We start from the raw sequence: 57,671 nt of genomic DNA, 5'->3' as shown, positions 1-57,671 counted from the left end.
TAAATTCCGGCAACGTTCCGTGGCACTCGCCCGGTTCGGCCGGCCCGCTCCGCGCCTCTCGGCGTCCAGGCAGGCCCCAGCCGTCCGCGTGGGGCGGGCCGTTATCCGCCACCGGGCCCTGTCAGGGCCGGCGGGAAGACATCGGGAATGCGGTCAGCTGGTGACGCGGAGTTCGACGAGCATGCTGTTCGCACCGGTGTTTCCGGCCTCGCCGAAGGGCGTGTAGTCGTCCTTGGCCGCGTTGACGACGGTTTCCTTGCCATTGGAGGTGATCTTGGCCTGCACCGGGCGGGTCTCGGCCCACATGCCGTAGGCCTTCGGCAGCTCCAGGGCCAGATACCCCTTGTTGCCACTGATCGCGAAACAGAACTCGCCGGAGCCGGTCCGCGACTTGACCAGGACGTCGCGAGGGCCGGCGCAGTCGACCAGCGTGATGTGACCGTCCCCCGCTTCAGCGTGATCTCCCGCTCCTGGAAGATCCGGTCGGCGTCGGGGTAGGCGAAGTCCTCGACGGCGGGCGGCATCTCGGCGTCGGCCGCCGAGGCCACGGCCGGCGAACCAGCGGATTGCGGTGCGGCCTGCGCGACCGTGAGGCCGGCTATCGCAGCCGACACGGAGAACGCGCCGATGAGACCGGTGAGCAGAGCTTTACGGGCACGAGGCATCGCCACGGTGTCCTTCCGGGAGCCAAGTGGGCGGCAGTCGGCCCACGGAACGCGAAGTAAAACATAGGAAGGCTTTGCGGCCTCCTCCCGGCCGCAGTCGCCCGAACTCCCCCAGCACGCCCCGTTTACGGGCCGCGCACACCACCGGAACGGCCTCTCATCAGGCCCTTTCACACGGCCTCACGGCGGTACGGGAAGCGACTCCCGCACCACGGTGAACCTCGCCTTTCGCTTCTTCCTTTTCGCCGCTCCCCTGCCGCCGTTCCGCCTCGAATGCAGAGATCAGGGACGGCGGAGCCGTCGCCCGGCCGGGGCCGCCCGGTCTTCCGGGTATGGGCTACGAGCTGCCTCGGAGTTCCTACGCCCCGCCCACGAAAGCGTGCGCGACAGCGCCTTCCTGTCCGGCCTCTCCCGACTCGTACGGGTGAGTTGACCGAGCGCCGCACCGGCTATGGACCCGAAGTCGGCAATCCGTGACAACTGCGCCAGGTCGGCGGCAGTTACGGCACCGGGGGCTGGGGCCTACCTGTCCGTGCGGCGAAGCCGGAGGCGGGACTTACATGTCCATGCGGCGGGACTGGAGGCGCGGGGCCTCCAGGGTGGTGGCGAGGCGAGAGCAGGGTCGGGGCTTCCGCATCCGTCCGAGCAACGCCGGGTTCGCCGGTACCGTCCGAAAACCGGGCTTCCATGGGCTGTTGCGCCGCCATGATCACCTTCCCTTCAGGGTACGGCCGGGCGGGCGGTCCCGTACCGCGGCGCAGCTCTCCCACTGTCACCGAAAGACACCTCGACGCGTCCGAAATGCCCTCTTCGCGCGTTCCAGCCGGCCTGGTCGCCGATGTCCACCACAGGCTCGGCCGTCTGCTCTTCATGGGCATGTTCGTGGTGCTCGCCGGGCTGTTGGCCCTGGCGTGGTTCCTCCGCGGTGACAAGACAGGTGACGCGGCCGGCCTGCGGCAGGGCGACTGCTCTTCAAGAACACGGGCACCACGGAAAAGCCCCAGCCGGAGAAGCCGAGCTGCACGGAAGCGGGCGCGGACTACACGGTGGTGAAGGTCGCCCAGGGCGGCGTGTCCGCGACTGCGGAGTGTTCCGGGATGCCGGGCACGATCGGCGCCTTCAGCCAGGTGGGGTCGGATGCGTTCGTGGTCTGTTCCGAAGACAACTCGTGACCTGCCGGCCGTGTCACGACTCTTTCGCGGCCGGCGGGAAAGCGGCGTCGATGGTGTCGCGGATGACGCGGTAGCAGCTACAGGCGTTCGCTTCGAGACCGGCCCGGTTCAGGATGGTGATGGTGCCACGGCTGTAACTGATGCAGCCGTCCTCGGCCAAGGCGCCCGCGACCTCGCTGACCGAGGATCTGCGGACCGCGAGCATCTGGGCGAGGAACTTCTGCGTCAGGTCGAACTCGTCGCTGTGCATCCGGTCGGCCGTCATGAGCAGCCAGCGGGCGCACCGCTGGCGGGTGCGGTGGCTGCGGTTGCAGCCCGCGTTACGCGCCAGCTGGGTGAACATGGACTGAGTGAAACGCTGCAGCACCTGTTGCAGCTGCCCGTCCAGTACGGCGATCTCGTGCCGGAACTGGTCGGCGTCCATCCGCAGCCCGAACCCTGCCACCTGGCACACGGCCCGTTCGGTCGGGCTGCCGAGGCCCAGGAACACCGGGAGCCCGACCATGCCCTCGTCGCCGACGGTCGCCACCTCGACGGCCGGGCCGTCCAGCTCAGCCAGGATGGAGCAGACGCCCCTCAAGGGGAACAGCACGGTCTCGATCCGGCCCCCGGCCGGTACAGCAGGTCTCCGGTACTCAGCTCGACCGGTTCAAGGTGGGCTTGCAATCGCCGTCGTTCGGCCTCCGGCAGCGCGGCGAGCACTCGGTTGCCGCTGCTGTCGTACGCATCGGATGCGCCGCTTGTCACCGTCTGCCTGCCTTTCGTCCCCGCGGTCAGGTCGCGACCGCCGGTGGGATCACTGCCGCCCAGGGCGGCAGCGACACCCGCATCAGGCCCGCGGCACCCGGCACCATCACCAGGCTGACCACTGCGTGAGCCAGCACCGGCAGGGGCAGCACGAAGTCTATGCAGCCGGTGGCCATCGCGGCGCTCGGCATACCGAAGGCTTCCGACGTGGTGCTGTCCTGGGCGAGCACCCGGCCCCCGCGCCGCGGACGTGGCGTACCCCCAGGGCCCCGTCGTTCAGGCGCCCGGTGAGTACGGCCGCCAGCACCCGCGGGCCGAAGGCGGCCGCGGCCGAGGCGAACATCGGATCCGCCGCACGGGGACCGTCCACGTCGTGCAGTGTCACCTTGCCCTCAGACGTGAAGGCCGCCCACCGGCCCGCCGGCACGACATGCACGACGCCCGCGGCCAGCTGGTCCCCGTCCTCCAGCAACCGCACCGGTAGCGTGGACCGGTAGCGCAGCACTACCACCAGGCCGTCCCGCTCCCGCACCGGCCGGTGCTGCACCAGCACCACCGCGGCGGGGAAGCTCTCGGGCAGCGCCGCCAGAATCTCGCGATACGCGCTCACGCCACCGAGCGACGCGGTCATACAGACCACGTCGAAGGCGGCGGAAGACTTCTGCACGGTACCGAACACAGCTCTACTCTAATGCCCGCAACCGCACACAGCGGTAACACGGCGAAAAACCCCGGAACAAGACCGCTCCGTCGCCGCCCCGCGGCCGACGACAACCCTCCCTCGGCCGCCATCCGACGACGGCAGGACGTCAGCCCCAAGTTCTCCACCCCTTTACGCCATCGAAGTGACGCCCGGGCACAACCGAAGCCCGACGTCAGCGACGACACTCCGGCTCGCTTCTTCGTCGCGGCTGCGGCTCGGGATCCGGCTCCGGCTCCGAGGTGGTCGGTCGCGGGCGGTCGCGGGCGGTCGGGCGGTCGGGCGGTCGGGCGGTCGGGCGGTCGGGCGGTCGACAGAACGGACAGCCGGTCGGGGGCGACCATGGGCCGGTCTGGCGGTCGGTGGGCGGCCATGGCTGTGCGGTGAGCGGGTGACGGTGTGCTTTCCGGACCTCTCGACCGTAGAAGTCGCGGAGGGGCGTGCACTACGTACGAAGGTTGTCGATCACCCCTGACTTTGGTGGGGGGTCCCCGGCCCGACCGGCCAGAACCGGGCGCCCGCTGTGCATCACGGCCGCACCGGTGTGCGCTACTTCTTGCCGGCGTCGCGGACGAGCAAGGCCATCTGCACCCGGTTGGACAGGTTCAGTTTGGCCAGCGCGCGGCTGACGTGTGCCTTGACCGTGCCTTCGCTCATGATCAGAGCGCGCCCGACCTCGGCGTTCGACAGGCCGCGGGCCACTGCCCGCACCACCTCGTCCTCACGTTCGGTCAGTACCGAAAGGCGCTGCCGTGCCTCGGCGGCGCCTTCCGGTTCCAGGCCGGCGAAGGTGTCGATCAGGCGCTGGGTGACTTTCGGCGTGAGCATGGCGCTGCCCTCGGCGACCGTGCGAACGGCGTTGGCGAGGTCGCGCGGGGAGGTGTCCTTCAAAAGGAATCCGGAGGCTCCGTTGCGCAGGGCGGTGTGCACGTAGTCGTCGAGGTCGAAGGTGGTCAGCATGATCACCCTCGGGCCGCCCGGTGAACGGCGCAGCTCGCGCAGGGCGGTCAGACCGTCCATGCCGGGCATCCGGACGTCCATCAGGACGACGTCCGGGCGGTGCGCGGCGACCGCGGTGATCGCTTCCCTGCCGTCGCCCGCCTCACCGACCACCTCGATGTCGTCGGCCGGTTGCAGGATCATGCGCAGTCCGATCCTGACCAGTGCTTCGTCGTCAACTACCAGGACGCGGATCACGCGTGGTCCTCCAGAGCGGGTGCGGAGAGGGGAGACGGGCGGAGACGGTGAACCCGCCGTCGTGGCGGGGTTCGGCGGTGAAGACGCCGTCGAGCAGTTCCACGCGTTCGCGCAGTCCGACGAGTCCCAGACCGCTGCCCGGCAGGGCCTCGGTGGGGCCGGCCGGGGCCGAGTTGCTCACGGTGATCTCCAGGTCCGCGTCGTGGTAGTGCAGAGCGACTTCGGTGCGGGCCGAGCCGGCGTGTTTGTGGACGTTGGTGAGGGCCTCCTGCACGACGCGGTAGGCGGCCTGTTCCAGGAGGGTGGGCAGCTGTTTCGGCGTGCCCGCGTCCTGGCGGCGTACGGTGATGCCGGCGGCCCGCGACTGGTCGAGCAGCTGGTCGAGGTCGACCAGCGTCGGCTGCGGCCCGAGGGCGGCACCGTCCCGGTCGTCGGCGCTCTTGAGGACGCCGATGACGTCCCTGAGCTGGCCGAGCGCTTCCCTGCCGGTGGTACGGATCAGTTCCGCTGCGGACGCCGTGTCGGTGTCCTTCGCGTTGACTTCCAACGCGCCGGCGTGCAGCACCATGAGGGACACCCGGTGGGCTACGACATCGTGCATGTCGCGGGCGATTCGGGCACGTTCTTGGACGCGAGCCTGTTCGGCGCGCACCGCCTGTTCCCTCTCCGCTTGGGCGGCGCGCTCCTGGAGCCCTTCGATCACGTCGTGGCGTGCCCTGCTCCACAGTCCCAGCACCACAGGGAGCCAGACGAACAGGACGACGCTGCCGAGCGAGGAGAACAGGTCCTCCCGGCCGAGGCCGGGCATGCCCGCGGCGGCACCGGTGGTCATCGGGAGGACGACGGCCGCGCTCGCCCCAAGGACATACCAGACGAGGTGCGGTGGGCGGCGGGCACTGCGGGCGACGACGTAGGAGCCGACGCCCAGCGGCATCCAGACCGACAGCAGGATCCAGCCCGCCAGTCCGAAGCTGATCACCGGCCAGCGCCGGCGCGGCAGCAGCAGGACGGTGGCGGCGGAAACCACCGCTACGACGGCGGACAACGCCAGTTCCGCCGACCGTGCCATACCCAACTCGGTCCGCAGGTACGCGATCGGGGGCCCGTCGATCGGTATGAAGGCGCCCACGGCGACCACGAGCGCCAGTACTTTCCGTCCCCACCGGTCCACTGCGTCGCGCATGCGCTGACGGAGCGCTGTCTCCATGCGTCGGGCCACGACCCGAGCCTAGTTCCTCGCGGCGGGCCCGACTTCTGCCGCCCGACTGCTTCCTGCCCCACCAAGGTTGAGCCCCGCCTCAGCTTAAGTAGGGGGTTTTCTTGGTCTTTTCGGTGACGTGCCGACGAGTTCCGAGACCGGACCATGCGTTGCATGACACAGACAACAGCTGCCGTCCGGGCCATCGGACTGGCCAAGCGATACGGACCGGCCGATGCCCGCGTGGTCGCGCTCGCCGGAGTCGATGTGGAGTTCCGGCGTGCGGAGTTCACCGCGATCATGGGGCCGTCCGGCTCCGGCAAGTCGACGCTGATGCACTGCGTCGCGGGCCTGGACCAGGCTGACGAGGGCACGGTGTGGATCGGTGACACCGAGGTGACCGGACTGCGCGACGACGCCCTGACCAGTCTCCGCCGCGATCGGGTCGGCTTCGTCTTCCAGGCGTTCAACCTGCTGCCCACGCTGACCGCCTTGGAGAACATCACGCTGCCGTTCGACCTCGCCGGCCGCGAGCCCGACCGCGCGACGGTGGACAAGGTCATAGCCGCCCTGGACCTGCGGAACCGCCTCCACCACCGACCCAGCCAGCTCTCCGGCGGCCAGCAGCAGCGGGTGGCTTGCGCCCGCGCGCTGGTCACCCGGCCCGATGTGGTCTTCGCCGACGAGCCGACCGGCGCGCTGGACTCCACCGCCTCCGACGAACTACTCGGTTTCCTGCGCCGCAGTGTGGACGACCTCGGCCAGACGGTGGCGATGGTCACCCATGAGCCGAGCGCGGCCGCCTTCGCAGACCGGGTGCTGTTCCTCAAGGACGGTCGCCTCGTCGACGAGGTCACCGCGCCGACCGCGGACGGCGTGTTGGAGCGCCTGAAATCCTTCGAAAGGACTGCCGCCTGATGTTGACGACCATGTGGCGCGACCTGCTCGGCCACAAGGGCCGCGCGGTGTTGACGCTCATCGCCATCGCGCTCGGTGTGACCGCGACGGTCGGAAGCTGGGTGGTGAGCGACTCCATCGCCGCCACCCTCGCGGGCAAGGAAACCCGGAAGGACGTCGGTGTCTCGGTGCAGAGCCCCGGCAAGGAAGCGGTGCTCACCGCCGCGGACCGTGACCGGCTGGCCGCGACGCCCGGTGTCGCACGTGCGGAGGGAGTGATCGTCGGCCGGGCCGGACTGGTGGGCCGCGACGACAAGTTCGTCCGGACCACCACCGTGCTGGACCGGGCCGGCACGAACTGGAGCGACGGCAGACGCTTCACGGTGGAGTCGGGGAGGGCCCCCGCCGGTCCGGGCCAGGTAGCGCTCAACAAGCCCGACGCCGACAAGGCCGGCCTCACGGTGGGCGACACCATCCGCATCCTGCTGGCCAACGGGCGTACGGACACTGCCAGGGTGACCGCGCTCTACACCTACAACCGACTGGGCCCGGAGACCACACAGGATTCCGACGAGGCGTCCGACGCGGTACCGGTCGCCGCCTACGACACCAGAACCGCCGAGCAGCTGCTCGGCAAGCGCTTCCACCGCATCGAACTGACAACGGCCGCCGGAGCGAGCGCCGACGCCGTCAAGGCAGCAGTGCACAAGACCACCCCTACCGGCTACCACGTCGAGACGGGCAGGGCCCTGGCGGAGGCCGCGGTGCGGCAGTCTGACGCCGAGGCGCAGGAACTGCGCATGACGATGCTGCCCTTCGCCGCGGTCGCTCTGCTGGTCGGCGGGTTCGTCATCGCCAACACCTTCACCTTGCTCGTGAGCCGGCGCACCCGACAGTTCGCACTGCTCAGGGCTGTCGGCGCGCGCAGACGCCAGGTGCGGTCCGCCGTCATCGCCGAGGCCACCGTGCTCGGACTGGCGGGCGGCACGGTCGGCACGGCGGCCGGTGTGGCGCTGGGCCCGTCGATGATCTCGGTGATGCGTCCGGGCGACGACGTCGACTTCACCGTCAGCCCGGCGGCCGTTCTCCTCGGATACGGGGTCGCCCTGCTGGTGACCGTACTGGCCGCGTACAGCTCGGCGCGGCGGGCCGCGGCCGTTCCGCCGGTCGCCGCGCTGCGCACCGACGCGATCGTGCCGCGGAAGGCCGGACGGCTGCGGATACTGCTGGGGGCCGGCCTTGTGACCGCCGGAGTGGCCATGGTCGTCGCCACGGCGGATCCGAGTTCGTCCGATGCCGCGCGCATCATCGGTCTGGTGGGAGCCCTCCTCGGCGTGACCGGCATGCTGCTGCTGGCGCCCTTTCTCGCCGAGGTGGTCCTGCGCCCCGCCGCACGGCTGCTCGGCGCCCGCTCCTGGCCGGCGGTCCGGCTCGGGCTGCGCAACGCGGCCGGCGACCCGCGCCGCACCGCGGGCACAGCCACCGCCATCACCGTCGGGCTCGCCCTGGTCTGTTCGTTCGCGACCCTCAGCGCGTCGTTCTCCGCACTGATCGCTTCGACGATCCGGGCCAACGTCCCCACGACGACGACGGTCCTGCAGTCCGCCGCCGGCGGCCAGTCCTCCCTCACCCCGGCCGAAGCCGCCCGGGTCGGCGCGCTGCCGGGTGTCTCTCAGGTAGCGGGCAGCCGGGACGTCCTGGCCGGGCTGACCTACCCGGGCGGCAAGACCGAACGGCGGATCTCCGCCATCGAACCGGCCGGTCTCCAGGGCGTCCTGACCCCGGACATCACGGCGGGCAGCGCCGACCTGACGCGGGGCGTGGTCATATCGCGGAACCAGGCCGACATGCTGGGCCTGGGCCTGAACGACGAGGTCACCCTGCGCCTGGACGCCAAGACCTCGGTCACCCGGGCCGTGGTGGGCATCTATGACGCGACGGAGCTGCAGGCCAGCATCTTCCTGAACGTCGCCGATGTTCCCGAGTCGCTGCGCCGGCAGATCACCACGCTGTACGCCTCCGGGCCCGACCCGGACAAGGCACGGGCGAGCATCACGGCAGCCTTCCGGGACCGGCCGGACGTGCTCGTCGGCGACCGCGAGACGCTTGTGCGGCAGGGCGTCGACCAGCAGTCGCTGGCCTTCACCCTGATGTACGCGATGTTCGGGGTCGCCATCCTGATCGCCGTGACCGGCGTGGTGAACACGCTGGTGCTTTCGGTCATGGAGCGCACCCGGGAGATAGGAGTGCTTCGCGCGGTGGGCGCCTCGCGTCTGCTGGTCCGCCGGACCATCCGGGTCGAGAGCATCGTGGTCTCACTCTTCGGCGCACTGCTCGGAGTCGTCGTAGGAATACCGGCAGGCGCCGTCATGCAGCACGCCATGTTCGGGCAACGGCTGTGGGACTTCTCGATACCCGCCGGCATCATCGCCCTTGCGCTGGCCGGGATAGCCGTGGCGGCCGTCCTGGCCGCGATGTGGCCGGCCCGCCGTGCGGCCCGTACGGACATGCTGACGGCGATCGCCTGCGAGTGACCCGCGATGGAGTGAGCGGCCGGTGAGGCTGCCGCCTCTTGGCAGTGGCGGTGGCAGTACGGGGTCTTCCGGGGCGGGGTTTGCTGCGGCGGCTCGGTAGGGTGACGCCGCGTGGGTGACAGCACAGTGTGGACTCTGGCCATCGCAGCGGTGACGGGCGGCACTGCCGTACTCGCGAGCTGGGTGGCCGGCCGGGGCAGCACGCGTGCCGCGCGCATCCAGGCGGAGATCGCCGCTCGCGCGCAGCGCACCGAGCGGCTGCGCGAGAGCCGGCGGACCGCGTATCTCGACCTGATCGAGCAGACGCACCGCCTCGGCGAGCTCTACTGGGAGATCCTGGCCGTCCTTCGCGACAGCGCCGGTGTCGGCGACCGCGGCACGGCTCAGGTGCTCAAGGAGCTGCACGACCGGGAGATCGCCGAGTACGCGAAAATCCGCCGCTGTGCCCGCGTCGTCGAACTGGAGGGCCCGCCCGAGGCGGCGGCCGCCGCGCTCGCCCTCCAGCGGACGACCGGCACGTTCTACCGCTGCGTCAAAGACGCCATGGAGGGGGACACCGAGGCCCAGCAGGAGTTCGGCACCGCCTTCTCACCCTTCTGGAAGGCACTGGAGGAGTTCATCGACGCCGCTCGCGCAGCCCATCAGGAAGGTTGAGGCGCCCGTCAGGAAGGTTGGATCGCCCATGGGGAGGGTTGAGTCGCCGGCCAGGAAGGACGGGCTGTCGGCCCGGAGAGGCGGGCTACCGGCCCGGAGGGGTGAGTTATCGACCAGTCCAGAAGGGGTGGGCATCGGCCAGGGCGGCCGGAGTGCTCCGATCAGGGTTACCGGGCCCACCCGCCACGTCTGCCGGGCTGCCCTGCCAGGATTGCCGGAACCACCCACCACGCCTGCGCGGGGCTGTTCCACCAGGGTGGCCGAGCCTCCATACCAGGGCAGACGGGCTTCCCAGCCAGGGTGACCGGGCCGCCTGACCAAGATTGCCGAGCCTCCTTACCAGGGTGGCCGGGACGCCCCGCCAGGGTGATCGGGACGCCCCGCCAGGGTGGCCGGGACGCCCCGCCAGGGTGATCGGGACGCCTGACCAGGGGTGATCGGGACGCCTGACCAGGGCGATCGGGTTGCCCGCCACAAGGGCGGGGGGCTCCCAGCAGACGAAAGTCAGGCCGCAGGGTGGTGGCCGTACCGTGGGCAGTAGGGTCCTCCTCCATGACCGAACCAGACTTCCTCCAGGACACACGGCAGTCCTACGACTCCATAGCCGACGAGTACCTCGCCTTCGAGCACGGCGATCTGGAAGCGAAGCCGCTGGACCGGGCGATGCTTGCGAGCTTCGCCGAGACGGTGCAGGCCTCCGGCGGTGGGCCCGTGGCCGACGTGGGATGTGGCACCGGCCGGGTGACCGCGCACCTGGCCGGCCTGGGCCTGTCCGCCTCGGGCATCGACCTGTCGCCGGGCATGCTCGCGGTGGCCCGCCGTCAGCACCCGGACCTGCGCTTCGCCGAGGGCTCCATGCTGGCCCTCGACCTTCCCGACAACAGCCTCAGCGGTGTCGTCGCCTGGTACTCGACCATTCATGTCCCGCTGGAACTGCTGCCGAAGGCGTTCGCCGAGTTCCACCGGGTGCTGGCGCCCGGCGGCCATCTGCTGGCCGCCTTCCAGGTGGGAGACGAACCGCTGCGCCTGGAGGAGGCCTTCGGCCGGCAGATCTCGCTCGACTTCCACCGGCGGCAGCCGGACCGGATGGCCGACCTGCTGGACCGGGCGGGCCTGCCCGTACGCGCCCGTCTGGTGCGCGAGCCCTACGAGGGCAGGTTCGCCGAACGGACGGCTCAGGCCTTCCTCATGGCCCGCAAACCGGCCACGGACGCACCGGCATAGCGAAGAGGGGGCGGGGAGAGAGACCGGGGGAAGGGGGCGACTGGATGTGCCAGGGGCGCCTGCGGCCTCCCGCGGGGGGCCACGGGAGGCCACGGGGGCCACGATCTCCGTGGGTCTCCGTTGGTCTTCCTTGGCCTCCCGCTGACCGCAAATGGCTCTTTCCGCTGATCGCGCCCGACCGTCCGTGGCCTCCCTCAAGCCCGTGATGCCGTACGCGGTCCCCGGCTGGCCTCGCGTTTCTCCCCCGAGGCCTCGACGAGGGCCGCTGTGAAGGGGTGCCCGGGGGCCGTGAGGACGCGGGCGGTGGGGCCCTGTTCGACCACGTCGCCAGCGTCCAGCACCAGGATGCGGTCGGCTCGGGCGGCCGTGTCCAGGTCGTGGGTGATCCACACCAGTGCCAGGTCCGGCTGGTCGCGCAGCAGCCGGTCGAGGACGGCGAGGACGGTACGCCGGGTCACCGTGTCCAGGCCCGAGGTGATCTCGTCGCAGACCAGGACGCGGGGGTGGGCGAGCAGGGCGCGGGCGAGTGCCGCGCGCTGGAGTTCGCCTCCGGAGAGCCGGCCCGGGCGGTTGTGGAAGTGCTGCTCGCGGAGCCCGACCTCGGCGAGCAGCGCCTCCGCCTCCCGAGCGGCGTCCGCGGGCGTGGCACCGCGCAGGCGCACCGCCGTGCGCGCTACCTGTGCCAGCAGTGTGCGGTGTTCGTCGAAGGAGGACTGCGCGTCCTGGAACACGTATTGCACTGCGGCCAGTTGTCGGGGCGTACGGTCGCGCAGGCTGCGGGGCAGCGGTACGCCGTCGAGGTGGACCTCGCCGCCGTACGTACGGTGCAGTCCGGCCAGGCACCGGCCGAGCGTGGTCTTTCCGCTGCCGGAACGGCCGACGACCGCCACTCGTTCGCCGGGCCGGACACGCAGGGAGGCATCGCGCAGCACGTCAACGGTGCGACGGGCGCCGCCGCCGCGGTGGTGGGCGGTCAGGTGCCGTACTTCGAGGACGGTATTGCCCTCTACATCCGGGGCCGCCTCTGTATCGACATCGCCCTTCACCTCCGTGGCCGGCTCAGTGCCGGCATCGTCATCGTCATCACTCCTCACCCCCGGGGCCGTGTCAGAGTCGGCGTCGGCCTTCTCTCCCGGCATGGAGCCGTCCTCCTCCACCGCCCCGAACAACTGACGCGTCCACGCGTGCCGGGCCCCCGTCGTCATCTGCTCCACAGGACCCGACTCGACCACCCGCCCGTCCTTCAGGACCACGACCTCGTCGGCCAGTTCGCGCACCACGTCCAGGTCGTGGCTCAGCAGCAGGACGCCGATGCCCTGCCGGACGACCGACACCAGCTCCGCGACGATGCGACGCTTGGTGAGGGCGTCCTGCCCGGTGGTCGGTTCGTCGGCGACCACGACGCGGGCGCCCAGCAACAGGGCCTGGGCCAGCACGACACGCTGCTGCTGGCCGCCGGACAGCTGGTGCGGGTAGCGGCGTAGCAGTTCGGAGGGGTCGGTGAGTTGGGCGCGGGAGAGTGCCTCGTTGATACGGGTTTCGGCAGCCCGGGCGCGTTCGCGACGCGGCAGGTGGCGTACCTGGGTACGGGCGATGTCGGCCAGCAGGGCGCCGGCTCGGCGGGCGGGGTTGAGGACCGCTGCCGGGTGCTGCGGTACGTGGCCGACCAGGTGGTCCGTGACCGTCACGGTCCCGGAGACCCGGGCGCCCGGCGGGTAGGCGCCGAGCAGGGCCAGGCCGGTCGTGGTCTTGCCGCTGCCGGAGGCGCCGACCAGGGCGGTCACCGTGCCCGCGCGGACCCGCAGGCTCACTCCGTCGACGACGGCCCGGCCGCCGACCTCCACCCGTAGATCCTCGACCTGGGCGACGACATCCGCTGCCGCGCTCACCGGCTCCCCTCCTTCGTATCGAGAACATCAGCCGCATCGGCCCTATTGGACGCATCGGCCGTATTGGGGGCATCGGCTGTATTGGGGGTATTGGCCGCATTGGGGGCATTGGCCAATTTGGGGGCATTGGTCGCGCCAGTCACAGCAGGCAGGTCGGGCGCGGCGGGCTTGAGGACAACTTCAGACGCATCAGTTGTATCGGGCGCATCAGATACACCCGCCCCCGCGCCCCGCCCCTCCCCGCCCAGCACCGCGTCAACGACCAAGTTCCCGCCCATCGACAGCGCGACGATCAACAGCGCCGGCACCACCACGGCCCACGGCTGTACGAAGAGTCCGGTGCGGTTGCGGTCGACCATGACCGCCCAGTCCGCCGCGTCCGGTTCCACGCCCACGCCCAGGAAGGCGGCGGTGGCGACGAGGTAGAGCACGCCGGTCAGGCGAACGCCCGCGTCGGCGGCGAAGGTGCGCAGTGCCGACCGGCCGACGTAGCCGACCGCCGTACGCCACCAGGTCTCGCCCTGCATGCGCAGCGCTTCGACGGCCGGGCGCGCGGCCGCTTCCGAGGCGGCGGCGCGGACGATTCTGGCCGCGTCCGGGATGTTGACGAGGGCCACCAGGAGGGCGAGCCCCGCGGCGCCGGGCGAGAAGACGGCGGCGACCAGCAGGATCAGCAGCAGTGACGGCACCGCGAGCAGCACGTCCAGCGGGCGCATCAGCAGTTCTTCGAGCCAGGAGCGGTGGGTGAGGGCGGCGGCCAGCCCCAGCGGGACGGCGACCGCGTAGGCGAGTGCGGTGGCGGCCAGCGCGACGAGCACCACCGACTGCCCGCCGAGCAGGATCTGCCGTCCCACGTCGCGGCCGACGAAGTCGGTGCCGAGCCAGTGGCCGCCGCCGAGCGTGAAGGAGGCCGACCGCGGGCCGGGGTCGCCGGCCAGCAGCGGTCCGAGAAGGGCGAGGAGGAGAGGACACCGGCGATCAGCAGTCCGGCCAGGCCGGGCCGCCGCACCGTCGCGCCGTTGGACTTCCGAAGCAGGCCGGTCCGCCGCACCATCGTGCCGTCCGGCTTCCGCAGCAGACCGGTCCGCCGCACAGCCGAACCGTTGGACTTTCGCATCAGGCCAGGCCTCCGTACCGTCGTGCCGTTGCGCCTGCGCATTCGGCCAGGCCCCCGCACAGCCGGCCCCGTGAACTTCCGCATCACGCCGCCGCCCCCGCCCGGGGCGCGAGTCGGCGGGCGACCAGGTCCGCGCCGAGGTTGAGGACGACCGCGACGAGGCCGAAGACCACGGCCAGGCCCTGGACCACGGGGACGTCGCGTTCGGCGACCGCGTTCATCAGGACGGTGCCCAGGCCCGGGATGACGAACAGCACCTCGACGACGATCACTCCGCACAGCAGCCAGTCGACGGTACGGGCGAGTTGCTGGGCGGCGGGCGCGAGGGCGTTCGGCAGGGCGTGCGCGTACCGAACGCGCGCCGCGGACAGCCCGTAGCGGGCCGCCTGCCGGGCGTACGGGGAGCGCAGCGCGTCGATCATTCCGGCCCGTACCAGGCGGCTGATCGAGCACACGGGGCGGGAGAGCAGCACGAGGACGGGCAGGACCAGGACGGCCGGCTGGGCGAGCAGGTCGCCGCCGGAGCCGACGGCGGTCGGCGGCAGCCAGTCCAGCCGGAGCGCGAAGAGGGTGACCAGCAGCACGCCGAGGGCGAACTCCGGTACGGCGTAGATCGCCAGGGTCGTGGAGCTGACGAGCCGGTCCGTGAGGGAGCCCTCGCGGCGTGCGGCCAGGACGCCGAGCCCGACCCCGGCCGGTACCAGCAGCGTCACGGTGATGGCGGCGAGCAGCAGGGTGGGCCCGAAGCCGTCGGCGAGGTACGCCGCGACGGGCCGGCCGGAGGCCAGCGAGGTCCCGAGGTCGCCGTGGAGCAGTCCGAGGACCCAGTCGGCGAGCCGTTCGGCGGCCGGGCGGTCCAGGCCCATCTCCGTACGGATGGCCGCGATGCGGGCCGGGTCGGGCTGGTCGCCCGCCAGGGCGACGGCGGCGTCCCCGGGCAGCGCCTCGGTGAGCACGAAGACCAGCAGCACGACGGCGGCGGTCTGCGCGACACCGAGCAGCAGCCGGCGCGCGAGCCAGGATCGCAGCACGGCCGGTACGACGGGCCCGAGGCCTACGAGACGTACGGGGCGTACGACACGGCCGGGACGTCCGGGACTGCCAGGACGGCCAGGACGGCCAGGACGCCCGGGGCGCTCGGGACGGCCAGGACGCCCGGCCCGCCCGGCAAGTCCGACACCCCCAACACGCCCACCACGCCCGACACCCCCATCATCCCCATCATCCCCATCACCCCCACCCCACCACCGCACCAAACCGGCCCCCCTCACGCCAGCCACACCGTGTCGAAGCGGGCCCAGTCCAGGGTGTTGGCGGGCGCGTCGTGCGACACGCCGTGCACGCGGCGGGAGGTGCCGACGATCCAGTCCGCGAAGCCCCACACCAGGAAGCCGCCCTCGGCGTGCAGGCGGCGCTGCATCCGTCCGTACACCGCCGCCCGTTCCTGCTTGTCCTTGGTGGACTGCGCCTGCTGGTACAGGGCGTCGAAGTCCTTGTGCCGCCACTTGGTGGCGTTGGTGGTCGAATCGCTCAGCAGCCGCTGGGAGAAGTGCGATTCGATGGGCATGGCGCCGGAGCGGTAGCAGCACAGGGTGCCGGAGTCGAGGATGTCGCTCCAGTAGCTGTCCTTGCTGCCGGACTTCACCCGCACGGTCACGCCCGCCTTGGCGGCCTGGTCGCGGAAGATGCCGGCCGCCTCGGTGAACCCGGCGGCGACGGGCGAGGTGTCGAGGGTGACGCGCAGGTCCTCGGCGCCGGCCTGCTTGAGGAGGTGGCGGGCCCGGTCGAGGTCCTGGTGGCGCTGCGGCAGGTCGGCGGCGTAGTACTCGTACCCCTTCCCGAACAGGTCGTTGCCGATCTCTCCGGCGCCGGAGAGCGCGCCGTCGACGAGTTCCTCGCGGTCGGCGATGAGGAAGAACGCCTCGCGGACCCGCTTGTCGTCGAAGGGGGCCCGGTCGGTCTTCATCGCGAAGGACTGCATGGCGCTGTTGCGCAGCCGTACGATCTCGATCTGGCCCTTGCCCTCGTGGGCGCGCGCGGTGGTGGGGTTGAGTTCGTGCGCGTACTCGACCTGGCCGCCGAGCAGGGCATTGATCCGCGCGGACTCCTCGTTGGCGACGACGAACTCCAGCTCGTCCAGGTGCGGCGCGCCGTCCCAGTAGGCGTCGTTGCGCTTGACGACGCAGGAGCGGCCGGGGGTGAAGGAGACGAAGCGAAAGGGGCCGGAGCCGACCGGCCGGGCGAAGTCGGCGGCGGTCGTGCCGTCCGGGACGATGTACGCGCCGAACGCGGCGAGCACATTGGGGAATTCGGCGGTGGGGCGCTTGAGGCGGAACTCGACGGTGTCCGGGGACGTCGCACGGCTGGCGGCCAGGTCGATGGGCTCCAGGGACGCCTTGGCGCGGTACGCCTTCTTGGGGTCGGCTATGCGGCGGAAGCTGTAGAGGACGTCCTCGGCGGTGACCGGCTTGCCGTTGTGGAAGGCGGCCTTGCGCAGCGTGACCCGCCAGCGGTCGAGGGTGTCGTTGGGCTCCCACTTGGCGGCCAGGCGGGGGCGCGCGGACATGTCGGTTCCGCAGTCGGCCAGCTTGTCGTAGAGGGCCTTGGCGCGGGCGGCGTCGGCGAAGAGGTTGCCCAGGTGCGGGTCGAGAGTTTCGGAGGCGCCGCCGCCGGCGAAGGCGGCGCGCAGCCGGCCGCCGCGCCGGGGTGTGCCGCCGCCGGTGCCCGGCGAGCCGGATCCGGTACCGCAGCCGGCCAGGACGAGTCCGGCGGTGGCCGTGGCGCCCGCGGTCGCGGCGAGGAAGCCGCGCCGCCGCAGGCCGGACGGCTCGGCGGGTTCCCGGTCGGAGGGAGGGAGTTCGGTCATGGTGGATCGCCTCGTGAGGAGTGGGTGGGAAGAGAAGGCAGACAGGGGCGGCGGAACGTTCAGCCGTCGCCCAGGCGGGCCACGAGGTGCAGCCGGTCTCCGTCGGCAGAGCCGCCCGGGGACGGGGCCGCCCCGGGCTGCCAGGGCGGTTCCGTACGCGGGCCGGGCCCGTCGTGCAGCTCCAGCACGGTGAAGCCGTGCGCGGCCAGCGCATATCGCAGTTCCTGGGGGAAGAGCAGCCGCCAGGCAGAGTGCTGTTCGACGGGTGGTGTGCCGTCCTCTGTGGTCCAGGCCCGCCGTCGGCGCAGGAGTTGGGCCGCCCGGTCGACGGTGAGCGTCGTGACGGACCGGTATACGGTGCCTTCCCACTCGAAACCACGGATGGCCGGTGCGTCCAGCAGCTCCGTACGGCCGAGGAAGAACGCGCCGTTGCGCATCTCGGCGACCAGCAGCCCGCCCGGTGTCAGGGCGCGGCGGCAGGAGGCCAGGAAGCCGTCGAGTTCGTCGTTGGTGTGGCAGTACAGCAGCGCGCTGTCCAGGCAGACCACGGCGTCGAACGGCCGTCGGCCGAGGTCCGTGAGGTGGAATCGGCGCAGGTCGGAGCGCTTGTAGCGGGGTCCGGGGTGGTGGGTACGGGCGTACGTCAGCATCGTGTCCGAGAGGTCGGCGCCGACGACCGTACGGCCCATGGTGTGCAGGTGGGCGGCGTCCCGTCCGGTGCCGCAGCCGATGTCGAGGACGCGCGGCCCGGCGCCGTGGGTGCGCAGCACGTCCTCGGCCCAGCGCGCGGCGAGCCGCTCCGGGTCGGGGAAGCGGGCCTCGTACAGTGCGGGGTTGTCGGTCAGCAGGTTGCGCTGCGCTGCCGGGAGGGCGGTGCGACGACGCCGCGCGCCCGGGAGGGCGGTGGTGTCCTCGCTCATGCCGTCACCGCCACGGCCCGTACGGGCAGGGCCCGCAGCCGGTGCAGCCAGCCGACGCCCGCCGCCGACAGGAGGCCGAAGGCGAGGCAGCACGCCCAGGGCAGCCAGGCGGCGCCGCCGTGCCCGCCCGCGTCCATGGCCCAGCCGACGACGGTGTTGCCGACGGCGGCGGCGATGCCGGAGACGACGTAGAAGATCCCGAAGTAGGTACCGGTCAGCTCGGCGCGGCCGAACTCCGGTATCAGCTCCATGACGAACGGCTGGGCGATCATGACGCCGACATACAGGAGCAGTGTCCCGGCCAGTACGGGGACGAGAGCGAGCGCGGCCCCGCCCACACCACCGGTGCCCGTCCCGGACGTCCCGGCGACCCCCATCGGCGGCACGAACGCCACGCCCATCAGCGCCAGTCCGACGGCGACCCAACGTGCCCGGCTGCCGCGCTCCTTGAGGGAACGGGTGATGCGCATCTGAAGGGTGAGGTTGGCCAGTGTGCCGACGAGGAAGACGATGCCGGCCGCGCCGTCCCAGCCGGTGGCCCTGCGGGCGCCGTCCGGGAGCAGCAGGTAGAGCTGGTTCTCCATGGTGAACATGCCGACCATGGCAAGGGAGAAGGCCAGGAACGCCCGGTTGGCGAGGACTTCCCGCCAGTCACCGAGCACGCTGCCCTTCGAGGCGGGCACCTCGCGGGCGGGCAGCACGGCGGCCTGCGCGACGGTGAGCAGGGCGAAGATCGCGGCGGCGGTGAGGGCGGAGGCCCGGAAGTCGACCAGCAGCAGGGCGCTGCCGATCAGCGGCCCGACCAGGGCGCCGGTCGTCGCGAAGATGTTGAACAGGGCGAATGCCTCGGCCTTGCGGTCCCCCGCCTCCGCCGCCAGGTAGGCGCGCACGGCCGGGTTGAACAGGGCCCCGGCGAGCCCGCTGAGTATGGAGGCGGCCAGCAGGACAGGCAGACCGTCGCCCAGCGCGAACAGGGCGAAGCCGACGGTACGCAGCGCGCAGCCGGCGATGATCACGCCGCGGGCGCCGAGCCGGTCGGCGGCCGAGCCGCCGAGGATGAACAGGCCCTGCTGGCTGAGGTTGCGTACGCCCAGCACGATGCCGACGACCGCGGCCGACATCCCGAGGTCCTGGCCGAGGTGTGTGGCGAGGTACGGGATGAGCAGGTAGAAGCCGATGTTCACGCCGAGCTGGTTGACCAGCAGGAGCCGGATGGCGAGCGGGAAGGCCCGCATCTCACTCCACGTCTTCACGGTGGTGCCTTTCCTTCTGTGGTGCGGGCTGTGCAAGGGGCGGGGCGGGTACGGCCACCTCCGCGCGCGGGGACACCGGCCGTACCCCCAGCCCGGCCCCCGTCCCGGCGCGTACGGTCCCGTCGGTGCCGCCGATGCCGGTCCACGGGTCGTGTGCCAGCAGCAGGTGCCCGTCGAGGTCGACCCAGCGGGCGCGGTCGGCGAGGTGGACGGCGGGGGCGATGCCGAGGGTGCCGGCGGTCAGACAGCCGAGCATGAGCCGGGTGCCGCTGCCCGCGATCAGCTCCTCGATGCGCAGTGCCGCGTGCACGCCACCGCACTTGGCGAGCTTGACGTTGACGCCCTGCACCCGCCCGGCGAGCCGGTCCACGTCCGCGAGGCCGACGGCGTCCTCGTCGGCGATGACGGGCAGCGGGGCGCGTTCGGCGAGCCGGGCCAGTGCTTCGGGGTCGCCGGGCGCCGTCGGCTGTTCGACGGCCTCGACGCCCAGTGCGGCGAAGCGCGGCAGCAGGTGCCGGGCCTGCTCCGGTGTCCAGGCGCCGTTGGGATCGAGCAGCAGCGCCGTCGAAGGGGCGGCGTCCCGTACGGCGCGTACGCGGGCGAGGTCGTCCTCGGGGTCCGCCGTACCGGCCTTGATCTTGAGGACGGTGAAGCCGCTCTCCGCGAGGCAGCGGGCCTGCGTCCGGGCCCGCTCGGCGGACACGATGCCGATGGTGCGGGCGGTGGCGGCGACCGGCCGTTCCAGGGTGCCGAGCAGTTGGTGGACCGGCTGCCCGGCCCGCTTGCCCACCAGGTCGAGCAGCGCCGATTCGACGGCGGCGGTGACGGCGGGCGGCGTGCCGGGCGCGGGCAGCTCGCCGTCCCGCAGGGCGTCGAGAGCGCTCTCCGGGCCGGCGAAGCGGCCGAGTTCCGCGCCGGCCGCGGCCAGCAGACGGCGCAGCGTGTCGGTGTCGAGACCGTAGTAGACGCTGGTGACGGCCTCGCCGTGGCCGCGCAGCCCGTGGTGTTCCAGGGTGATCCGGACGGCGTTCCGTTCGGTCATCACGGAGCGGGAGATGCGCAGGGGCTCGGCGAGCCGGAGGCGTACGACGCGCAGGGTGACGTTCATACGGCGCCCTCCCGCCCGGCCTGAGCGACCACCGGTACCGCAGGGGCGTCCCCGGCCACCGGAGCCGCCGCGACCGCCGCGGCCTTCGGGTCCACGACGGTGGTGCAGCGCGCCCAGCCGGTGGCCTCGGCCGCCGTGGGATGCGGTATCTCCACCGGGCGGGTGGCGACGGGCTGCCGGTCCAGGCCGTGTGCGGCGGCGAAGTCCTCGTCGTAGACGGTGCCGAGGTAGCGGTGCAGGCCGTCGGGGAAGACGGTGGCGACGACCGCGCCGGGATGTACGCGGGCCGCCCAGGCCGAGACCAGGGCGACGGCGCCGGTGCTCCAGCCGCCGCTGACGAAGCTGCCCCGGGCCAGCCGCCGGCAGGCGTCGGCGGCTTCGGCGGGCCCCACCCAGTGCACCTCGTCGAAGGCCCCGTAGGCGACGTTGCGCGGGTGGATGCTGCTGCCGAGGCCGCGCATCAGGCGGGGCCGGGCGGGCTGTCCGAAGATGGTGGAGCCGGTGGCGTCCACGCCGACGAGGCGCAGCGCGGGCCAGTGGCGGCGCAGCGGTCCGACGATCCCGGCGCTGTGGCCGCCGGTGCCGACGCTGCACACCAGGATGTCGAGGTGGTCCAGGCCGGCGGCGATCTCGGCGGCGAGCGAGGCGTAACCGGCCGCGTTGTCCGGGTTGTTGTACTGGTCGGGCCAGTACGCGTGCGGGAGCACGGCGCGCAGTTCGCGCAGCCGGGCGAGCCGGGCGGCCTGCCAGCCGCCTTCCGGGGCGGGCCGGTCGACGATCTCCAGCCGGGCGCCGTAGGCCCGCAGCAGCCGGCGCATGGACGGTTCCAGTTCGCTGTCGCAGACCAGGATCACGTCGTGGCCGAGCGCCTGCCCGGCGAAGGCCAGGCCGACGCCGAGGGTGCCGGAGGTGGACTCCACGACCGGCGCGCCGGGCCGCAGGTCGCCTCGCTCACGGGCGCCGAGCAGCATGGACACGGCGGCGCGCGCCTTCATGCCGCCCGCGCCGAGCCCTTCCAGCTTGGCCCAGAAGCCCGGGTGCGGGCAGGGCAGGTCGCCGGTGATCCGGGCCAGCGGTGTACGGCCGACGAGGGCGAGGAGTTCCCGGTTGGCGGCGGGTGCGCCCAGTACTGCGGCGGTCATCGGTCGCCTCCCCGGCCCAGCAGCGCGTACTCGTCGTCGCCGGTGTAGCGGTGGACGACGCCGGGTCCGCCGTCGAGCCAGAAGAACGGGTACGGCTCGGCGCACACGGCGCTCACTCCGGCGCCCAGCAGGCGCGGCAGCACGGCGCTGCCGGTCTGGGCGAACATCACCAGCGGCTTCCCGTGCCGCTCGCAGTGGGCGCGCAGCGGTTCGAAGGTGCCGTTGCCCAGCGTCATGCCGGACGCCAGGACCGCGTCGCAGCCGTCCAGTTCGGCGAGCGCGTCGGTACGGACCGGCTCGCCCCACTCGGTCCGGCCGCCCTTGAGGTCGCACGGTACGCAGACCAGGCCGCGGGCGCGCAGCGCCTCCAGCAGCGAGTTGACGACGCCGACGACCAGGACGGTACGGCCGGGCGCGACGGCCAGCAGCCCGGCGACGCCACGGGCACGGGCCCGGGACTTGGCGAGCGAGTCCCCGGCGGGCAGCTCCCACGGCTGGGCGCCGTTCGCGGCCGTGTGCGGCAGGGCGTGCATCAGGTACGCGTCGAGCGCGGCGATCCGTACCGGCGCCAGCGGGTGGTCGAGCAGCGTCGCGACGTCGGCGCCCACACAGTCGTCGATCGCGGCGGCGGGCAGTGCGCCGGGTTCCACGGCGCAGGATCCCACCGCGCTGCCGAGGCGCAGGCTGAGCACTTCGTTGCGGTATCCGCCGCTACGCCCTTCGTGGCGTACGGCCTGGCTGGTGGTGAAGGCCACCGCGATCTTCTGTGTACGGGGGTCGGGCCCCAGTTCACCGGCGCGTACGCGGCGTACGAGGTCGGGGAGACCGGCCGCCGCGGGCCGTACGGCACGGTCGGCCGCCCCGGTCCGCACGGCGTGGTCGGTCGCCGTCCCCTGTCCCAGCGGACTCATCGTTCCTCCACCACCCGCGGACAGAGTCCGGACAGCAGTTCCTCGACGCGGGCGCGGGCGCCCGCCCCTCCGCCGTCACCGGCCATGACATGTCCCAGGTATCCGTTGTTGCTGGCGGTGTCCTTGACGGTCTTGCCGGCCGCGGCCAACTGGACCTCCAGCACACCGGGCAGCGCGTCGAGCCCGTCGGCGCCGGAGATCTCCTCCAGCACTCCGGTGCGCTCGGGCACGAGGAAGCCGATGGCGGCGCTGCGCAGCCCGGTCTCGCGCGGTGCGAGGTCCGGTGCACGGCCGAGCGCCACCTCGACGAAGGCGGCGGCCAGATCGATGCCGGTGACGTGCCGGACCAGCTCGGTGATGCGGTTGCCCGCGGGCCTCGGATTGACCTCGACGACGCGCGGCCCGTCCGCGGTGAGCTTGATCTCGGTGTGCGCGACGACCTGGTCGAGCCCCAACGCCTTGAGCGCGGCGCACGCGGTGTCCGCCGCCGCTCCGGCGTCGGCGGCGCTCAGTGCGGCGGGGAACATGTGCCCCGTCTCGACGAACGCCGGGGCGCCGCCCACGCTCTTGTCGGTCACCCCGACCACGTGCACGGCGCCGTCGTGCGACACGGTCTCGACGCTGACCTCCGGCCCGTCGAGCAGTTCCTCCAGCAGCACCACCGGGGCCCGGAGCTGTCCCCGCGCGTTGACCGGGAACCCGGCGAGCGCGCGGTGCGCGCGGGCCAGCTCCGCCTCGTCGTCCACCCGCCGTACGTACATCCCGGCGCACAGGTCCACCGGCTTGAGCACGAGCGGGAAGCCGATCTCGCGCGCCGCCTCGGCGGTCCGCGCCCAATCGGAGCAGACGGCGAAGCGGGGGCCCGGGACTCCGGCCGCCTCCAGGGCGCGCCGGGTGGCGTCCTTGCGGCAGGCGGCCTCCACGGCCTCCGGCGCGGGACCCGGCAGCCCGAGGTGCGCGGCGATGCGCGCCACGGTGGGCAGGTAGTAGTCGCACGAGCTGAGGACGCCGTCGAAGCCCATCGCCGCGTGCAGGCGTTCGGCGTACGGCAGCAGGGCGTCGGTGTCGTTGGTGTCGGCGGTGATCACGTTGCGGGCCGCCAGCAGCGGGTGGGCGGTGCCCTCGGGGGCGGCCCGCAGGTAGTGGTGCAGGTCACGGGTGAGGAAGGTGAAGTCGTGTCCGGCCTCGCGGAGGGCACGGGGCAGCAGCCTGCCCATCGACCCGACCCAGCTCTCGACCATCAGCAGATGCGCCACAACTCTCCTTCTGCGCAGGCGGTTTCGCGTCCGGGCACGCCGTGGGAGGCCCCCGGTGCCGCGGTGCGGTGTTGACCGAACGCGATGCTAACCGTAATGATTTTCATTGTCACCTCATGGGCCGGCCGGCTATCCGGCCGCGCCCCGGCCGCCCGCCTCCCGCACACCCGCCCTCACGCCGTCCCCACCCCCGCCACCGCACGGCCCCGCCCTCACGAAATGCGAGCCCCATGCCCCCTGCCCTGCGACGCACCGCCCTGCTCTGCGCGCTCCTGACCTGCGCCGTACCGCTCACCACCGCCACGGCCGCCGAACCGCTCGCCGCCGCCCCGCCCGGCGACACCGCCGGGCCGTCCCCGCACTTCGGCGCCTGTCCGGCCTCGGTCCCCGCGCCGCCCGCGCCGGACCGCGTCGAGTGCGGCACGGTGAGCGTGCCGCTGGACCACGCCCGCCCGGACGGCGAGCGCATACGAATCGCCGTCTCCCGCGTCCGGGCCTCGGGCACCCCCGCCGAACGGCGCGGCGTCCTGCTGGTCAACCCCGGCGGCCCGGGCGGCTCCGGGCTCCCGTATGCCGTCACCAAGCGCGCCAAACTCCCGGAGTCGGTCCGCCGGGCCTACGACGTCATCGGTTTCGACCCGCGCGGCACCGGCCACAGCGCCCCCGCCGACTGCGGGCCGATGGGCGGGCTCTTCGACAGCCCGGCCGCCGGCTCCGCGCCGCTCGACCCCGTACCGCACGACCGTCCCGGCGAACGCGCCTATCTCGACGCCCAGCGACGGCTGGCCGCCGACTGCGCCGCAGGCACGGGCCGCGCCCTCCCCCATCTCTCCACCGTCGAGACCGCACGCGACATGGACGCCGTCCGGGCCGCACTCGGGGAGCCGCGCATCAGCTACCTCGGCGTCTCGTACGGCACCTACCTCGGCGCCGCGTACGCCGCACAATTCCCGTACCGCGTCGACAAGTTGGTACTGGACAGCGTGGTCGGACCGGAGGGCTGGCACGCCTTCGACGTACGGCAGGCCCGCGCGATGCTGCGCCAGCGCGACGTGCTGTTCGGCTGGCTGGCGCGGCACGACTCCCGTTTCGGGCTCGGCACCACCCCGCGCGAGGTCCGCGCCGCCTACCTGCGCACACGCGAGGGCCTGACCGCCCGCCCGGTGGCCGGCTTCGGAGCGGCGGCCTTCGACCGTGCCGTCTACCGCGCCCTGGGCCGCACCGAACGCTGGACCGCTCTGGGCGACGGGCTCCGCGCCTACCTGGACGCGGGTGGGGTCGACCGGCTCCGCCCCGCCGAGCCCTTCGACGGGCCCGAGTCACGTACGTACCAGGCCGCCAACCGGGCCGTGAAGTGCGCCGACGGCCCGGCGCCCACACCGGGCCGGGTGCTCGCCGACATCCGTGGGCTGCGGCGCCTGGGCCCCCAGCCCGTACTGACCGGTCTGGAGGCGGCCAGCTGCGCGTACTGGCACACCCGCCCCACCGAGCGCACCCGGCTCGGCAGCCCCGCAGCGCCCCCGGCGCTGCTGGTGGCCTCCGCGCACGACCCCGTGACGCCGGTCGCCGGTGCGCGGGCCCTCGGCCGCACGCTGCCCGGGTCCCGGCTGGTCACCCTGCACCACGACTACTCGCACGGCGTCTTCGCCAGCCGCGGCAACTCCTGCGTGGACTCCACGGTGGCCGCGTATCTCGTCGGTGGCACCGTCCCGGCCGGGGACGTGCACTGCGACGGTCCGGGCCTGCCCGAGCCGTCACCGCAGCAGCCGTGACCCCGGCCGAGGGGCAGAGGCCGAGACCGGACAGCGAGGCCGCATTGGCCCAGGCGAACTGTTGCCGGTTGTCAGGCGACCGCCTCGTCGAGGCTCGGCGTACGTGAGCATGCAGTACGGCAGGCCCCTGCATGTCCGTATCGGGTGACGGCCCGACCAGCGCTGCCGTCCGCTCAGCCCACCACCGTGACCTCGGGCGGAAGCGCCTCCAAGAAGCCCTGCGCGCCCAGCAGTCGCTCTTCGAAGAACCCGCCCACACACGCCCGGGTGATCGCGGTCCCCCGGCCGCCGGGCAGCGAACCGAGCGCGAAGGTGTACTCCTCCGCGTCGGTGAACTCCCGGTAGCCGAGGGGGCCGGCCAGGGCGTCGAGGTCGGTGGCCGAACCGTGCCCAGCGCCGTCGACCAGCAGGTGGTGCCGCGGCCCGCGCAGCACGTTCCACAGGCGGCCGAGCGCCTGGGTCTCCTCCGAAAACTCCGGGTCGTCCGGTGTGAACTGGCACAGCAGGAACGGCCGTTCCAGGCCGGTACGGAGGACATCGCCGTACGGGATGCCGTCGAGGTTCACCCCGGCCGTGAACCCGGGGTCGAGCCGCATGGCCTCGGCCGCCGCCGCGCCGCCCAGCGAGTGGCCCACGACGCCGGTCCGCGACGGGTCGAGCAGGGCGTGCCACCAGAATCCGGGGGCGCTCAGCCGGGCGCGGGCGAAGCCGAGGTCGGCGGCGCGTACGTCCAGGTAGCGGCCGGAGAGGTCACCGGTGTCGCCGTCCGCCAGGCCGTCCGGTTCCCGGTACGGCACGATCCGGCCGTCCGGGAACTCCACGCCGATCGCGTCCGCCGGATGGTCCAGGGCGGCCACCAGGAACCCACGGCTCGCGAGGTCCTCCCCGAGTGCGGTCAGGTCCGCGCGGTACTGGCCATGGCCGGGCGAGAGCAGGACCAGCGGGCAGCCGCGCGCCTCCGGAGCGGGCGGCGCGTCCGCGATGCCGTGCACGAGGACCCCGGCCGCCGTGGCGCGCGGCAATCCGGAGCAGCCGGGTTCCTCCTCCCACGCGTCGACCAGCAGGGGCGACATCGCCTCGGAGACATACCGTCCCGGTCGCTGACCGGCCTCCGCCCGGGCCGGGTACCACAGCTGCGCCATCAGCTCGCGGGACCGGCCGGGCCGGAACGGGTCCGCACGCCCGTCGTCGACGAGGTGGGAGGTGCGCACGCCCACGGCGTGCCGGCCGGTGGGCGGGGGCAGCTCCAGGCGCGGTACGGTGCGCCGTGCCGACGCCGTACCGTCGGCGCCCCGGGCGATGTCACTGGTCCGCGCCATACTGGTGATGCCTCCCTGTCGGTTCCGCCGGCGGACCATCCCAGCACGCCCGTCCGCCGGAGCGCACCGGATTTTCCCCGCGCGCCGGCCGCGGCCCCGGGGCAGCGGATTTTCCGGGAGGGCCGGAATGCGCGGCGATCCTTCTTCGGCGAGCGGCCGGGGGCGCCCACCATGGGGGACGACGCGGGCGGCAGCCCGCCCGGCCGCGCAGCCGCAGCCGGTCCGTACCAGCGCAGGAGCCAGCATGATCTTCATCGTCGTCAAGTTCACCGTCCGGCCCGAGTACCAGGACTCGTGGCTGTCGCTGGTGGACGACTTCACGCAGGCCACCCGGCAGGAGCCCGGCAACCTGTTCTTCGAGTGGTCGACCAGCGTCGACGACCCGCGCCAGTTCGTCCTGGTCGAGGGCTTCGCCGACCGGGAGGCGGGCGACAAGCACGTGCACTCCGCGCACTTCAAGGCGGGCCTGGAGGCGATGGCCGGCGCCATCGCCACCACCCCGCAGATCATCAGCAGCGAGATCGACGCCGACGGCTGGGGCCCCATGGGCGAGCTGACGCCGCGCGAGGCCTGATCCGCCGGGGCGCGGCACGACGGCGCACAGAACGCCTGCGCCCGGCGCCCCGCCCCGCCGGTCGGCCGTGCGATCCTGAGCGCACGGCCGACCGGCGGGGCTCCGCGGGTTCCCGTGGCCGCGTCGTCCCGGAATTCGCCTAGGCTGCGGGGAGGGCGGCCGCGGTGGGCGGCCGCTCAGGGCGGGGACGAGGTCGGAATTCCGATGCGAACAGCGGCCGGGCAGCCAGGGGCCTCGCGTACGGCGCGCTTGACCGCCTACAGCTCCGTCGCCACGTCCCTCGCCCTGCGCAGCGATCACCAGCTGCGCGAACTCCTCGAATCCGGTACGCCCTTGGGCACCGGCATCGGCGGGAAGTCGGCGCTGCTGCGGGTCGACGGTACGCCGGTCTTCGTGAAGCGGGTGCCGCTCACCGACGTCGAGCGCCTGCCGGAGCACCAGCGGTCCACTGCCGACCTGTTCGGGCTGCCCGCCTTCTGCCAGTACGGCATCGGCTCGCCCGGTTTCGGGGCGTGGCGGGAACTCGCCGCGCACACCATGACGACCAACTGGGTGCTCGCGGGGCAGTACGAGGGTTTTCCCGTGCTGTACCACTGGCGCGTACTGCCGGACACCCCACCGGCCCTCGCCGACGAACTCGCCGACGTGGAAAGCGCCGTGGCGTACTGGGGAGGCGGGCCAGGGATACGTCGCCGTATCGCAGGCCTTCAGCGGTCCTCCGCGAGCATCGCGCTGTTCATGGAGTACCTCCCCGGACGCTGCACGACTGGCTCACCGAGCAGGTGCAGGCGGGCGACGCGGCCGCCGACCGGGCCTGCGCCCTGGTGGAGCGGGAGTTGAAGGCCGGCACGTCCTTCATGAACGCGCGCGGGCTGCTCCACTTCGACGCCCACTTCCAGAACATCCTGACCGACGGCCGGCGCCTGTACTTCGCCGACTTCGGGCTCGCGCTCTCCTCCCGGTTCGACCTGTCACCGTCCGAGACCGGCTTCTTCGAGCAGCACCGGACCTACGACCGCTGCTACACGGTCACCCACCTGGTCCTATGGCTGATCACCGCGCTGTACGGCCACGGGCGCACCGAACGCGAGGCACTCGTCCGCGCGTGCGCCGAGGGGCCGGCCCACCGGCCGGCCCCCAGGGCGTCAGGGCGGTCATCGCCCGTCACGCGCCGCTCGCCGCCGTACTGACGGACTTCCACGGCAGGCTCCGGGACGAGAGCAGGGAAACCCCGTACCCGTCCGGCGCACTGGGCCGGGCCTGCCGGGAGACCGGCGACGGGATCAGAACGGCGTGGCCGGGAGGTACTTCCCGTCCAGGGTGATCACCGCGCGGGAGCCGCCCTCCGGGTCGTCGACCTTCTGGATGTCCAGGCGGAAGTTGACGGCGCTGATGATGCCGTCGCCGAACTTCTCGTGGATCAGGGCCTTCAGGGTGGTGCCGTAGACCTGGAGCATCTCGTGGAAGCGGTAGAGGGTGGGGTCGGTGGGGATGCCGTCCGGAATGCTGCCGCGCAGCGGGACCGTCCGCAGCAGCCGCTCCGCCGCCTCGTCCAGGTCCAGGCGCTCGGCCACGGCCCGGGCCGCGTCGGCAGGCAGGGCGTGCTGGCCGAGGAGCGCGGCGGTGACGAACGCGACGGACAGGCCGGTGGCGTCGGCCAGTTCCTGCCAGGTGAGGTCCTTGCGGATCTTGGCCTCGACGACGGCGAGCGCCAGGTCCTGGCGGGCCTGCGGGTCGAGCTGGGCGTGGGGCATGGAAGCGTCCTTTCGGGGGCGAGGGGCGGGGCCCGTCCGGGCCGCGCCCGGCAGGGGGTTCAGGAGAGCGGGGTGAACGTTCCGCTGCGCGGGTCGAGGACGTCGACGGCTCCGGTGCGGATGTCGAGGGTCCAGCCGTGCAGCGACACCGTGTCCCGCGCGAGGGCGCGGGCCACGGACGGATGGGTGGCCAGGTGGGCGAGCTGGGCGGTGACGTTGTCGTGGACCAGCGCCGTGACGGCCGCCTCGGTCCCCGCGTCGCTCGCGGAGGTACGGGGGCCGGCGGGTCCGGCCGTGTGCAGCCAGCCGTCGAGGGCGGGCAGCTCGGTGAGGTCCTCGCCGGTGGCCAGGGCCGTCATCGCGCCGCACCCGGAGTGCCCGCACACGATCACGTCGCGGACGCCGAGCACCGCGAGCGCGTACTCGATGCTGGACGACACCGCGTCGGGTGCCGGCCCGTACACCGGCACGAGGTTCCCGGCCGTACGGATCACGAACAGTTCGCCGGGCCCGGACTGGGTGAGCAGTTCCGGCACCACCCTGGCGTCGGAGCAGCCGATGAACAGCGCGCCCGGCCGGTGGCTGCCGGCGAGCCGCTCGAAGAGCGCCGCTCTGGCGGGGTGGACGTCGCGCCGGAACCGCCGGACGCCGTCGGTGAGGTCGGGGTGCACAGCCACTCCTTGCTGAGGGGAACCGGCCGGGAAGCCGATGTCTCCACCATGCGTGACCTGCCGCTATAGCGTCCAAGACGTACAACTCATGGCAGCCATCAGCGCTGCCTATAGCTGCTGCGCAGCACCGCTTACAGTGGCCGTCATGGCCCTGGAACTGCGCCACCTCCGCTATCTGCTCGCGGTGGCCGAGCACGCCAACTTCACCCGCGCCGCCGAAGCCCTGCACGTCTCACAGCCCACGCTCTCCCAGCAGGTCAGGCAGCTGGAGCGGACGCTGAAGGTGCAACTGCTGGACCGTACGGGCCGCACCGTGCGGCTGACCGACGCCGGCGCGGCGTACGCGCACTACGCCCGCAGCGCGCTGCGGGACCTGGAGGCGGCCGAGCGTGCCGTACTGGACGTACGGGACCTGTCGCGCGGGACGCTGCGCCTGGCCACGACGCCGACGTTCACCGCGTACCTCGTCGGCCCGCTGGCCGGGGAATTCCACACCCGGCACCCGGGCATCTCGCTGACCCTGCGCGAGATGCCGCAGGAGCTGATGGAGTCCGCGCTGCTGGCGGACGAGCTGGACCTCGGCATCGCGTTCAGCGGGCCGCACCTGCCGGGGATCACCGGCACCGAGCTGTTCACCGAGTCCCTCAGCCTGGTCGTCGGCCCCACCCACCCGTACGCCGGCCGGACGGCACCGCTGCCGATCCGCTCCCTGCGCGACCACCGCCTGGGGTTGCTCAGCGCGGACTTCGCCACCCGCCTGCACATCGACACGCACTTCGGCGAGCACGGGGTGCGGCCGGACATCGCGGTGGAAGCCAACTCCATCACCGCCCTCACCGAACTCATCCGGCGCACGCCCCTGGCCACCGTGCTGCCCGACGCCATCACCCGCGAACAGCCCGGCCTCCACCCCGTCGCCCTCTCCCCCGCGCTCCCCGCCCGCACGGTAACGCTCCTGTACCGGGAGACGGCCTACCGCAGCGCCGCGTCCGGCGCCTTCGCGCGACTGGCCCGGGAGTGGGGGCGGGAGCACGGGGAGGGGCGGCGCGAGCCTGAGGGGCCTGCGGGGCGCGTCCGAGGGCCGCGCAGGACGGCCCTCGCGAGCGTCCCCACCGTGCCGGGATGTCAGCCCACCCAGCGGGTCCGCGAGGCGGCGGCACAGAAGCCGGGGCCGAACCCGAGCATCAGCCCCCGGGCCCCGGGGGCCGGCGGGTCGTCGTGGAGGCGGTCCAGGATGCGCAGGACGGTCGGGCCGCCGGTGTTGCCGCCGTTGGCCAGGGTCTCGTGCGAGTGGCGAGCCGCCTCGCGCGAGACGCCGCCCTGCTCCTCGACGAGTTCGAGGATCTTCCGGGAGCCGGGGTGCAGTACGGCGAACTCCGCCTCCGTGCCGGGCCACGGCAGGTGCGGCAGGACGGCGGAGACCGCGTCGAGGGCCTCCTTGGTGCTGTCGAAGTGCAGGCCGTCGGGCTCGTGCCGGGTGGCGTAGGCGGAGAGCGAGTCCGGCACCAGGTGCTGCCAGGTCTCCTCGATGACCATGCCCGGGTCGGCGAGCTTCTCGTGGCTCACGACAGCGGCGGCCCCGGCGTCCCCGAAGAGCAGCTTGTACGCCGTGTGCTCGATGTTGCTGTTGTCGCTGCGCTGGTACGAGGTACTGAGTTTCTCCGCGCCGACGACGAGGAACCGGTCGCCCGGCCGGATGACGTGGGCGGCGAGACCGAGGGCATGTGCACCGCCGGCGCAGGCGAGCTGCGTCATCGGGATGCGGACGATGTTCGGGGCGAGCCCGAGGGCGGACACGACCGCGGCGTCCGGGCCGGGGGTACGGTCCCCAGTGGCGTTGAACGAGATGATGCCGGTGACGTCGGCGGGGGCGATGCCCGCGGCCCTGAGGGCCCGGCGGGCGGCGGTGACGGCGAGGTCCCGGACCGCGGCCACGGCGATGTCGTTGCGCTCACGCATCGAAACGGTGCGGGAGACATCGGCCAGCGGCTCGGTGAAGCGCCGGTAGCAGACACCGGTCCGGTCGGCGATACGCGCGGCCGCCGCCTTCGCCACCCGGTACTTCTTCGCCCGGATCTGCGGGCCGTCGGCCTCGTCCCACTTGGCCCAGGCGGCGATGTCCTCCACGATCGGCTCGTTACGGATGACATGGGGGGCCTCGGCTATGCCGGGTCGGTTGACGTACGCCACTGGGTGTCTCCTGGAAATGCGCGTAGGGGGTGGCACCGGTTCGCGCACGACCGCGGACCGGACGCATGATCATCAGTTGACGGCGGCACCGTGCCGGGCCCGCGGGACGTAAATCGCTCAGCATGAGGAAACCTGCCTCGGGACGTGGTGGCCGCCGAGTCGGTGTTCCGGCACGTCGTGCCGCTCCGCGACGCCGGCTGCGGCGGTCGGCTCGAAGGAGGCGTTGCGGACGGTCATACGCCCATTCTCCCGGCATTCTTCTCGGCATGTGCCGTGTGTACCGCCACAGCCGGATCCGGATAGAAATTTATGGTCATCTCGCGGAAGAGCGGCGAGGCTTCGGGGCGGGCGGACAGCATCACGGCCCAGCCGAATCCCCGCGTACCGTGATTCATCGGCCGCCGGTCACCGTCCGGATGAATGTAGGCGTTGTCACCCTGGTTGTAGATGACGGACAGCCGCTCGTCCCGCAGCAGCCGGTCGCGCAGCCGCAGCAGATGCGGGTCATGGGGAGAGGCCGAGACGGAGGCGCGGAACTGCGGGACCAGCTTGGGCGCCCAGAATTCGAAATACCCGGCCAGGACACTCCGGGCCTCCTCGCTGAAGAGGAACCATTCGGCCATGTTCGACGGAACCTTGCCGGAGGGCATCATCTGCCGGAATGCCTCATTGTGGTACCGCAGGTTCCACCGGTGGTCGTTCAGGTAGGAGATGGCCTGCTGGCCCTCGATCTTTATCTTGTAGTCCGGCGTCACATCGAGTCCGGCCTCGGGATCCAGCGGCGCGGGCGTCGTTCCGTACAGATCCATGTGAGCCTGCCGGTATTCGCTCTCCTTGAAGCGCAGCGCCACGGCCAGTTCGAGAAGATAGGCCGGAGAGGGGACCCGCCGGCCCTGCTCGTACCGGGCGTACGTGTTGAAGCCGCGGTTCATCAGGGTGTCCACCTCCGGCTGGGTCAGCCCGGGGACGATGGGACCGCGCTGCGCGACGCGCTTCGGCAGGCCGACGTCCTCGGGCTTCAGGACGCTCCGCTTGGCGCGGCAGAGCAGCCGGAACGCCTCCAGTTGCGCCTTGGACGGCCGGTAGGTGGAGAGCATGTGCGATCGAGTCTTCCTGTGGAACGGCACGCGACCGGTCGGAAACTCCCAGCCAGGCGTGGCCCTTGATTACTCAACGACCGGATCTCAGGATGAGAGACGGGCAGGAAACAGGCCGTCCGGTTTGTGTGCGGAAGGAGGAACGCGTGGAGTCGGCACACCTCGGCGCCGAAGACGCGCAGGGTCCGTCCACCGCGGTCATCCGTTCCCAGGACGGCTCACGGCAGGCGGTCCCGCTCGGGACGGGGCCCGCCACGGCCGATCAGCGTACTGGTCCACGACGGCTCCGCCCATGAGCCGCGGACCGGCCCGGTGGGTGCGCACTCACCGGTAACCCGGACCGCTCGCGAAGAAGTACGGCAGAACAGTAAGCGGCGACGGCTTCACGGACGCCCGGCGTTCGAGGGGATCGCATGGAGAATTAAGCAGCAAACACGGCAAATTACTCCCCGTCGAGGGACGACATGACCGTCGCAGAACAGAACGCCACCAAGATCATTTTTGGTGGCTCGTCGGCGTTCTCCGCCCGGTTGCCGCCGCTCAAGTCGTCCCGACTCGGCCAAGTCTCCGCCCGCCGTATCGCGCCCCTCGCCTCTCGTCTCCTGCGCCTGTCAAAAGGCTCCGAGTGCCGTTACCGGCGCGTACACCGGCTCGGCGAAGCCCCACAAAAGGCAGGCTGCTCCGCCAAAGGAGCCCGAGAAGTAGAAGGCACAGATGCAGGAACGCGCAGTGAAGACGCGAGCACGGTTGTTGACGGCCGCCAGCCAGGTTTTCAACGAAAGAGGGTACAACCGGGCTTCCGTCACCGAGATCGCAGCACGCGCGCATTCGACGGCCGGCGCGCTGTATCACCATTTCTCCTCCAAAGCAGGGCTGGCCGAGGGAATCCTCGCGGTCGACCTGACCGAAGGGGTCGAGCAGAATTCCGGTGCGCCCGCCCTCCAGGAATGGATCGACCTGGGCCTGCTGCTCACCCACCGCGTACAGGCGGACCCGCAGGTGAAGGCAGCCCTCCAGCTCGCCGCGCTGGACGAGCCCACGCGGACGTGGGCCTCGCCCTGGGCCTCGTGGAAGGCCACGGTGACCCGGCCCCTCCTCCGGGCCCAGCAGGGGGGCGAACTGCTCCCCGGGGTGGAGTTGGCGGCCGTCGCCTCACTGTTCATGACGAACTGGGTCGGCGGAGAAAGCCTCACGTCGGGCGACGACCATGCCGTGAAGACGCAGATGAACAACTTCTTCACCTACACCCTGCCGGGCGTCGCGACGCCCGTCGTCCTGGCCCGGCTGGACTACTCCCCCGAGCGGGGTCTCCTCCTCCGCGAACGGATCTCCGCCGGCCCGGCCCCGGACGCGATGCTCGTGCCCGCATGAGGGCGGGCTCCGTACGGAGTCCGCGCCGGCCCCGGCCGGTGTCCGCACAGACAAAAGGCCCTGCCGGGCGAGCCGGCAGGGCCTTGGTCGTGGTCGTGTACGGCGCGGAGCGCCCTGCGCCGGCCGGGGCCTGCGCCGGCCGGGGCCTGGGCGCACAACGCAGAAAGCCCCGCACCATACGGTGCGGGGCTTCCCACTATCAAAAGGAGTTCGGCGGCGTCCTACTCTCCCACAGGGTCCCCCTGCAGTACCATCGGCGCTGAAAGGCTTAGCTTCCGGGTTCGAAATGTAACCGGGCGTTTCCCTAACGCTATGACCACCGAAACACTATGAAGATAACAACTCCAGCCGGCAAGGCGAGTTCGTTACTTCAGAACTAACACAGTGGACGCGAGCAACTGAGGACAAGCCCTCGGCCTATTAGTACCAGTCAACTCCACCCGTTACCGGGCTTCCATATCTGGCCTATCAACCCAGTCGTCTACTGGGAGCCTTAACCCCTCCAGGGGGTGGGAGCCCTCATCTCGAAGCAGGCTTCCCGCTTAGATGCTTTCAGCGGTTATCCTTTCCGAACGTAGCCAACCAGCCATGCCCTTGGCAGGACAACTGGCACACCAGAGGTTCGTCCGTCCCGGTCCTCTCGTACTAGGGACAGCCCTTCTCAAGACTCCTACGCGCACAGCGGATAGGGACCGAACTGTCTCACGACGTTCTAAACCCAGCTCGCGTACCGCTTTAATGGGCGAACAGCCCAACCCTTGGGACCGACTCCAGCCCCAGGATGCGACGAGCCGACATCGAGGTGCCAAACCATCCCGTCGATATGGACTCTTGGGGAAGATCAGCCTGTTATCCCCGGGGTACCTTTTATCCGTTGAGCGACGGCGCTTCCACAAGCCACCGCCGGATCACTAGTCCCTACTTTCGTACCTGCTCGACCCGTCAGTCTCACAGTCAAGCTCCCTTGTGCACTTACACTCAACACCTGATTGCCAACCAGGCTGAGGGAACCTTTGGGCGCCTCCGTTACTCTTTAGGAGGCAACCGCCCCAGTTAAACTACCCACCAGACACTGTCCCTGATCCGGATCACGGACCCAGGTTAGACATCCAGCACGACCAGAGTGGTATTTCAACAACGACTCCCCTGCCACTGGCGTGACGAGTTCACAGTCTCCCACCTATCCTACACAAGCCGAACCGAACACCAATATCAAGCTATAGTAAAGGTCCCGGGGTCTTTCCGTCCTGCTGCGCGAAACGAGCATCTTTACTCGTAGTGCAATTTCACCGGGCCTATGGTTGAGACAGTCGAGAAGTCGTTACGCCATTCGTGCAGGTCGGAACTTACCCGACAAGGAATTTCGCTACCTTAGGATGGTTATAGTTACCACCGCCGTTTACTGGCGCTTAAGTTCTCAGCCTCGCCCCACCGAAATGGAGCTAACCGGTCCCCTTAACGTTCCAGCACCGGGCAGGCGTCAGTCCGTATACATCGCCTTACGGCTTCGCACGGACCTGTGTTTTTAGTAAACAGTCGCTTCTCGCTGGTCTCTGCGGCCACCACCAGCTCAGAGTGCAAAACTCATCACCAGCAATGGCCCCCCTTCTCCCGAAGTTACGGGGGCATTTTGCCGAGTTCCTTAACCATAGTTCACCCGAACGCCTCGGTATTCTCTACCTGACCACCTGAGTCGGTTTAGGGTACGGGCCGCCATGAAACTCGCTAGAGGCTTTTCTCGACAGCATAGGATCATCCACTTCACCACAATCGGCTCGGCATCAGGTCTCACCCTTAACGTGCGACGGATTTGCCTACCGCACGGGCTACACCCTTACCCCGGGACAACCACCGCCCGGGCTGGACTACCTTCCTGCGTCACCCCATCACTCACCTACTACCACCTTGGATCAGCGGCTCCACCACTCCCCTTTGTCCGAAGACTCCAGGGCGGCTTCACGGCCTTAGCATTAATGGATTCGATGTTTGGCGCTTCAAAGCGGGTACCGGAATATCAACCGGTTGTCCATCGACTACGCCTGTCGGCCTCGCCTTAGGTCCCGACTTACCCTGGGCAGATCAGCTTGACCCAGGAACCCTTAGTCAATCGGCGCACACGTTTCCCACGTGTGTATCGCTACTCATGCCTGCATTCTCACTCGTGAACCGTCCACAACTACCTTCCGGTGCTGCTTCACCCGGCACACGACGCTCCCCTACCCATCACAGTCCCCGTTGGGGGTACATACTGCAATGACACGACTTCGGCGGTGTGCTTGAGCCCCGCTACATTGTCGGCGCGGAATCACTTGACCAGTGAGCTATTACGCACTCTTTCAAGGGTGGCTGCTTCTAAGCCAACCTCCTGGTTGTCTCTGCGACTCCACATCCTTTCCCACTTAGCACACGCTTAGGGGCCTTAGTCGATGCTCTGGGCTGTTTCCCTCTCGACCATGGAGCTTATCCCCCACAGTCTCACTGCCGCGCTCTCACTTACCGGCATTCGGAGTTTGGCTAAGGTCAGTAACCCGGTAGGGCCCATCGCCTATCCAGTGCTCTACCTCCGGCAAGAAACACACGACGCTGCACCTAAATGCATTTCGGGGAGAACCAGCTATCACGGAGTTTGATTGGCCTTTCACCCCTAACCACAGGTCATCCCCCAGGTTTTCAACCCTGGTGGGTTCGGTCCTCCACGAAGTCTTACCTCCGCTTCAACCTGCCCATGGCTAGATCACTCCGCTTCGGGTCTTGGGCACGCTACTCAACGCCCTCTTCGGACTCGCTTTCGCTACGGCTTCCCCACACGGGTTAACCTCGCAACATACCGCAAACTCGCAGGCTCATTCTTCAAAAGGCACGCAGTCACGACTATGCAGCAAGCTGCATAGCGACGCTCCCACGGCTTGTAGGCACACGGTTTCAGGTACTATTTCACTCCGCTCCCGCGGTACTTTTCACCATTCCCTCACGGTACTATCCGCTATCGGTCACCAGGGAATATTTAGGCTTAGCGGGTGGTCCCGCCAGATTCACACGGGATTTCACGGGCCCCGTGCTACTTGGGTGGTTCTCAAACGAGCCGTTGATGTTTCAGCTACGGGGGTCTTACCCTCTACGCCGGACCTTTCGCATGTCCTTCGCCTACACCAACGGTTTCTGACTCGCCGACCGGCCGGCAGACCGGTCAAGAGAACTCCCACAACCCCAACCACGCAACCCCTGCCGGGTATCACACGTGACTGGTTTGGCCTCATCCGGTTTCGCTCGCCACTACTCCCGGAATCACGGTTGTTTTCTCTTCCTGCGGGTACTGAGATGTTTCACTTCCCCGCGTTCCCTCCACACTGCCTATGTGTTCAGCAGCGGGTGACAGCCCATGACGACTGCCGGGTTTCCCCATTCGGACACCCCCGGATCAAAGCTTGGTTGACAGCTCCCCGGGGCCTATCGTGGCCTCCCACGTCCTTCATCGGTTCCTGGTGCCAAGGCATCCACCGTGCGCCCTTAAAAACTTGGCCACAGATGCTCGCGTCCACTGTGCAGTTCTCAAGCAACGACCAGCCACCCGTCACAACCCGCCGAAGCAGGCCTTTACCGGGGCCGGCGTTGAAGGTACAGACGTCTCCGTCCATGCCCTCAGACACCCAACAGCGTGCCCGACACCCTCGCCCCCCTGACACGTTCCACGCCGAAGCAGTACTAGTGACCAGTGAGCCAAGTGTGCCGAGTAGTCAACGTTCCACCCATGAGCAACCAGCACCGGACATTCGCCGATGTACTGGCCCCTGACCGAGCGAACTCGGTAAGAAGTGCTCCTTAGAAAGGAGGTGATCCAGCCGCACCTTCCGGTACGGCTACCTTGTTACGACTTCGTCCCAATCGCCAGTCCCACCTTCGACGATTCCCTCCCACAAGGGGTTGGGCCACCGGCTTCGGGTGTTACCGACTTTCGTGACGTGACGGGCGGTGTGTACAAGGCCCGGGAACGTATTCACCGCAGCAATGCTGATCTGCGATTACTAGCAACTCCAACTTCATGGGGTCGAGTTGCAGACCCCAATCCGAACTGAGATCGGCTTTTTGAGATTCGCTCCACCTCGCGGTATCGCAGCTCATTGTACCGACCATTGTAGCACGTGTGCAGCCCAAGACATAAGGGGCATGATGACTTGACGTCGTCCCCACCTTCCTCCGAGTTGACCCCGGCAGTCTCCTGTGAGTCCCCATCACCCCGAAGGGCATGCTGGCAACACAGAACAAGGGTTGCGCTCGTTGCGGGACTTAACCCAACATCTCACGACACGAGCTGACGACAGCCATGCACCACCTGTACACCGACCACAAGGGGGCGCCTGTCTCCAGACGTTTCCGGTGTATGTCAAGCCTTGGTAAGGTTCTTCGCGTTGCGTCGAATTAAGCCACATGCTCCGCTGCTTGTGCGGGCCCCCGTCAATTCCTTTGAGTTTTAGCCTTGCGGCCGTACTCCCCAGGCGGGGAACTTAATGCGTTAGCTGCGGCACGGACGACGTGGAATGTCGCCCACACCTAGTTCCCAACGTTTACGGCGTGGACTACCAGGGTATCTAATCCTGTTCGCTCCCCACGCTTTCGCTCCTCAGCGTCAGTATCGGCCCAGAGATCCGCCTTCGCCACCGGTGTTCCTCCTGATATCTGCGCATTTCACCGCTACACCAGGAATTCCGATCTCCCCTACCGAACTCTAGCCTGCCCGTATCGAATGCAGACCCGGGGTTAAGCCCCGGGCTTTCACATCCGACGTGACAAGCCGCCTACGAGCTCTTTACGCCCAATAATTCCGGACAACGCTTGCGCCCTACGTATTACCGCGGCTGCTGGCACGTAGTTAGCCGGCGCTTCTTCTGCAGGTACCGTCACTTGCGCTTCTTCCCTGCTGAAAGAGGTTTACAACCCGAAGGCCGTCATCCCTCACGCGGCGTCGCTGCATCAGGCTTTCGCCCATTGTGCAATATTCCCCACTGCCGCCTCCCGTAGGAGTCTGGGCCGTGTCTCAGTCCCAGTGTGGCCGGTCGCCCTCTCAGGCCGGCTACCCGTCGTCGCCTTGGTAGGCCATTACCCCACCAACAAGCTGATAGGCCGCGGGCTCATCCTGCACCGCCGGAGCTTTCCACACACAGACCATGCGGTCGTGTGTCATATCCGGTATTAGACCCCGTTTCCAGGGCTTGTCCCAGAGTGCAGGGCAGATTGCCCACGTGTTACTCACCCGTTCGCCACTAATCCCCTCCCGAAGGAGGTTCATCGTTCGACTTGCATGTGTTAAGCACGCCGCCAGCGTTCGTCCTGAGCCAGGATCAAACTCTCCGTGAATGTTTACCGGGTTATCCCGGTAACACACACGAGAGCGGAACAGGAAGCGGAATAGGCTTCCCGTTCACAGCGTCCTCGCTGTGTGTGCCACCCGCACCGCGTGGGTGCTGGTGGGCTTTTTCAAAGGAACCTCATCCTCCGGCTGCTGCCGGTGGACGGGGTATCAACATATCTGGCGTTGACTTTTGGCACGCTGTTGAGTTCTCAAGGAACGGACGCTTCCTTTGTGCCTGTTTCACCAGGCCCTCCGGGCGCTTCCCTTCGGTCTTGCGTTTCCGACTCTATCAGATCCTCGCGGTCCTGATTTTCGCCGGTGCGTTTCGGCCTTTCGGCTTCTTCGCGGTTCCAACCTTACCAGATCCGTTCGGCGTTTCCGCTTTCCGTTTCCGGCCCCTGTTGGAGCGGGTTTTGTTTCGCGCCTTCCGGCGTGCTCACCACTTTAGCGGTTTTCCCCGGCGACTCATAATCGAGTCACTGTTCCGAATTTCGGCATGCCGAAATTCTTCCCGTTGAGGAGCCGTGCGGTGGTCATGGTGCTTGCCGGTGTGGCGTGAAGGCTGTCGCGGCGCCTGTCGGCTCCGTGGCAACTCGGAGAACACTACACGACGGGCCGGAGAACCCGAAGGCACCCCCGCCACTGCCGCGCTCCGTTCGCGGGCACGTTCCGTGCGGGGTAGTACGGGACCGGGCGGCTACGGGAGGCGCGGCGTGGAACGGTGTCTGGTGACCGGGGCGAGCGGGTACATCGGCGGGCGGCTGGTGCCGGAGCTGCTGGCCGCGGGGTATCCGGTGCGGTGTCTGGCGCGTACGCCGGGAAAGCTGCGGGATCACCCCTGGTCGGGGCAGGTGGAGACGGTACGGGGCGACGTCACGGACGCGGAGTCGCTCACGGCGGCGCTGGAGGGTGTCGGTGTCGCCTATTACCTGGTGCACGCGCTGGGGTCGGGTAAAGACTTCGAGGACACCGACCGCCGGGCGGCCCGTACGTTCGCCGAATGCGCGCGGAAGGCGGGCGTGCGGCGGATCGTCTATCTGGGCGGCCCGGTGCCGAAGGGTGTCGACCCGCACCGGCTCTCGCCGCACCTGCGGTCGCGGGACGAGGTGGGGCGCATCCTGCTGGCGTCCGGTGTGCCGACCGCGGTACTGCGGGCCGCGGTGATCATGGGGTCGGGCTCGGCGTCCTTCGAGATGCTGCGGTACCTGACCGAGCGGCTGCCGGTCATGGTGACGCCGAGCTGGGTGCGTACCCGCATCCAGCCGCTGGCGGTACGGGACGTGCTGCACTACCTGGTGGGCTGCGCCGCCCTGCCGGAGTCGGTGAACCGTGGCTTCGACGTCGGCGGCCCCGACGTACTGACGTACCGGCGGATGATGCAGCGCTACGCGCGGGTCGCGGCGCTCCCCCGCCGTCTGATCGTGCCCGTCCCGGTGCTGACGCCGGGGCTCTCCAGTCACTGGGTGGGGCTGGTGACGCCCGTACCGGCCGGTATCGCGCGTCCGCTGGCGGAGTCGCTGCGGCACGAGGCCGTGGCCCAGGAGCACGACATCGCGCGGTACGTGCCGGACCCGCCCGGCGGGCTGACCGGCTTCGACCACGCGGTGGAGCTGGCGCTGCGGCGGGTACGGGAAGCACGGGTCGCCACCCGCTGGTCGTCGGCCTCGGTGCCCGGAGCCCCCAGCGACCCGCTGCCGACCGACCCGGACTGGGCGGGCGGCAGCCTCTACACGGACCGCAGGGCTCGCCGGGTGGACGCCTCGCCCGAAGCGCTGTGGGACGTCATCGAGGGCATCGGCGGGGAGAACGGCTGGTACTCCTTCCCGCTCGCGTGGGCGCTGCGGGGGTGGCTGGACCGGCTGGCGGGCGGCGTCGGGCTGCGCCGGGGCCGGCGGGACGCGCAGCGGCTGCGGGCCGGTGACTCGCTGGACTTCTGGCGGGTCGAGGAGATCGAGCGGGGGCGGCTGCTGCGGCTGCGCGCGGAGATGCGGCTGCCGGGGCTCGCGTGGCTGGAGCTGCGGGTCGGGCGGGACGCGGCGGGCCGTACGGTCTACCTCCAGCGGGCGGTGTTCCATCCGCACGGGCTGGCGGGCCATGCGTACTGGTGGAGTGTCGTGCCGTTCCATGCGGTGGTGTTCGGCGGGATGGCCCGCAACATCGCCGCGGCGGCGCGGGAGCGGGTCGCGCCGGCGGGCCGGGGACAGGGGGCGCGGGGCGCCACACCGGGAGGTTGACGCGGGACGCCGTACCGACACGTCCCCGCGCGGGGACGGTGGCGCAAGGCGCGGTACGCCGTGCGGCGACGTTGCTGCGGGCCTGCGCCCGAGGGTTCCCGACACCACCCGACTGCCGTCACCCTCCATCCACCTCATGCCGTCGAACGAGTGAGTTACGGGGCTGCCGGCGCCCCCGGTCGGACGCAGGGGCGGCGCGGCGTGCGGGCGGTGGTGGCGGGCCCTTGTACGTTCGCCGCTCCCGGCAATGAGAGGTGCGCCATGCCCACATCCCGTTCCCTCACCGGCTGGAGACCGTCCGGCCCGTGGTATTCCGTACTGGTCTGCGGCATCGCCGGCGGACTGGCCGTCCCCACCGCCTGGGCGGCGGGTTCCGACGCTCACGACACGAAGTCCCGGCAGTCCGCGGCCCGGCAGGCCGAGTTCCAGCAGGCCTCCGAACAGGCCGCTTCGTCCGGCCGGCGGGTGGAGGTGCAGTCGCAGCGCACCGACACCGTGCGCGTGTACGCCAACCCGTCCGGCACCTACACCACCGAGCAGAGCCTGCCCGCGGCGCGCGCTCCCAGGGGCCCGGTGGGCCTGTGGACCAGCGTCAACAAGAAGTACCCCAAGGCGTCCTACTGGGCGAAGACCGGTGACGTGGCGCGCGTCGGCCATGAGAACGAGACGGACGGGACCTGGCGCTCGTTCATCACCATGGGCACCAAGGATCTCCAGCGGACCGGGACGATCAAGAGCGCCGTGTTCGAGATCGTGAACAGCTACTCCTGGTCGTGCGCCAAGCGGCCGGTCCAGCTGTGGGACACCGGCCGGGCCTCCAAGAACACGACGTGGAACGCGCAGCCCAAGTGGTACAAGCTGCTGGACACCGTCACCGACGCCAAGGGCCACAGTGCCAAGGAGTGCCCGGCCGGTGTGCTGGCGTTCAACGTCACGGACAATGCCCGGGCGGCGAAGGCCAACAAGTGGCCGGACATGACCCTGGGGCTGCGGGCCGCGAACGAGAACGACACGTACGCGTGGAAGAAGTTCGCCCCGAGCACGTCCAAGCTGGCCGTCACCTGGTCCAAGCGCTGAGTCCACGGCGGTGGCGCGGAGGCGGGCGGGGGGTCGGCCGCCGTCACCCTCCGTCCACCGTCTTCCGTCGGGCGAGTGAACCTGCGGCTGTCGCTCTCACGGTCGGACGCGGTGGGGGCGCGGTATGCGGACGGCGGGGAAAAGCTGGAAATCGTTCAGCCATTCCCCGCACTGGAGGCACACATGCCCACACCCCGTTCACTCACCGGCCGCAGGCGATCCCGGTCGTCGTACGCCCTGCTGGCCTGCGGTCTGGCCGGCGGCCTCGCCGCCCCGGCGGCCTTCGCCGCGACCCCCGGCACGCAGGCCGGACAGGCCGGCGCGACCGTCGCCGAGAAGCGCCTGCCCGGGCCCGGCGCGCCCAGGGGCCGCGTGGGCCTGTGGACGAGCGTCAACAGCGGCAATCCGGACAGGGCCTACTGGAACCGGACGGACGACGTCGCGCGCGTCGGCAAGAGAGCCCTCGCGAACAATCATGGGCTGAACGGCGTGTGGCGCTCGTTCATCACGGTGGGCGCCCAGGACCTGCACCGGGCCGGAGCGATCCGGAAGGCAGAACTCCACATCAGGAACACCACGTCCCAGTCGTGCGCCCCCTACAACGTCGAGATCTGGGACACCGGCCGGGTCTACGCGAGCACGACGTGGAACAGGCAGCCGCGGTGGTACAAGCAATTGGGCTGGGTCTCGCCCCACCAGCGGCCCTGCCAGAACCGCCCCCTGTCGTTCGACGTCACAGCGAGCGCCCGGGCGGCCCAGCAGAACAGGTGGCCGAGCATGACCCTGGGGCTGAAGGCGACGAACGAGAAGAGCTCGGACGCGTACAAGACTTTCGCCCCGTCCACGGCCAGGCTGGTCGTGACCTGGCGTTAGCGTTTCCGGCGCACACCCCGGCCGCTGATCAGCCGTCAGCGGCGTCCGCCCGTTTTGGTCACCGGCCCTGATCATCAATACGATCCGGCGATGATCACAAGAAAACGGCTGGCGGCCGGGGTGTGCGGCCTGCTCGCCACCCTGGCCGTGGGGCTGCTGCCCACCTCCGCCGCAGCCGCCGGCGAACCGGACGCGAAGAAGCCCTCCCCAAGGTCGAGCTGGTGCTGGACGTCAGCGGCTCGATGCGGGCGCGGGACATCGACGGGCAGAGCCGGATGTCGGCGGCGAAGCAGGCGTTCAACGACGTGCTGGACGCGGTGCCGGGCGAGGTCCAGCTCGGCATCCGTACCCTCGGCGCGAACTATCCGGGCCCGGACCGGCAGACCGGCTGCAAGGACACCAAGCAGCTCTACCCGGTCGGACCGCTCGACCGGACCGAGGCGAAGACCGCGGTGGCGACGCTCGCCCCCACCGGCTGGACGCCGATCGGCCCGGCCCTGCTGGGCGCGGCCGACGACCTCAAGGGCGGTGACGCGACCCGCCGGATCGTGCTGATCACCGACGGCGAGGACACCTGCGCCCCGCTCGACCCGTGCGAGGTGGCGCGGGAGATCGCCGCGAAGGGCATCCACCTGACCGTGGACACGCTGGGGCTGCTGCCGGACGCCAAGACCCGTAAGCAGCTCAGCTGCATCGCGGAGGCGACCGGCGGTACGTACACCTCCGTGCAGCACACCAGCGAACTGCGGGACCGGGTGCACCAGTTGGTGGACCGGGCGGCCGATCCGGTGGTGACGCCGGTGGCGACGCGGGGCGCGGACCAGTGTGCCAAGGCGCCGGTGCTTGAGCCGGGCCTGTACACCGACCGGGAGAAGTTCGCCGAGCACCGCTGGTACCGGGTGGACGTACGGCCCGGCCAGGAGCTGCGCGCGTCGGCGAGCATCGGCGCCGACCGTGCCGTCAACAACGATTACGGCGTGCTGCTGCGCGCCTCGACCGTGCACGGCCGGGAGATCGTGCGCGGCTCGGAGGCGGGCGACGGGCGTACCGACGTCATCTCGTCCGGGCTGCGTTATCCGAAGGCGCCGCTGGAGAACGCCGACGGTGCGGCGAAGGACGCGCCGGAGACGGTCTGCCTCCAGCTGAGCAACTCCTTCGCGGCGCCGGCCGGGGTCAAGACCGAGCCGGGGCTGCCGGTGGAGCTGGCCATCGACGTCGTGGACGGCCCGTCGGACGCCTCGGACGTGGCGTCCTTCGGTCTGGGCCGCGGCTGGTGGTTCCTGGGCGCGCTGGTGCTCGTCGGCCTGGTGGCCGGTCTGCTGTGGGGCTGGCTGTCGCGCTGGCGTGTCGCCGTCTGGAGGACCAACTGATGCGTACGCGTACGTTTGTGACCGCCGCGCTGCTGGCGGGTGCCGCGCTGTTCGGTACGGCGGGCGGGGCGGTGGCGGACAGCCCGTCGCCGTCCGCGAGCGGCGGCGCCGCGGGACCGACGGAGGCGGGGACGTCGTTCCGTACCGCGACGCCGGTCCAGCCGGGGCAGCGGGCGACGGCCGGGGCGTCGACCGGTGACTACCTGTACTGGGCGGTGCCGGTGGACGCCGGGCAGCGCGCCACGATGAAGGCGAAGGTGACGCTGCCGAAGGCGGCCCGGCACGGCGCGGCGACCTGGCAGCTCGACGTGTACGACGGGCTGCGGCGGCGGCAGGCGTGCACGTACGGCGCGCAGACCAGGGCTGCGGCAGCGGACGCGGCTTCGGTGGAGCTGTCCTGCACGCTGCGGACGGTCCGTTCCTGGGCCGAGCAGTCGTCCAACGATCCGCTGCCGGGCACGTACTTCGTGCGCCTGACGGTCACCGATCTGCCGCAGGACGATCTGGGTCTGCCGGTGCACGCGGAGTTCGAGCCGACGGTGGCCGGGACGGGCGGCGCGTACGCGGTGGACGGCAAGCTGGCCGCCCCGCTCGTGCCGGGGGCCGCCGCCGCGGGCCCGAGGGACGGGGAGAGCGCTTCCCCGGAGCCGTCGGCGTCGGCTTCGGCGGCGGGCAAGCGGTCCGTCGCGGCGTCCGAGCCGGAGGGCGGCTGGTCCTCGGGCCGGTGGTCCGACCGGTGGGTGTGGACGGCGGTGGGCGGTGTGCTGGCGGCGCTCGCCGGGATCGGCGGGTACGCGATGACGCGCGGCAGCGGCCGCCCGTCGCGGGTGCCGCCGGGCGTCTGAAGGCGCCACGCGGCCTACGGCGGCGGGGCGGTGCGCGGAGTGTTCCGCGTACCGCCCCGCCGCCGTCTGTACGGAGCCTCACTGCCATCCGTACGGAGCCTCGTTGCCGTACGGAAGGGCTCAGCCGGTGGCGCCGAGCAGCACCGCCCACTTCTCCAGGGCGGGCTCCTCCGACAGGTCGGCGACGGCGACCTCGATTCCGTGGTCGCGGTTCCAGCGGCCGGCCAGGGCCATCAGGCGGACCGAGTCGAGGCCGTAGTCGACGAGGTTCTCGTCGTCGGGGATGTCGGCGGGCTCCTCGCCGAGGACGTCGGCGACGTCCTTGCGCAGCTGCTCCAGTGTCAGTGCCATCAGGGTCACTTCCTTCGAAGACGGTGGCGGTGGTGGTGACCACGGCACACTTGGCGGCCGCCCAGCGCAATGCCATCGCGTGGTCGTCCGCGGAGAAGTCGGCCACCGCGTCGGCGACGAGGAACGCCTGGAGGTCGCGCATCCACGCGTCGCAGGCGGTCATCAGGACGCCGATGTGGGCGTAGACGCCGGTGATGACGAGCTGGTCGCGACCGAGGTCGCGCAGCCGCTCTTCGAGGTCGGTGCGGACGAAGCCGCTGTACTTCCACTTGGTCAGCACGGTGTCGTCCGGGCCGGGGGCGACCGCGTCGGCGATGGCCGCCGCGTGCTCGTCGGCGGGCAGGCCGGGGCCCCAGAAGTCCTGCTGGAGGCCGCGTTCCTCAGGGGTCTGGCCGCCGGGCTGCGCGGTGTAGAGGACCGGGATGCCGAGCCGGGCGGCCTCCTTCTTCAGCGCCGCCACGTTGCGCAGCAGGTCGGTGGCGGGGGACGCCTGGGTGTCGAAGGCCGACAGGAAGTAGTTCTGCAGGTCGTGGACGAGCAGGACGGCGCGCGACGGGTCGGCCTTCCAGTCCACGCGGTTCGCGGGCAGGTCGCCGGCGGACGGCATGGGGTAGGGGGCGATGGCGGGCAGGGCCATGGTGCGGTGCGGTCCCTTCAGGACGGGGCGGGGAGGGTTCGGGTGGTCAGGCGGGACCGGCGTCGCCGGTGGCGGCGGACCTGAGGTCCTTCTTGGAGATCTTGCCGACGCCGGTCTGCGGGAAGGCGTCCACGAACACCACGCGGTCGGGCACCTTGTAGGCGGCGAGGCCGCGGGCCCGGACGAACTTCTTGACGGCGACGGAGGACGGCGCTTCGGCGCCGGAGCGCAGGATCACGTAGGCGAGGGTGCGTTCGCCCAGGTACGGGTCGGGTTCGGCGACCACGTTGGCGTCGTGCACCGAGGGGTGCGCGAGCAGGTGGTTCTCGACCTCCTCGGCGGCGATCTTCTCGCCGCCGCGGTTGATCTGGTCCTTGGCGCGGCCCTCGACGACGAGGTGGCCGGTGGGGGTGAGCCGGACGACGTCGCCGGTGCGGTAGAAGCCGTCCGCGGTGAAGGAGCGGGCGTTGTGCTCGGGCGCCTTCCAGTAGCCGCGGATGGTGTACGGGCCGCGGGTGAGCAGATGGCCGGTCTCCCCCACGGGCAGGTCGTTGTCCTGGTCGTCGACGACGCGGATCTCGTCGTCCGGGGAGATGGGCCGGCCCTGGGTGGTGACGATGATTTCCTCGGGGTCGTCCAGCCGGGTGTAGTTCACCAGCCCCTCGGCCATGCCGAAGACCTGTTGGAGGGTGCAGCCGAGGGCGGGCCGTACGCGCCGGGCGGCCTCCTCGCTGAACTTGGCGCCGCCGACCAGCAGGACGTCGAGGCTGCTCAGGTCGTACGAGGTGGCGGGCGCCGCCTCCGTCCAGACGAGGGCGAGCGGCGGGACGAGGCCGGTGAGGGTCACCCGTTCGCGCTCGATGAGCGGGAACGCCACGTCGGGGTTGGGCTGCGGGCACAGCACCACGCGGGCGCCCGCGTACAGGGCGCCGAGCGAGCCGGGTGAGGAGAGCGGGAAGTTGTGGGCGGCGGGCAGCGCGCACAGGTAGACGCTGTGCTCGTCGACGCCGCACAGCTCGTTGGAGCCCCACAGCGAGTAGATGTAGTCGTCGTGGGTGCGCGGGATGAGCTTGGGGACGCCGGTGCTGCCGCCGGAGAGCTGGAGGAAGGCGAGGTCGTCCGGTGCGGGCTCGTCCCAGGGCGCGGTGTCCGCGGGCGGGTCGGCCGGTACGTCCGCGAGCGCCTCGAAGGGGCCCGGGTCGCCGCCGGTGACGAAGACGTGGCGCAGGCCCGGGACCTCGTCGCGTACGGTCGCGGCCAGGGCGCGGTAGTCGTAGCCGCCGTGTTCGGCGGCGATGACGTAGGCGGCGGCGCCGGTGAACTCGCAGAAGTAGCGGATCTCGGTCTCGCGGTGCGCGGGCAGCGCGAAGACCGGGAGGGCGCCGAGACGGAAGAGCGCGAAGATCACCTCGAAGAACTCGGCGACGTTCGGCAGCTGCACGACGACCCGGTCGCCGCGGACGATGCCGCGGGCGTGGAGTCCGGCGGCGAGCCGGGTGGCGCGGCGGTCCAGTTCCGCGTACGTCCAGCGGCGGCCCTCGCCGGCCGGGTCGACGACGGCGATCCGGTCCGGGTGGGCGGCAGCCCGGTCGCGCAGCATCTGCCCGAAGGTCTCGCCGCGCCACCAGCCCGCTTCACGGTAGCGCTCGGCGAACTCCGCGGGCCAGGTGGGCGCGTGGGAGTCGGCGTAGGCGTAGGGATCGGTCACAGTTCGGCTCCGACGGCGCTCAGGAAGGTACGGAACTTGGCGCCGGTCTCGGCGGTCTCGGCGCCGGGGTCGGAGGCGGCGACGATGCCGGCTCCGGCGTACAGGCGCAGGGCGCGCTCCTCGGCCTCGGCGCAGCGGATGGTCACCACCCACTCGCCGTCGCCGGACGCGTCGCCCCAGCCGACCATACCGGTGAAGAAGCCGCGGTCGAACGGTTCGGTGTCGGTGATCACCTGCCGGGCGGTGTCGGTGGGGGTGCCGCAGACCGCCGGGGTGGGGTGCAGGGCGCAGGCCAGCTCCAGGGCGGAGGTGTCCGGCGAGGCGAGGGTGGCGGTGACGGTGGTGGACAGGTGCCACATGGCGGCGGTGCGCAGCAGGGTGGGCCGGACGGGGACGTCGAGGTCGGTGCAGTACGGGGCGAGGGCCCGGTGGACGGCGTCCACGACGACGGCGTGCTCGTGCAGGTCCTTGGCGGACTCCAGCAGGGCGGCGGCCCGGCGGACGTCCTCGGCGAGGTCGTCGCTGCGCGGGATCGACCCGGCCAGCGGGTTGGCGACGACCCGCCGGCCGTGCCGGGTGACCAGCAGTTCGGGGCTGGCGCCGAGGAGGGTGCGCCGGGGTCCGGTGGGCAGCGCGAAGGTGTAGCCGGAGGGGTCGCGGCGGGCCAGGCGCTGGAGCAGCGCGGGGATGTCGAGCGCGTCCGGGGTGGTCAGTTCGAGGGTGCGGGCGAGGACGACCTTGCTGAACTCGCCGCGCCACATGCGCTCGACCGCGGCGGCCACGCCGGCGCCGTACACCTCGGGGGCCGGTACGGGTCTGATGTCCCAGCGGGCCGCGGCGGGCGGGTCGGCGGGCAGCGCGATCAGCGGGTCGGCGGTGAGCGGCGGGGCGGTCCGGACGGTGGCGGGCACGGTGAGCGCGGAGGGCGCCGTCTGGTCGAAGGGCACGGCGCCGATGACCATGGGGGCGTCGTGTCCCGCCGCTTGTGCGGCGCCGAGGGTGGCGGCGACCCGCTGGGGCAGGGGGCGTTCGTCGTGCGGGACTTCGCTGTAGGTGCCCTGCGCGAGGAGGGTGCGCGTGGGCGTGCCGAGGAAGCGGGCGCCGGGGGTGTAGGCGCCCAGGAGCGAGGTAGCGGCTCCGACGGCGGGGTGGGCCGGCTCGGCGAGGGGGACGTGCGTGGCGACTTCGGGTGCCGTCGGCACGGGAGCTCCAATTCTCGGAAGGCTGCGAGGTTCCGGGGGATGGCTGATACGGGTGGTGGTGCGGAGGGGCGTGCGGTGAGCGGGGGTGCGGTGGTGCATGCGTCCCGGGCGGCCGGTGGGCGGCGGGGCGCGGCGCGGGTCACCGCAGGGTGGCGCCGCCGTCGACGTACAGCTCCTGCATGGTGATGTGCCGGGCGCGGTCGGAGGCGAGGAAGACGACCGCGTCGGCGATGTCGGACGGATCGGCGATCCGGCCGAGGGGATGCCGGTGCGGTACGTCTGCGGGTCGCCGGCGATGACGCGGCGGGGTGCGTCGTCGTCGGTCCACAGCGCGCGTTGCATGGCGGTGTCGGTGGAGCCGGGCGCGACGATGTTGCAGCGCACGCCGCTGCGGGCGAGTTCGAGCCCCAGACATTTGGTGTACATGGCCGCCGCGGCCTTGGAGGCGGCGTACGCGGCCATTCCGGTTCGGGGCACGCCGGCGGCGTTGGAGCCGACGGTGACGATGCTCCCGGAGCCCCGTTCGACCATGTGCGGGGCGACGGCGCGGGACGTGTGGAAGACGCCGGTGGTGTTCACGGCGAAGGTGTCGGCCCAGTCCGCGTCGGACAGCTCGGCGGCGGCGCCGGGGCGCAGGATGCCGGCCACGTTCACCAGGACGGCGATCGGGCCGAGTTCGCGCTCGACGCGGGCGACGGTGGCGTCGACGGCGGTGCGGTCGGTGACGTCCATGGCTTCGGTGGTGACCGTTCCCGTGGCGCCGTCCTCGGTCGGCGGGGCCGCGGGTGCGGTGCGGTCGGTGGCCACGACGTGGGCGCCCTGTCGCGCCAGGGCGGCGGCGACCGCGGCGCCGATGCCCTGCCCGGCGCCGGTCACCAGCGCGATGCGCCCGGTGAATTCGGCGCGGCCCGGTATGTGCTCAGGCATGAGCAACCTCCCCATTTGTTAGGCAAGCCTAACCTAATATAGGACAGGCGCCCAGCCACTCCGCCATTCCGCCCGCACACTGCACAAATGGTTAGGCTAGCCTCACCTTATGCAAAAGCAGCGTACGGGTATAGCCGCCCCGCCCTCCGAACACGGCGCTTCGGGAGTCGCGTTGCCGGGCACGGTGGCGGAAAAGGATGCCCGCCCCCTGCGGATGACCCGCGCTTTGCCTCCGGGCCGCCCTCGACGGACCCCGACGGCGAACGCTCCGGTGAAGAGCGCTCCGACGACGAGCGTCCCGGCGGGGAGCGTCCCGCGGGCACCACACGCCGTACCGTCGCGCTCGCCGTGGCCGGCTTCACCGCCGCGGTCCTCGTCCTGGCCGCCGTGTCCCTGTGCGTCGGCGCCGGCGAGGTCGGCGCGAGCGGCGTCCTGAACTACCTGCTCGACCGCGGCGGCGCGCGCAGCGACCCGCGGCTGGCTCTCGTCGTCGGTGACCTGCGGCTGCCCCGTACGCTCACCGCCCTGCTCGTCGGCGGCGCGCTCGGCGTCGCCGGGTGCCTGCTCCAGGCCGTCACCCGCAACCCGCTCGCCGAGACCGGCCTGCTCGGCGTCAACGCCGGGGCCTCGTTCGGTGTCGTGGCGGGCATCGCGCTGCTGGGCCTGGACAGCGGCTACGCCTATCTCGTGTGCGCGTTCGCCGGCGCGGTCGTGGCCAGCGGTCTGGTGCTGCTCATCGCGGGGCGCCGGGGCGGCGGTTCGCCGATGCGGCTGGTGCTGGCCGGATCCGCGCTGGGTGCCACCTTCGGCGGGCTGACCAGCGTGATCGTGGTGAACTCGGCGGAGACCTACGACCGGTTCCGGTTCTGGGTGCTCGGTTCTCTCGCCGGGGTCGAGGGCTTCGGCGAACTCGGCCGCCTCGCGCCCGTCCTCGTCGTCGGGTTCCTGGTGGCGCTGCTGGTCGCCCGGCCGCTGTCCGCGCTGGCGCTCGGCGACGACCTGGCCCGCAGCCTCGGCCACCGGCCGCCGGTCATCCGTACCGTGGTGGCCGTCGGGGTGACGCTGCTGACCGCGGCCGCGGTGGCGCTGGCCGGCCCCATCTCCTTCCTCGGCCTGCTGGCGGGCTTCCTGGCCCGGGCGGTCGCCGGGACCCGGCTCGCCGCCCGGCTGCTGCTGGCCGGGCTGATCGGCGCCGCCGTACTGATCCTGGCGGACGTGGCGGCCCGGGTGGTCTCCCGCCCGTTCGAGGCGCCGGTCTCCGTGATCGTGGCGCTGATCGGCGCGCCCGTCCTCATCGGCATCGTCCGGTCCCGGCAGCTCACCGCGATGGGCATGACCGAACCGGCGACCGAGGAGCGCGCTTCGGGCAAGGCGGTGCGCGGCGTACTGCCCGCGCTGCGGGAGCGCCTGACGCGCCGTCCCCCGAAGCGCCGTACCGCGAAGCCCGGCCGGGTGCGTCCCGCCGACACGTTCGTGCTGCGGCGCGGCCCGCTCTCCTTCCTCGTCGCCCGGCGCGCCACGTTCGCGGGGCTGCTGCTGGCCGTGCTGCTCCTGCTGGCGGTGGTGCTGTCCGCGTACGCCGGGCAGAGCGACATGGGCGTGACCCGCACCTTCCAGGCGATCTTCGGCCAGGGCGACCGGTTCGACGTCCTGCTGGTGCAGAAGTTCCGGCTCGGCCGCATCGTGGCCGGGCTGGCGGCGGGCGCCGCGCTGGGGCTGGCCGGCTGCCTCACCCAGACGCTGGCCCGCAACCGGCTCGCCACCCCCGAACTGCTCGGCGTCAACGACGGCGCGACCGCCGCCGTCCTGCTGTCCGTCACCCTCAGCGCGACCGGCACGTTCGGCGCCTGGTGGGCGGGCCCGCTGGGCGCGCTGGTCGCGGCGGTCGTGGTGACGGTCGTCTCCGGAGGCCTCGGGCAGCGCGGCTACCGGGTGCTGGTCGTGGGCCTGGCGATGTCCGCGCTGGCGTCCGCCGCCACCCAGGTTGTCTTGTCCCGGCGCTCGCTCAGCTCGGCGAGTTCGCTGTACGTGTGGACCTCGGGCAGCCTCAACGGACGCAGCTACGCCGTCGCCGTACCCGTCCTCATCGGCCTGGCCGTCCTCGTCCCACTGAGCCTCGCGGCCGCCCGCCACCTGGGCGTACTGCGCTTCGACGACGCCACGGCCTCCTCGCTGGGCGCCGCTCCCGGCCGTACCCGCGCGGTGTGTTTGCTGCTGGCGGTGGCGCTGGCGGGGCTGGCCGTCGGGATCTGCGGGCCGGTCGGGTTCGTGGCGCTGGCGTCGCCGGTCATCGCGTCTCGGCTGGCGGGTCCGCTGCGGGTGCCGCTGGTCGGCACGATGCTGACGGGTGCGCTTCTGGTGGTGGCGGCCGACACGATCGGGCGAATCGTTTTCGCGGGGACGGAGGTGCCGGTGGGCGTCGTGACGACCGTGCTGGGCGGGCCCTTCCTGCTGTGGGTGCTGCTGGGCCGTTCGGCGGCGACCCGTGTCTGACGCACACGACGGACACGACGAACACTCCGCGCTGACGACGCTCCTGAAAGGGGTAAGCAAGTGACCGCTGCTGTCCGCAGCCCGCTGCTGCAAGAACTCGCCGCCGACGTGCGGGCCGGGCGGCCCGGCGCCGAGGAGGAGTTCTGGCGCCGCGCCGCGGCGGCCGGGACGCCGCTCGTGGAACCCGACCCGGACGGCGACCCCGGGCACGTCCTCGTCACGTTCCTGTGGCGGGACGACCCGGCGGCCCCGGCCACGGACGTACTGGCGCTCCTGCACACCGTCACCGACCGGGACCGGCACGCGGGCGACCTGACGCCGAACCTGATGACGCGCGTCGAGGGCACCGCGGTCTGGGCGCTCAGCCACCGGCTGCGCTCCGACCACCGCGCCTCGTACCAGTTCCACCCCGGCACCGGCCCGCGCGAAGACCTGCTGCGTACGGACCGCAAAGCGTGGCTGAAGGTCCTGGACAACGCCGTACCCGACCCCTTGAACACCGCGCCCGTCCTCCCGTCGCGGGACGGCCGCAACCCCGCCTCCGTCCTGGAACTGCCCGGCGCTCCGGCCCAGCCGTGCACCGGCCGCAGGCCAGGCGCGGCACGCGGCACGTCCGTACAGACCGAAGTGGACGGCCGCAACGTCACGGTGCACCTGCCGCCCGGCCACCGCGCCGACGGCGGCCCGTACGCGGTCGCGGTCCTGCTGGACGGCGAGATGTGGGGCCCGGTCCTCGGCGCCGGCGACCTGCTCGACAACCTGCACGCCGACGCCTCCGTGCCGCCCACGGTCGCCCTGCTCGTGGACACCATGGGGCGGCGGATGGAGGACCTCAGCTGTAGCGGGGAGTTCGTCGACTGGCTGGCGGACACGCTGCTGCCGTGGGCGGACACCGCGTACGGGACCGACCCGCGCCCGGAGCGCACGGTCGTCGCGGGCCAGAGCGCCGGCGGCCTGACCGCGGCATTCGCCGCCTTCCGCCGGCCGGACCGGTTCGGCCTGGCGCTCTCCCAGTCCGGCTCCTTCTGGTGGCCGGACGACGAGCGCGGCACCGAATGGCTAACGGGCCAGTACGCCACCGCCGAACGCCGCCCGGTACGACTGCGACTGGAGGTCGGCCTCCAGGAGTGGATGCTCCTCGCGGAGAACCGCCGCCTGCGCGACGTCCTGCGGGCGCGCGGCTACGACGTGTCGTACGAGGAGTTCAACGGCGGGCACGATTACGCGTGCTGGCGTGGGGGCTGGCTACGGGGCTGGGGGCGCTGCTGTCCGGCAGCTGAGCCCCGGCCGACGCGCTGCGCCCCGGACCAGTGCGGGTCCGGGGCGCAGTCGTGTCTTGTGCGGCGCGGCTCAGCCCGCCCCCGAAGCCTGAGCCCCCTCCCCCGTTTCCTCGTCGAGGTCGTCGTCGAAGGGCGGCGGTTGCGGCGGGTTCTTCGGCAGTCGTACGGCGATGAGTGCGCCCACGGCGACCAGCGCGGCCGTCACCCATACCGCGACCCGGTACGGGCCCGGGCCGGTGCTGGCCGTGCCGTGGCCGCCGATCACGCCCGCGCAGACGGCGATGCCGAGGGCGCCGCCCAGGGTGCGCACGATCTGGAAGAGGCCCATCGCGCGGCCCATGTCGGGCGGTGCGACGTCCTCGAAGCCGGCGAGCTGGACGGTGAGGACGGCCGTGCCGAGCACCAGGCCGATGGCGAACATCAGGCCCCGTACCAGCCAGGCGTTGTCCGCCGCGCCCGGCGCGGCGAGGGCTGCGAAGACCACCGCGGCGAGCAGCAGGGCGGGTACCGCGAGGCGGCGCGGGCCGATGCGCGGCAGCAGCCGGTCGACGACCTGGGAGGCGAGCATCAGGCCGATTGCCTCGGGGAAGACGCTCAGGCCCGCGTCCAGGGCGGAGGCGCCCAGGGCCGCCTGGTAGAGCAGCGGGAAGACGAACAGGACGCCCATCAGGCCGGCGGCGGTGAGCACGGCGAGCGCGGAGGCCGTGCCGTATGCCCGGCCGGCCAGCAGCCGGAGTTTCAGCAGTGGCTCCGGTGTACGGAGCTGGTGGACGACGGCGGCCACCGTCAGCACCACGCCGAGTACGGCGGCGGCCGCCACGGCGGGTTCCGTCCAGCCGTGCGAGGGCCCGAACCCCAGCGCGTAGGTGAGCAGTCCGAGGCCGGGGGTGGCGAGCCAGAACCCGGCCCGGTCGAACGGTCCCGGTACGCCCTCGACGTGCTCGCGCAGCCCGAGGACGCCGAGCAGGACGGCGGCGGCGCCGATCGGCACGTTCACGAAGAACAGCCAGTGCCAGGACAGGTGCTGGGTGAGGAAGCCGCCCAGCGGCGGGCCGAGCGCGGGCATCAGGGCCGTCGGCACGATGAGGACCTTGGACAGCTTGGCCCGTTCGTGCGGCGGGAAGGCGCGGAACAGCAGGGTCATGCCGACCGGGGTCAGCAGGCCGCCCGCCAGGCCCTGCACCGCCCGCGCGACGACCAGCGCGGGCAGGTTCGGCGCCAGGCCGCAGGCGGCCGAGGCGGCGGTGAAGACGGCGAGCGCGCCGAGGAAGACGCGTTTGGTGCCGTAGCGGTCACCGAGCCAGCCGGCGACCGGCAGGGCCAGCGCGAGGGCGACGAGGAAGGCCGTCTCGACGGTGTTGGCCGCGGAGACGGGCTGGCCGAAGTCGCCCGCGATGGTGAAGAGGGCGGGGTTGACGATGGTCGAGTCGAGGCCGTTCATGCACATGGCGGCCGTGTAGACGAGGACGACGGCGGTCCTCGGGTTCAGCCGGGGCGGTGCGGCGGCGGGTGCGGTGGTCATCGGGTCACGCCTCCAGTTCGGTGAGGCGGGCGGCCACCACGCGCGCGATGTGCGCGATGGGCTCGGGCAGGGTCATGTCCTTGTGGGAGCACTCGACGTTCGTGTTGTCGATGCGGCCGGTGACGTAGGGCGTCCAGGTGTCGGGGGTGAGGGTGTCGTCGATGGTGTCCACCACGGCCCGGAAGAAGAGCACGTCGCCTCGGAAGACGCGGTGGTCGTAGGCCCGTACGAGGTCGTTGGTGTTGAGGTAGATGGCGCCGAGCGCCTTGATGGTGTCCGTGGAGAGGGTGGACAGCGGGCTGCCCTCGCGTTGCAGGACCTCCACCACGTTGGCGGTGGTCAGCGGCTTGCCCTCCAGGCTGTCGGGCCCATAGCCACCCATGGTGAGCAGCGATTCGAGCGCTTCGGCCTCGTCGGGTACGGGCAGGTCGCGGAAGCCCTCGGCCGGGTAGGCGTCGAGGATGGCGAGGAGTTCGACCTCGTGGCCCTCGTCCTGGAGGTGGGTGGCCATGGCGTGCGCGATGATGCCGCCGGTGGACCAGCCGAGCAGCCGGTACGGGCCTTCGGGCTGCACCTCGCGGACGCGTGCGGCGTAGTGGGCGGCCAGTTCCTCCAGGGTGGCGGGCAGCGGCTGGTCCGCGGTGGCGGCGCCGACGCCCTGGGCCTGGAGTCCGTAGATCGGTACGTCGGCGGGCAGATGGCGGATGAGTCCGGCGTAGCACCAGCTCAGGCCGCCGGCCGGGTGGACGCAGTGGACGGGGCGCGGCCGCCCTCCGCACTCGGGGCGGCGGGGCGCAGCGGCAGCAGCACGTCGAGCGGGTCGTCGTGGCGTACGGCGTCCAGGGCGGCGTCGAGCGCCGCGACGGTCGGTGACTGGAAGACCGTACCGATGGACACCTCGGTACCGAGTACGGCCTTGACGCGGCCGGCCAGCCGGACCGCGAGCAGCGAGTGCCCGCCGAGGTCGAAGAAGTTGTCCTCGACGCCGACCCGGTCCAGGCCCAGCACCTCGGCGAAGACCGAGCAGAGCAGTTCCTCGCGGGGGTGCGGGGCGCTCGGCTGGTGGCGACCGGGCGCTCGGGGGCGGGGAATGCTGCGCGGTCGAGCTTGCCGTTGTTGGTCAGCGGCAGCCGGTCGAGGAGGACGACGGCGGACGGGACCATGTGGGCGGGCAGTTCGGCGGCGGTGTGGTCGCGCAGGGCGGCGGGGTCGGGGGTCTGCCCGGCGGCGGGAACGGCATAGCCGACGAGCCGCTTGTCGCCGGGGACGTCCTCCCGTACGACGACGGCCGTGTCCGCGACGGCGGGGTGCGCGGCGAGCACCGCTTCGATCTCGCCCAGCTCGATACGGAAGCCGCGCAGTTTGACCTGCTGGTCGGCGCGGCCGAAGTACTCCAGGGCGCCGTCGGTACGGCGCCGGGCGAGGTCGCCGGAGCGGTACATGCGGCTGCCCTGCTCGCCGAAGAGGTGGGCGTACGGGTCGGCGACGAAGCGGGTGGCGGTCAGGTCCTCGCGTCCCAGGTAGCCGCGGGCCAGGCCCTCGCCCGCGACGTACATCTCACCGGTGACGCCGGGCGGTACGGGCTGGAGGCGGTCGTCGAGGACGTA

The 57,671-nt window shown here is 71.3% G+C and carries 37 protein-coding genes, 3 rRNA genes and 9 pseudogenes (1 of these 49 cut by a window edge); 16 read left to right on the top strand and 33 right to left on the bottom strand.

Translation table 11 applies throughout. The features are described 5' to 3' along the window. Nucleotides 1-153: 153 nt before the first annotated feature. The 7 genes and pseudogenes from ACEXOX_RS35740 to ACEXOX_RS35710 form a co-directional block, all read right to left on the bottom strand. Entirely contained in the window at nucleotides 154-306 is a 153-nt protein-coding gene (locus ACEXOX_RS35740; protein WP_406524996.1) for a hypothetical protein, read from the bottom strand. A 1,398-nt stretch (nucleotides 307-1,704) separates the two neighbouring features. After that, nucleotides 1,705-1,830 carry a hypothetical protein gene (locus ACEXOX_RS35735; protein ID WP_406524995.1) on the bottom strand — a complete coding sequence of 42 codons (126 nt, stop codon included), beginning with the start codon at nucleotides 1,828-1,830 and terminating at the stop codon, nucleotides 1,705-1,707. A gap of 20 nt (nucleotides 1,831-1,850) precedes the next feature. Further along, nucleotides 1,851-2,429 carry a Crp/Fnr family transcriptional regulator gene (locus ACEXOX_RS35730; protein WP_406524994.1) on the bottom strand — a complete coding sequence of 193 codons (579 nt, stop codon included), beginning with the start codon at nucleotides 2,427-2,429 and terminating at the stop codon, nucleotides 1,851-1,853. 181 nt (nucleotides 2,430-2,610) lie between these two features. Further along, on the bottom strand, nucleotides 2,611-2,760 hold the full coding sequence (locus ACEXOX_RS35725; protein ID WP_406526702.1) for a hypothetical protein: 150 nt from the start codon (nucleotides 2,758-2,760) through the stop codon (nucleotides 2,611-2,613). Nucleotides 2,761-2,766: 6 nt separating this feature from the next. Beyond that, nucleotides 2,767-3,215, bottom strand: a pseudogene (locus ACEXOX_RS35720) (chemotaxis protein CheB); the annotation flags it as partial. Between the two features lie 618 nt (nucleotides 3,216-3,833). Continuing rightward, entirely contained in the window at nucleotides 3,834-4,481 is a 648-nt protein-coding gene (locus tag ACEXOX_RS35715) for a response regulator (protein WP_406524993.1), read from the bottom strand. After that, complete coding sequence (locus tag ACEXOX_RS35710) at nucleotides 4,459-5,664, bottom strand: sensor histidine kinase (protein WP_406524992.1); 1,206 nt, start codon at nucleotides 5,662-5,664, stop codon at nucleotides 4,459-4,461. The genes ACEXOX_RS35715 and ACEXOX_RS35710 overlap by 23 nt, the downstream gene beginning before the upstream one ends. 189 nt (nucleotides 5,665-5,853) lie before the next feature. Between ACEXOX_RS35710 and ACEXOX_RS35705 the strand changes: the two genes are divergently transcribed. The 4 genes from ACEXOX_RS35705 to ACEXOX_RS35690 all read left to right on the top strand — a co-directional run bounded on the left by ACEXOX_RS35705 (nucleotide 5,854) and on the right by ACEXOX_RS35690 (nucleotide 10,988). Further along, entirely contained in the window at nucleotides 5,854-6,597 is a 744-nt protein-coding gene (locus ACEXOX_RS35705) for an ABC transporter ATP-binding protein (protein WP_406524991.1), read from the top strand. Further along, nucleotides 6,597-9,110 (top strand): ABC transporter permease, encoded by a 2,514-nt coding sequence (locus tag ACEXOX_RS35700; protein ID WP_406524990.1) that lies wholly within the window; start codon nucleotides 6,597-6,599, stop codon nucleotides 9,108-9,110. The genes ACEXOX_RS35705 and ACEXOX_RS35700 overlap by 1 nt, the downstream gene beginning before the upstream one ends. Before the next feature lie 111 nt (nucleotides 9,111-9,221). Continuing rightward, nucleotides 9,222-9,764, top strand: a complete 543-nt coding sequence (locus ACEXOX_RS35695) for a hypothetical protein (RefSeq protein WP_406524989.1) — start codon at nucleotides 9,222-9,224, stop codon at nucleotides 9,762-9,764. A gap of 552 nt (nucleotides 9,765-10,316) precedes the next feature. Next, a complete protein-coding gene (locus ACEXOX_RS35690; protein ID WP_406524988.1) occupies nucleotides 10,317-10,988 on the top strand; it encodes a class I SAM-dependent methyltransferase in 672 nt (223 codons plus the stop codon). 194 nt (nucleotides 10,989-11,182) lie between these two features. On the opposite strand, the gene ACEXOX_RS35685 is transcribed toward ACEXOX_RS35690, so the two are convergent. The 11 genes and pseudogenes from ACEXOX_RS35685 to ACEXOX_RS35635 form a co-directional block, all read right to left on the bottom strand. Then, nucleotides 11,183-12,877 carry an ABC transporter ATP-binding protein gene (locus tag ACEXOX_RS35685; RefSeq protein WP_406524987.1) on the bottom strand — a complete coding sequence of 565 codons (1,695 nt, stop codon included), beginning with the start codon at nucleotides 12,875-12,877 and terminating at the stop codon, nucleotides 11,183-11,185. Between the two features lie 230 nt (nucleotides 12,878-13,107). Beyond that, nucleotides 13,108-13,845: pseudogene (locus ACEXOX_RS35680) on the bottom strand (ABC transporter permease subunit); the annotation flags it as partial. A gap of 232 nt (nucleotides 13,846-14,077) precedes the next feature. Then, nucleotides 14,078-15,025 (bottom strand): ABC transporter permease, encoded by a 948-nt coding sequence (locus ACEXOX_RS35675; protein WP_406524986.1) that lies wholly within the window; start codon nucleotides 15,023-15,025, stop codon nucleotides 14,078-14,080. Between the two features lie 23 nt (nucleotides 15,026-15,048). Next, nucleotides 15,049-15,225, bottom strand: coding sequence for a hypothetical protein (locus ACEXOX_RS35670; RefSeq protein ID WP_406524985.1), 177 nt, complete (start codon nucleotides 15,223-15,225; stop codon nucleotides 15,049-15,051). Between the two features lie 36 nt (nucleotides 15,226-15,261). After that, entirely contained in the window at nucleotides 15,262-16,860 is a 1,599-nt protein-coding gene (locus ACEXOX_RS35665; RefSeq protein ID WP_406524984.1) for an ABC transporter substrate-binding protein, read from the bottom strand. Between the two features lie 59 nt (nucleotides 16,861-16,919). Then, nucleotides 16,920-17,780 (bottom strand): class I SAM-dependent DNA methyltransferase, encoded by an 861-nt coding sequence (locus ACEXOX_RS35660; protein ID WP_406524983.1) that lies wholly within the window; start codon nucleotides 17,778-17,780, stop codon nucleotides 16,920-16,922. Beyond that, complete coding sequence (locus tag ACEXOX_RS35655; RefSeq protein WP_406524982.1) at nucleotides 17,777-19,033, bottom strand: MFS transporter; 1,257 nt, start codon at nucleotides 19,031-19,033, stop codon at nucleotides 17,777-17,779. Before ACEXOX_RS35655 ends, ACEXOX_RS35660 begins: the two co-directional genes overlap by 4 nt. Next, the gene (locus ACEXOX_RS35650) at nucleotides 19,017-20,141 is read right to left on the bottom strand and encodes a dipeptide epimerase (RefSeq protein ID WP_406524981.1); all 1,125 of its coding nucleotides are present in this window, start codon (nucleotides 20,139-20,141) and stop codon (nucleotides 19,017-19,019) included. The genes ACEXOX_RS35655 and ACEXOX_RS35650 overlap by 17 nt, the downstream gene beginning before the upstream one ends. Next, nucleotides 20,138-21,283: a PLP-dependent cysteine synthase family protein gene (locus ACEXOX_RS35645; RefSeq protein WP_406524980.1), complete on the bottom strand. Its 1,146-nt coding sequence runs from the start codon at nucleotides 21,281-21,283 to the stop codon at nucleotides 20,138-20,140. Before ACEXOX_RS35645 ends, ACEXOX_RS35650 begins: the two co-directional genes overlap by 4 nt. Then, nucleotides 21,280-22,194 carry a Rossmann-like domain-containing protein gene (locus ACEXOX_RS35640; RefSeq protein WP_406524979.1) on the bottom strand — a complete coding sequence of 305 codons (915 nt, stop codon included), beginning with the start codon at nucleotides 22,192-22,194 and terminating at the stop codon, nucleotides 21,280-21,282. The genes ACEXOX_RS35645 and ACEXOX_RS35640 overlap by 4 nt, the downstream gene beginning before the upstream one ends. Beyond that, nucleotides 22,191-23,450 carry an ATP-grasp domain-containing protein gene (locus ACEXOX_RS35635; protein WP_406524978.1) on the bottom strand — a complete coding sequence of 420 codons (1,260 nt, stop codon included), beginning with the start codon at nucleotides 23,448-23,450 and terminating at the stop codon, nucleotides 22,191-22,193. Before ACEXOX_RS35635 ends, ACEXOX_RS35640 begins: the two co-directional genes overlap by 4 nt. Before the next feature lie 230 nt (nucleotides 23,451-23,680). Here ACEXOX_RS35635 and ACEXOX_RS35630 point away from each other — a divergent pair, with 230 nt between their 5' ends. Then, entirely contained in the window at nucleotides 23,681-25,222 is a 1,542-nt protein-coding gene (locus ACEXOX_RS35630) for an alpha/beta hydrolase (RefSeq protein ID WP_406524977.1), read from the top strand. Between the two features lie 173 nt (nucleotides 25,223-25,395). On the opposite strand, the gene ACEXOX_RS35625 is transcribed toward ACEXOX_RS35630, so the two are convergent. After that, nucleotides 25,396-26,541 carry an alpha/beta hydrolase family protein gene (locus tag ACEXOX_RS35625; protein WP_406524976.1) on the bottom strand — a complete coding sequence of 382 codons (1,146 nt, stop codon included), beginning with the start codon at nucleotides 26,539-26,541 and terminating at the stop codon, nucleotides 25,396-25,398. Nucleotides 26,542-26,785: 244 nt separating this feature from the next. Here ACEXOX_RS35625 and ACEXOX_RS35620 point away from each other — a divergent pair, with 244 nt between their 5' ends. Next, nucleotides 26,786-27,115 carry a putative quinol monooxygenase gene (locus ACEXOX_RS35620; protein ID WP_406524975.1) on the top strand — a complete coding sequence of 110 codons (330 nt, stop codon included), beginning with the start codon at nucleotides 26,786-26,788 and terminating at the stop codon, nucleotides 27,113-27,115. A 204-nt stretch (nucleotides 27,116-27,319) separates the two neighbouring features. Next, nucleotides 27,320-28,439, top strand: a pseudogene (locus ACEXOX_RS35615) (protein kinase family protein). Here ACEXOX_RS35615 and cynS read toward each other — a convergent pair. Next, complete coding sequence (gene cynS, locus ACEXOX_RS35610; RefSeq protein WP_406524974.1) at nucleotides 28,399-28,869, bottom strand: cyanase; 471 nt, start codon at nucleotides 28,867-28,869, stop codon at nucleotides 28,399-28,401. The pseudogene ACEXOX_RS35615 and the gene cynS sit on opposite strands and share 41 nt — an antisense overlap. Nucleotides 28,870-28,928: 59 nt before the next feature. Next, entirely contained in the window at nucleotides 28,929-29,540 is a 612-nt protein-coding gene (locus ACEXOX_RS35605) for a carbonic anhydrase (RefSeq protein WP_406524973.1), read from the bottom strand. Nucleotides 29,541-29,685: 145 nt separating this feature from the next. Here ACEXOX_RS35605 and cynR point away from each other — a divergent pair. Further along, nucleotides 29,686-30,576 (top strand): annotated as a pseudogene (gene cynR, locus ACEXOX_RS35600) (transcriptional regulator CynR); the annotation flags it as partial. 89 nt (nucleotides 30,577-30,665) lie between these two features. Here the strand turns inward: cynR and ACEXOX_RS35595 are convergent. Both ACEXOX_RS35595 and ACEXOX_RS35590 read right to left on the bottom strand, forming a co-directional pair. After that, nucleotides 30,666-31,730, bottom strand: coding sequence for a PhlD (locus ACEXOX_RS35595; RefSeq protein ID WP_406524972.1), 1,065 nt, complete (start codon nucleotides 31,728-31,730; stop codon nucleotides 30,666-30,668). Nucleotides 31,731-31,963: 233 nt separating this feature from the next. After that, nucleotides 31,964-32,827, bottom strand: a complete 864-nt coding sequence (locus tag ACEXOX_RS35590; RefSeq protein WP_406524971.1) for a helix-turn-helix domain-containing protein — start codon at nucleotides 32,825-32,827, stop codon at nucleotides 31,964-31,966. Between the two features lie 729 nt (nucleotides 32,828-33,556). Between ACEXOX_RS35590 and ACEXOX_RS35585 the strand changes: the two genes are divergently transcribed. Beyond that, on the top strand, nucleotides 33,557-34,198 hold the full coding sequence (locus tag ACEXOX_RS35585; protein WP_406524970.1) for a TetR family transcriptional regulator: 642 nt from the start codon (nucleotides 33,557-33,559) through the stop codon (nucleotides 34,196-34,198). Between the two features lie 208 nt (nucleotides 34,199-34,406). Here ACEXOX_RS35585 and rrf read toward each other — a convergent pair. The 3 genes from rrf to ACEXOX_RS35570 form a co-directional block, all read right to left on the bottom strand. After that, a 5S ribosomal RNA gene (gene rrf, locus ACEXOX_RS35580) occupies nucleotides 34,407-34,522 on the bottom strand. A 76-nt stretch (nucleotides 34,523-34,598) separates the two neighbouring features. Further along, nucleotides 34,599-37,719, bottom strand: a 23S ribosomal RNA gene (locus tag ACEXOX_RS35575). 302 nt (nucleotides 37,720-38,021) lie between these two features. After that, nucleotides 38,022-39,550, bottom strand: a 16S ribosomal RNA gene (locus ACEXOX_RS35570). Together the 16S, 23S and 5S rRNA genes form the textbook arrangement of a ribosomal RNA operon. 708 nt (nucleotides 39,551-40,258) lie before the next feature. Between ACEXOX_RS35570 and ACEXOX_RS35565 the strand changes: the two genes are divergently transcribed. The 5 genes and pseudogenes from ACEXOX_RS35565 to ACEXOX_RS35545 all read left to right on the top strand — a co-directional run bounded on the left by ACEXOX_RS35565 (nucleotide 40,259) and on the right by ACEXOX_RS35545 (nucleotide 45,944). Continuing rightward, on the top strand, nucleotides 40,259-41,779 hold the full coding sequence (locus tag ACEXOX_RS35565) for an SDR family oxidoreductase (protein WP_406524969.1): 1,521 nt from the start codon (nucleotides 40,259-40,261) through the stop codon (nucleotides 41,777-41,779). A 261-nt stretch (nucleotides 41,780-42,040) separates the two neighbouring features. Continuing rightward, a complete protein-coding gene (locus tag ACEXOX_RS35560; protein ID WP_406524968.1) occupies nucleotides 42,041-42,856 on the top strand; it encodes a DNRLRE domain-containing protein in 816 nt (271 codons plus the stop codon). A gap of 183 nt (nucleotides 42,857-43,039) precedes the next feature. Next, the gene (locus ACEXOX_RS35555) at nucleotides 43,040-43,729 is read left to right on the top strand and encodes a hypothetical protein (protein ID WP_406524967.1); all 690 of its coding nucleotides are present in this window, start codon (nucleotides 43,040-43,042) and stop codon (nucleotides 43,727-43,729) included. 90 nt (nucleotides 43,730-43,819) lie between these two features. Beyond that, nucleotides 43,820-45,099: pseudogene (locus tag ACEXOX_RS35550) on the top strand (VWA domain-containing protein). Continuing rightward, nucleotides 45,099-45,944 (top strand): hypothetical protein, encoded by an 846-nt coding sequence (locus ACEXOX_RS35545; RefSeq protein WP_406524966.1) that lies wholly within the window; start codon nucleotides 45,099-45,101, stop codon nucleotides 45,942-45,944. Before ACEXOX_RS35550 ends, ACEXOX_RS35545 begins: the two are co-directional and overlap by 1 nt. A 120-nt stretch (nucleotides 45,945-46,064) precedes the next feature. On the opposite strand, the gene ACEXOX_RS35540 is transcribed toward ACEXOX_RS35545, so the two are convergent. The 5 genes and pseudogenes from ACEXOX_RS35540 to ACEXOX_RS35520 all read right to left on the bottom strand — a co-directional run bounded on the left by ACEXOX_RS35540 (nucleotide 46,065) and on the right by ACEXOX_RS35520 (nucleotide 50,769). Then, a complete protein-coding gene (locus ACEXOX_RS35540; protein ID WP_406524965.1) occupies nucleotides 46,065-46,295 on the bottom strand; it encodes a phosphopantetheine-binding protein in 231 nt (76 codons plus the stop codon). A 10-nt stretch (nucleotides 46,296-46,305) separates the two neighbouring features. Then, nucleotides 46,306-46,932 (bottom strand): annotated as a pseudogene (locus tag ACEXOX_RS35535) (isochorismatase family protein); the annotation flags it as partial. A gap of 46 nt (nucleotides 46,933-46,978) precedes the next feature. Continuing rightward, nucleotides 46,979-48,640: a (2,3-dihydroxybenzoyl)adenylate synthase gene (locus ACEXOX_RS35530; RefSeq protein ID WP_406524964.1), complete on the bottom strand. Its 1,662-nt coding sequence runs from the start codon at nucleotides 48,638-48,640 to the stop codon at nucleotides 46,979-46,981. Then, the gene (gene dhbC, locus ACEXOX_RS35525) at nucleotides 48,637-49,842 is read right to left on the bottom strand and encodes an isochorismate synthase DhbC (protein WP_406524963.1); all 1,206 of its coding nucleotides are present in this window, start codon (nucleotides 49,840-49,842) and stop codon (nucleotides 48,637-48,639) included. Before dhbC ends, ACEXOX_RS35530 begins: the two co-directional genes overlap by 4 nt. Nucleotides 49,843-49,981: 139 nt before the next feature. Continuing rightward, nucleotides 49,982-50,769, bottom strand: a pseudogene (locus ACEXOX_RS35520) (2,3-dihydro-2,3-dihydroxybenzoate dehydrogenase). 348 nt (nucleotides 50,770-51,117) lie between these two features. Here ACEXOX_RS35520 and fhuB point away from each other — a divergent pair. Then, entirely contained in the window at nucleotides 51,118-53,262 is a 2,145-nt protein-coding gene (gene fhuB, locus ACEXOX_RS35515; RefSeq protein WP_406524962.1) for a Fe(3+)-hydroxamate ABC transporter permease FhuB, read from the top strand. 60 nt (nucleotides 53,263-53,322) lie between these two features. Continuing rightward, a pseudogene (gene fes, locus ACEXOX_RS35510) lies at nucleotides 53,323-54,456 on the top strand (enterochelin esterase); the annotation flags it as partial. Between the two features lie 156 nt (nucleotides 54,457-54,612). Here the strand turns inward: fes and ACEXOX_RS35505 are convergent. Beyond that, a complete protein-coding gene (locus ACEXOX_RS35505) occupies nucleotides 54,613-56,064 on the bottom strand; it encodes a DHA2 family efflux MFS transporter permease subunit (protein ID WP_406524961.1) in 1,452 nt (483 codons plus the stop codon). A 4-nt stretch (nucleotides 56,065-56,068) separates the two neighbouring features. Continuing rightward, nucleotides 56,069-57,671 (bottom strand): annotated as a pseudogene (locus ACEXOX_RS35500) (amino acid adenylation domain-containing protein) (its annotated part continues 5,073 nt past the right edge of the window); the annotation flags it as partial.

Source organism: Streptomyces sp. Ac-502 (genome assembly GCF_045222935.1).
GTDB classification, from domain to species: domain Bacteria; phylum Actinomycetota; class Actinomycetes; order Streptomycetales; family Streptomycetaceae; genus Streptomyces; species Streptomyces monomycini.
This window is presented reverse-complemented; position numbering and strand designations above follow the sequence as displayed.

What these genes read in the sequence shown, in the direction of transcription:
- ACEXOX_RS35740 (WP_406524996.1), bottom strand. Translation starts at nt 306, where the DNA reads ATGTGGGCCGAGACCCGCCCGGTGCAGGCCAAGATCACCTCCAATGGC.
- ACEXOX_RS35725 (WP_406526702.1), bottom strand. Translation starts at nt 2,760, where the DNA reads ATGGCCACCGGCTGCATAGACTTCGTGCTGCCCCTGCCGGTGCTGGCT.
- ACEXOX_RS35710 (WP_406524992.1), bottom strand. Translation starts at nt 5,664, where the DNA reads ATGCGCGACGCAGTGGACCGGTGGGGACGGAAAGTACTGGCGCTCGTG.
- ACEXOX_RS35705 (WP_406524991.1), top strand. Translation starts at nt 5,854, where the DNA reads ATGACACAGACAACAGCTGCCGTCCGGGCCATCGGACTGGCCAAGCGA.
- ACEXOX_RS35700 (WP_406524990.1), top strand. Translation starts at nt 6,597, where the DNA reads ATGTTGACGACCATGTGGCGCGACCTGCTCGGCCACAAGGGCCGCGCG.
- ACEXOX_RS35690 (WP_406524988.1), top strand. Translation starts at nt 10,317, where the DNA reads ATGACCGAACCAGACTTCCTCCAGGACACACGGCAGTCCTACGACTCC.
- ACEXOX_RS35670 (WP_406524985.1), bottom strand. Translation starts at nt 15,225, where the DNA reads ATGGGGATGATGGGGATGATGGGGGTGTCGGGCGTGGTGGGCGTGTTG.
- ACEXOX_RS35665 (WP_406524984.1), bottom strand. Translation starts at nt 16,860, where the DNA reads ATGACCGAACTCCCTCCCTCCGACCGGGAACCCGCCGAGCCGTCCGGC.
- ACEXOX_RS35660 (WP_406524983.1), bottom strand. Translation starts at nt 17,780, where the DNA reads ATGAGCGAGGACACCACCGCCCTCCCGGGCGCGCGGCGTCGTCGCACC.
- ACEXOX_RS35650 (WP_406524981.1), bottom strand. Translation starts at nt 20,141, where the DNA reads ATGAACGTCACCCTGCGCGTCGTACGCCTCCGGCTCGCCGAGCCCCTG.
- ACEXOX_RS35645 (WP_406524980.1), bottom strand. Translation starts at nt 21,283, where the DNA reads ATGACCGCCGCAGTACTGGGCGCACCCGCCGCCAACCGGGAACTCCTC.
- ACEXOX_RS35640 (WP_406524979.1), bottom strand. Translation starts at nt 22,194, where the DNA reads ATGAGTCCGCTGGGACAGGGGACGGCGACCGACCACGCCGTGCGGACC.
- ACEXOX_RS35630 (WP_406524977.1), top strand. Translation starts at nt 23,681, where the DNA reads ATGCCCCCTGCCCTGCGACGCACCGCCCTGCTCTGCGCGCTCCTGACC.
- ACEXOX_RS35625 (WP_406524976.1), bottom strand. Translation starts at nt 26,541, where the DNA reads ATGGCGCGGACCAGTGACATCGCCCGGGGCGCCGACGGTACGGCGTCG.
- ACEXOX_RS35620 (WP_406524975.1), top strand. Translation starts at nt 26,786, where the DNA reads ATGATCTTCATCGTCGTCAAGTTCACCGTCCGGCCCGAGTACCAGGAC.
- cynS (WP_406524974.1), bottom strand. Translation starts at nt 28,869, where the DNA reads ATGCCCCACGCCCAGCTCGACCCGCAGGCCCGCCAGGACCTGGCGCTC.
- ACEXOX_RS35590 (WP_406524971.1), bottom strand. Translation starts at nt 32,827, where the DNA reads ATGCTCTCCACCTACCGGCCGTCCAAGGCGCAACTGGAGGCGTTCCGG.
- ACEXOX_RS35560 (WP_406524968.1), top strand. Translation starts at nt 42,041, where the DNA reads ATGCCCACATCCCGTTCCCTCACCGGCTGGAGACCGTCCGGCCCGTGG.
- ACEXOX_RS35555 (WP_406524967.1), top strand. Translation starts at nt 43,040, where the DNA reads ATGCCCACACCCCGTTCACTCACCGGCCGCAGGCGATCCCGGTCGTCG.
- ACEXOX_RS35545 (WP_406524966.1), top strand. Translation starts at nt 45,099, where the DNA reads ATGCGTACGCGTACGTTTGTGACCGCCGCGCTGCTGGCGGGTGCCGCG.
- ACEXOX_RS35540 (WP_406524965.1), bottom strand. Translation starts at nt 46,295, where the DNA reads ATGGCACTGACACTGGAGCAGCTGCGCAAGGACGTCGCCGACGTCCTC.
- ACEXOX_RS35505 (WP_406524961.1), bottom strand. Translation starts at nt 56,064, where the DNA reads ATGACCACCGCACCCGCCGCCGCACCGCCCCGGCTGAACCCGAGGACC.